The sequence below is a fragment of the Streptomyces sp. NPDC034085 genome, from assembly GCF_055575555.1.
This window is the reverse complement of record NZ_JBVISL010000001.1, coordinates 789634-847115: the sequence shown is the minus strand read 5'-3', so window position 1 is coordinate 847115 and position 57482 is coordinate 789634. Positions and strand designations below refer to the sequence as shown.

General features: G+C 73.7%; 46 protein-coding genes (2 of these 46 only partly in view). 17 read left to right on the top strand and 29 right to left on the bottom strand.

All coding sequences use genetic code 11. The features are described from left to right. The 14 genes from ACZ501_RS03920 to ACZ501_RS03855 all read right to left on the bottom strand — a co-directional run. A protein-coding gene (locus ACZ501_RS03920; protein WP_468792283.1) for an FHA domain-containing protein crosses the window boundary here: on the bottom strand, window positions 1-700 show its 5' portion. 359 nt of this gene lie to the left of the window's left edge; the window shows 700 of its 1059 coding nt (coding positions 1-700); it begins with the start codon at window positions 698-700; its stop codon lies off the left edge, out of view. A gap of 16 nt (window positions 701-716) precedes the next feature. Further along, window positions 717-2042, bottom strand: a complete 1326-nt coding sequence (locus tag ACZ501_RS03915) for a vWA domain-containing protein (RefSeq protein ID WP_362457387.1) — start codon at window positions 2040-2042, stop codon at window positions 717-719. A gap of 78 nt (window positions 2043-2120) precedes the next feature. Next, on the bottom strand, window positions 2121-3668 hold the full coding sequence (locus tag ACZ501_RS03910) for a PP2C family protein-serine/threonine phosphatase (protein WP_468792280.1): 1548 nt from the start codon (window positions 3666-3668) through the stop codon (window positions 2121-2123). A 2-nt stretch (window positions 3669-3670) separates the two neighbouring features. Further along, complete coding sequence (locus ACZ501_RS03905; protein ID WP_468792277.1) at window positions 3671-6541, bottom strand: serine/threonine-protein kinase; 2871 nt, start codon at window positions 6539-6541, stop codon at window positions 3671-3673. Beyond that, the gene (locus ACZ501_RS03900; protein WP_361606987.1) at window positions 6538-7812 is read right to left on the bottom strand and encodes a hypothetical protein; all 1275 of its coding nucleotides are present in this window, start codon (window positions 7810-7812) and stop codon (window positions 6538-6540) included. The genes ACZ501_RS03905 and ACZ501_RS03900 overlap by 4 nt, the downstream gene beginning before the upstream one ends. 143 nt (window positions 7813-7955) lie before the next feature. Then, window positions 7956-8888, bottom strand: a complete 933-nt coding sequence (locus ACZ501_RS03895) for a glutamate ABC transporter substrate-binding protein (RefSeq protein WP_361606996.1) — start codon at window positions 8886-8888, stop codon at window positions 7956-7958. A gap of 173 nt (window positions 8889-9061) precedes the next feature. Beyond that, window positions 9062-10447: a hypothetical protein gene (locus tag ACZ501_RS03890; protein ID WP_468792274.1), complete on the bottom strand. Its 1386-nt coding sequence runs from the start codon at window positions 10445-10447 to the stop codon at window positions 9062-9064. Window positions 10448-10789: 342 nt separating this feature from the next. Continuing rightward, window positions 10790-11779: an N-acetylglucosamine kinase gene (locus tag ACZ501_RS03885; RefSeq protein WP_468792271.1), complete on the bottom strand. Its 990-nt coding sequence runs from the start codon at window positions 11777-11779 to the stop codon at window positions 10790-10792. Then, a complete protein-coding gene (locus tag ACZ501_RS03880) occupies window positions 11770-13035 on the bottom strand; it encodes a 6-phospho-beta-glucosidase (protein WP_468792268.1) in 1266 nt (421 codons plus the stop codon). Before ACZ501_RS03880 ends, ACZ501_RS03885 begins: the two co-directional genes overlap by 10 nt. A 5-nt stretch (window positions 13036-13040) precedes the next feature. After that, window positions 13041-13880, bottom strand: a complete 840-nt coding sequence (locus ACZ501_RS03875) for a carbohydrate ABC transporter permease (RefSeq protein WP_468792265.1) — start codon at window positions 13878-13880, stop codon at window positions 13041-13043. Further along, a complete protein-coding gene (locus ACZ501_RS03870) occupies window positions 13877-14818 on the bottom strand; it encodes a carbohydrate ABC transporter permease (protein ID WP_361606975.1) in 942 nt (313 codons plus the stop codon). The genes ACZ501_RS03875 and ACZ501_RS03870 overlap by 4 nt, the downstream gene beginning before the upstream one ends. 5 nt (window positions 14819-14823) lie before the next feature. Continuing rightward, entirely contained in the window at window positions 14824-16158 is a 1335-nt protein-coding gene (locus ACZ501_RS03865; protein WP_361606972.1) for an extracellular solute-binding protein, read from the bottom strand. A gap of 49 nt (window positions 16159-16207) precedes the next feature. Further along, entirely contained in the window at window positions 16208-17419 is a 1212-nt protein-coding gene (locus ACZ501_RS03860) for an ROK family transcriptional regulator (protein WP_361606969.1), read from the bottom strand. 128 nt (window positions 17420-17547) lie between these two features. Continuing rightward, window positions 17548-18624 (bottom strand): mechanosensitive ion channel family protein, encoded by a 1077-nt coding sequence (locus ACZ501_RS03855; RefSeq protein WP_361606966.1) that lies wholly within the window; start codon window positions 18622-18624, stop codon window positions 17548-17550. A gap of 271 nt (window positions 18625-18895) precedes the next feature. Between ACZ501_RS03855 and ACZ501_RS03850 the strand changes: the two genes are divergently transcribed. Then, entirely contained in the window at window positions 18896-19429 is a 534-nt protein-coding gene (locus ACZ501_RS03850) for an HNH endonuclease (RefSeq protein ID WP_361606963.1), read from the top strand. Window positions 19430-19432: 3 nt separating this feature from the next. Here the strand turns inward: ACZ501_RS03850 and ACZ501_RS03845 are convergent, their stop codons facing one another. Next, entirely contained in the window at window positions 19433-22423 is a 2991-nt protein-coding gene (locus ACZ501_RS03845) for a beta-N-acetylglucosaminidase domain-containing protein (protein WP_468792262.1), read from the bottom strand. Between the two features lie 198 nt (window positions 22424-22621). Between ACZ501_RS03845 and ACZ501_RS03840 the strand changes: the two genes are divergently transcribed. From ACZ501_RS03840 to ACZ501_RS03830, 3 genes are read left to right on the top strand one after another with little or no spacing between them, the layout of a single operon-like run. Further along, complete coding sequence (locus ACZ501_RS03840) at window positions 22622-22834, top strand: hypothetical protein (RefSeq protein ID WP_361602038.1); 213 nt, start codon at window positions 22622-22624, stop codon at window positions 22832-22834. Between the two features lie 32 nt (window positions 22835-22866). Continuing rightward, window positions 22867-24867 carry a 4-alpha-glucanotransferase gene (locus tag ACZ501_RS03835; RefSeq protein WP_468792259.1) on the top strand — a complete coding sequence of 667 codons (2001 nt, stop codon included), beginning with the start codon at window positions 22867-22869 and terminating at the stop codon, window positions 24865-24867. 20 nt (window positions 24868-24887) lie between these two features. Beyond that, window positions 24888-25121 carry a hypothetical protein gene (locus ACZ501_RS03830; RefSeq protein ID WP_361602032.1) on the top strand — a complete coding sequence of 78 codons (234 nt, stop codon included), beginning with the start codon at window positions 24888-24890 and terminating at the stop codon, window positions 25119-25121. Between the two features lie 112 nt (window positions 25122-25233). On the opposite strand, the gene ACZ501_RS03825 is transcribed toward ACZ501_RS03830, so the two are convergent. Beyond that, window positions 25234-25767 (bottom strand): MarR family winged helix-turn-helix transcriptional regulator, encoded by a 534-nt coding sequence (locus ACZ501_RS03825; protein WP_361602029.1) that lies wholly within the window; start codon window positions 25765-25767, stop codon window positions 25234-25236. Between the two features lie 167 nt (window positions 25768-25934). Between ACZ501_RS03825 and ACZ501_RS03820 the strand changes: the two genes are divergently transcribed. The 3 genes from ACZ501_RS03820 to ACZ501_RS03810 are packed head-to-tail and all read left to right on the top strand — an operon-like array spanning window position 25935 to window position 28793. After that, window positions 25935-26900, top strand: coding sequence for an EamA family transporter (locus tag ACZ501_RS03820; RefSeq protein WP_468792256.1), 966 nt, complete (start codon window positions 25935-25937; stop codon window positions 26898-26900). Between the two features lie 54 nt (window positions 26901-26954). After that, entirely contained in the window at window positions 26955-27881 is a 927-nt protein-coding gene (locus ACZ501_RS03815) for a DMT family transporter (protein WP_361602044.1), read from the top strand. A 9-nt stretch (window positions 27882-27890) separates the two neighbouring features. Then, complete coding sequence (locus ACZ501_RS03810) at window positions 27891-28793, top strand: LysR family transcriptional regulator (RefSeq protein ID WP_468792253.1); 903 nt, start codon at window positions 27891-27893, stop codon at window positions 28791-28793. Between the two features lie 280 nt (window positions 28794-29073). Here the strand turns inward: ACZ501_RS03810 and pepN (ACZ501_RS03805) are convergent, their stop codons facing one another. Beyond that, window positions 29074-31668 (bottom strand): aminopeptidase N, encoded by a 2595-nt coding sequence (pepN, locus tag ACZ501_RS03805; protein ID WP_468792251.1) that lies wholly within the window; start codon window positions 31666-31668, stop codon window positions 29074-29076. Between the two features lie 138 nt (window positions 31669-31806). Here pepN (ACZ501_RS03805) and ACZ501_RS03800 point away from each other — a divergent pair, with 138 nt between their 5' ends. After that, window positions 31807-32322 carry a DUF1203 domain-containing protein gene (locus ACZ501_RS03800; protein WP_468792249.1) on the top strand — a complete coding sequence of 172 codons (516 nt, stop codon included), beginning with the start codon at window positions 31807-31809 and terminating at the stop codon, window positions 32320-32322. Between the two features lie 54 nt (window positions 32323-32376). On the opposite strand, the gene ACZ501_RS03795 is transcribed toward ACZ501_RS03800, so the two are convergent. From ACZ501_RS03795 to ACZ501_RS03785, 3 genes are all read right to left on the bottom strand, one after another. Beyond that, window positions 32377-33405: an aspartate-semialdehyde dehydrogenase gene (locus ACZ501_RS03795; protein WP_361602005.1), complete on the bottom strand. Its 1029-nt coding sequence runs from the start codon at window positions 33403-33405 to the stop codon at window positions 32377-32379. Between the two features lie 323 nt (window positions 33406-33728). Continuing rightward, a complete protein-coding gene (locus ACZ501_RS03790; RefSeq protein ID WP_468792246.1) occupies window positions 33729-37067 on the bottom strand; it encodes a S8 family serine peptidase in 3339 nt (1112 codons plus the stop codon). Window positions 37068-37341: 274 nt separating this feature from the next. Then, entirely contained in the window at window positions 37342-37908 is a 567-nt protein-coding gene (locus ACZ501_RS03785) for a CGNR zinc finger domain-containing protein (protein ID WP_361601999.1), read from the bottom strand. A gap of 129 nt (window positions 37909-38037) precedes the next feature. On the opposite strand from ACZ501_RS03785, the gene ACZ501_RS03780 reads away from it, so the two are divergent. Then, entirely contained in the window at window positions 38038-38499 is a 462-nt protein-coding gene (locus ACZ501_RS03780) for a VOC family protein (RefSeq protein WP_361601996.1), read from the top strand. 23 nt (window positions 38500-38522) lie between these two features. After that, window positions 38523-39419: a pyridoxamine 5'-phosphate oxidase family protein gene (locus ACZ501_RS03775; protein ID WP_361601993.1), complete on the top strand. Its 897-nt coding sequence runs from the start codon at window positions 38523-38525 to the stop codon at window positions 39417-39419. Here the strand turns inward: ACZ501_RS03775 and ACZ501_RS03770 are convergent. Together ACZ501_RS03770 and pepN (ACZ501_RS03765) are read right to left on the bottom strand one after the other, a co-directional pair. Continuing rightward, the gene (locus ACZ501_RS03770) at window positions 39395-40357 is read right to left on the bottom strand and encodes a hypothetical protein (protein ID WP_468792243.1); all 963 of its coding nucleotides are present in this window, start codon (window positions 40355-40357) and stop codon (window positions 39395-39397) included. The two genes, ACZ501_RS03775 and ACZ501_RS03770, sit on opposite strands and share 25 nt — an antisense overlap. Window positions 40358-40587: 230 nt before the next feature. Further along, window positions 40588-43143: an aminopeptidase N gene (gene pepN / locus ACZ501_RS03765; protein WP_468792241.1), complete on the bottom strand. Its 2556-nt coding sequence runs from the start codon at window positions 43141-43143 to the stop codon at window positions 40588-40590. A 125-nt stretch (window positions 43144-43268) separates the two neighbouring features. On the opposite strand from pepN (ACZ501_RS03765), the gene ACZ501_RS03760 reads away from it, so the two are divergent. After that, window positions 43269-43916: a mycothiol-dependent nitroreductase Rv2466c family protein gene (locus tag ACZ501_RS03760; protein WP_361601984.1), complete on the top strand. Its 648-nt coding sequence runs from the start codon at window positions 43269-43271 to the stop codon at window positions 43914-43916. A gap of 125 nt (window positions 43917-44041) precedes the next feature. On the opposite strand, the gene ACZ501_RS03755 is transcribed toward ACZ501_RS03760, so the two are convergent. From ACZ501_RS03755 to ACZ501_RS03745, 3 genes are all read right to left on the bottom strand, one after another. Continuing rightward, window positions 44042-44698 carry a superoxide dismutase gene (locus tag ACZ501_RS03755; protein WP_361601981.1) on the bottom strand — a complete coding sequence of 219 codons (657 nt, stop codon included), beginning with the start codon at window positions 44696-44698 and terminating at the stop codon, window positions 44042-44044. Window positions 44699-44866: 168 nt separating this feature from the next. Further along, entirely contained in the window at window positions 44867-46273 is a 1407-nt protein-coding gene (locus ACZ501_RS03750) for an amino acid permease (protein ID WP_468792238.1), read from the bottom strand. Between the two features lie 145 nt (window positions 46274-46418). Next, on the bottom strand, window positions 46419-47807 hold the full coding sequence (locus tag ACZ501_RS03745) for an amino acid permease (protein ID WP_361601975.1): 1389 nt from the start codon (window positions 47805-47807) through the stop codon (window positions 46419-46421). Window positions 47808-48121: 314 nt separating this feature from the next. Between ACZ501_RS03745 and ACZ501_RS03740 the strand changes: the two genes are divergently transcribed. Further along, entirely contained in the window at window positions 48122-48706 is a 585-nt protein-coding gene (locus ACZ501_RS03740) for a biotin transporter BioY (protein ID WP_468792235.1), read from the top strand. A gap of 97 nt (window positions 48707-48803) precedes the next feature. On the opposite strand, the gene ACZ501_RS03735 is transcribed toward ACZ501_RS03740, so the two are convergent. After that, window positions 48804-50237, bottom strand: coding sequence for an amino acid permease (locus ACZ501_RS03735; protein WP_468792232.1), 1434 nt, complete (start codon window positions 50235-50237; stop codon window positions 48804-48806). Window positions 50238-50456: 219 nt separating this feature from the next. Between ACZ501_RS03735 and ACZ501_RS03730 the strand changes: the two genes are divergently transcribed. Together ACZ501_RS03730 and ACZ501_RS03725 are read left to right on the top strand one after the other, a co-directional pair. Further along, window positions 50457-50945, top strand: coding sequence for a ribose-5-phosphate isomerase (locus ACZ501_RS03730; RefSeq protein ID WP_361601966.1), 489 nt, complete (start codon window positions 50457-50459; stop codon window positions 50943-50945). 62 nt (window positions 50946-51007) lie between these two features. Next, on the top strand, window positions 51008-51814 hold the full coding sequence (locus ACZ501_RS03725; RefSeq protein WP_468792229.1) for an Fpg/Nei family DNA glycosylase: 807 nt from the start codon (window positions 51008-51010) through the stop codon (window positions 51812-51814). Here ACZ501_RS03725 and ACZ501_RS03720 read toward each other — a convergent pair. Next, complete coding sequence (locus tag ACZ501_RS03720; protein ID WP_468792226.1) at window positions 51811-53043, bottom strand: GNAT family N-acetyltransferase; 1233 nt, start codon at window positions 53041-53043, stop codon at window positions 51811-51813. The two genes, ACZ501_RS03725 and ACZ501_RS03720, sit on opposite strands and share 4 nt — an antisense overlap. Window positions 53044-53160: 117 nt before the next feature. On the opposite strand from ACZ501_RS03720, the gene ACZ501_RS03715 reads away from it, so the two are divergent. Both ACZ501_RS03715 and ACZ501_RS03710 read left to right on the top strand, forming a co-directional pair. Beyond that, window positions 53161-54303 (top strand): PP2C family protein-serine/threonine phosphatase, encoded by a 1143-nt coding sequence (locus tag ACZ501_RS03715; RefSeq protein WP_361610670.1) that lies wholly within the window; start codon window positions 53161-53163, stop codon window positions 54301-54303. Window positions 54304-54427: 124 nt separating this feature from the next. Continuing rightward, complete coding sequence (locus tag ACZ501_RS03710) at window positions 54428-55213, top strand: ABC transporter ATP-binding protein (RefSeq protein WP_468792223.1); 786 nt, start codon at window positions 54428-54430, stop codon at window positions 55211-55213. Here the strand turns inward: ACZ501_RS03710 and ACZ501_RS03705 are convergent. Further along, entirely contained in the window at window positions 55210-55812 is a 603-nt protein-coding gene (locus ACZ501_RS03705; RefSeq protein ID WP_468792220.1) for an AAA family ATPase, read from the bottom strand. The genes ACZ501_RS03710 and ACZ501_RS03705 overlap by 4 nt on opposite strands. Beyond that, entirely contained in the window at window positions 55809-56393 is a 585-nt protein-coding gene (locus tag ACZ501_RS03700; protein ID WP_468792217.1) for a DUF4232 domain-containing protein, read from the bottom strand. Before ACZ501_RS03700 ends, ACZ501_RS03705 begins: the two co-directional genes overlap by 4 nt. A gap of 126 nt (window positions 56394-56519) precedes the next feature. Between ACZ501_RS03700 and ACZ501_RS03695 the strand changes: the two genes are divergently transcribed. Further along, window positions 56520-57482, top strand: partial view of a pyridoxal phosphate-dependent decarboxylase family protein gene (locus ACZ501_RS03695; protein ID WP_468792214.1) — the 5' portion only. It continues 423 nt past the right edge of the window; only the first 963 of its 1386 coding nucleotides appear in the window; it begins with the start codon at window positions 56520-56522; its stop codon lies beyond the right edge, outside the window.

The following is a 57482-nucleotide window of genomic DNA, read 5'->3' as shown; positions in this document are numbered from 1 at the left end:
CCAGGAAGTACGAGCGGTCGGGGCCGATCGTCGCCGTCCACGAGGCGCTGCCGTGCGGCGCCGGGGAGGACTCGGCCTGCGGCGGCTGCGGCTGCTGGTACTCGGGCTGCGGCGGGGGCTGCCGCTCGTAGCCCGGCTGCCGGTACTCCTGCTGGGCGGCCTGTTCCCGGTACTCCTGCTGCGCCGGCTCCTGCCGTACGGGCTGCTCCTGCGCGGGCGGCTGCAACAGCCAGTCGTCCTCGCCCTGGAGCGGCTCCGCCGGGCGGTTGACGCGCGAGGGGCGGGAGCCCTGGTACTCGAAGTGGTCCTGGGAGAAGACCGGCTGGGGCGGGAGCGGCGGCGGCGGGGGCGGCGGCGGGACCGCGCCCGCGCCCGTGCCGGGGCCGGCCGCCTGGACCGCGCCCGGAGCGGCCTCGGGGACCGGCGGGGCGTACGGGGTCGCCGTACGGGTCAGGAAGTTGTACCGGCACTCCTCGCAGAACGGCGCCATCGCCTCGCGCGGGGTCCGGCACTGCGGACACAGCTCGGCCTGGGCGGTCGGCTCTCCGCCGGCGGGAGGATAGCCGTAGGAGGGCGACGCGGGGGCGCCCGCGGGGGCGGCCATCCGGTGGCCGCAGACCTCGCACCAGTCGTCGGAGGCGGACTGGTGGCCGTTCGGGCAGGTCGGCATCGCGGCGGCTCCCCCTTCTCCCTGCGTCATCGCGTCAGGCTTCTTCTCAGGTCTTCTTCACTCGGACGGTCTGCGTCGAACGCGTTTCAAGGGTCATCTCGTCGGCATCGGCGACCTTCGCCTTCAGCCGCACAGTACCCGCCGCCGCGTCCACCACATCCACCACCTTCGCGAGCAGTTTCGCAGTGTCGGCGTTCCCGGAGGCGCTCGCCAGTTGGACGGCACGGCCCAGTTTCGCCGTCGCGCCGTCGACATCGCCCATCTTGCGGGCTTCCAGCCCCTGCTGGATAGCCTCCGCCAGCTCCGCCTGGCCCGTGTAGTGCGCCACCTGCCGGCTGATGGCCGTCGAGGCGGCCAGGTCGTCCGTCCACACCGCCCGCACCAGCCCCTGCGCCAGCGGGGGCCGCGGCTCGCCGTCCGGGCCGGGCAGGACGAGCGAGGCCCGGGCGGCCAGCATCTCCTGCCCCACGGTGCCTTCCGGCACCCGCACGCACACGTGGTACTCGCGGGACTCGTCGCCCCACGAGCCGGTCGGGTAGTCCCCGGCGCGCGGGCCCGCCTCGGTGCGGCGCCCGGTCAGGTCCTGGACGGCGGGGGAGACCTGCTTGACGTACCGGATCTCCGCGCCGACCGGCGTCCACAGGCGCAGCGCGACGTCCGCGACCTCCTTGCCCATGACGTTCTCCATCATGCGCGTGAAGTCCTCGGCGAGGTGGGCCGGGTCGGCGACGATGTCGGCGGAGCCGAGCAGCGCGCTCGCGATGCCGGTCACCTCCTTCACCTCCCAGTCGGTGCCCACCCCGCGCGCGTCACAGGTGAAGCGGCCGGAGCAGGCGTCGAGGGTGGCGCGCAGCACGGCCGGGTCCTCGTGCTCGTTGCGGCCGTCGGTGAGCAGGATGCCGTGCCGGATCGTGGCGGAGGACCGGCGCAGCAGGCCGTCGGCGAGTCGCAGCCAGGTCCCGATGGCCGTGCCGCCGCCGGAGCGCAGGCCGCGCAGCGCCTCCTTGGCCTGGGCGCGGGTGGCCGGGCCCGCGGTGGCGAGGCCGCCCTGGCCGGGGTAGACCTCCCTGGCCTCGTGCGTTCCGGCGATCACGGCGAAGACGGTGCCGTCGCGCAGGGTGTCGATCGCGGCGGCGGTGGCCTCGCGGGCGCCGCGCATCTTGTCCGGCGGGTACTCCATGGAACCGGAGCAGTCGACCATGATCACGACGGCCGCTTCCCGGCCGAGCGGGCGCGCGGCGGTGGCCGCCGCCCCGCCGGTGGAGGTGACCGTCACGATGGCGTGCACGTCGCGGCCGCCGGCGGGCAGGAACTCGTTCTGGTACACCTCCACGCTGAAGCGGGGGGCGCTCGGCTTGGCGAAGTTCGCCATCGGTTGGACTCCTCCTCCGGGCTGGCTGGGCAGGGCGTCAGGTCCGGGGCCGGACCTGTGGTTCCGCTTCGGGTCCGCTCAGGGGGCTGGGTGCGCTTCCGCGGGGGCCGGGTGCGCTGCCTCCGCCGGGTCGCCGAAGGGCACGACGGCGACGGTGACGTTGTCGTGGCCGCCCCCGTCCAGGGCGTGCCCGACCAGTACCTGCGCGCTGTGCAGCGGGCGGGCGGCCGCGTCCACGGGCAGCACCTGGGCCATCTCCCGCGCGGACTCGGCGTAGTTCCACAGGCCGTCGGTGCACACGACGAGCACGCCGGGGTGGTCCGGTCTGAAGCTGGCGGTGTGCGGATCGAGGTCGTACGCGTCCGCCCCGAGCCAGCCGGTGATGGCGTGGGCCCGGACGTCGGCGTAGGCCTCGGCCTCGCCCATCAGGCCCGCCGCGACCATCTGGGCGGCCCAGGAGTCGTCCTCGGTGAGGCGGCGGGGGAGGGCGGCGCGGTCGTCCGGCACCCAGTAGGCGCGGCTGTCGCCGACCCAGCCGATGGTGAGGACGCCGCCGCTGACGACGGCTCCGACCAGGGTGCAGGCCGGGGCGTTCTGCGCGCCGGGGGGCTGCGGGGCGAGGGCGCTCACCGCGGCGGCCGCCGCGAGGATCGCCTCGCGCATGGCCTCCGAGGGGTGGGCGCCGCGCGGAAGGGCTTCGAGCAGCGCCTCGTTGGCGGCGCCGGCGGCGGCCGCCGACGCCTCGTCGGGGCGGCTGGCGGAGGAGACGCCGTCGCAGACGATGGCGACGGTGGCGGCGGAGCCGTCGGGCAGGGCGGTGGCCGACACCGCGAAGGAGTCCTCGTTGCGGTGGTGGCGCAGGCCGCGGTCGCTGACGGCGGCGACGCTGCAGAGCTCCTCCTCGACGTGGTCCCGCTCGCGGGGCTGCGCGTGCCCGCAGTGCTCGCAGTACCCGTCGGTGTCCACCTGGCCGGCGCGGCAGGCGACGCAGGTCCTGCCCTCCCCCTGCGGGGCGCCGTACGGGGCCTCGGGCGCGTCGCCCTGCGGGGCGCCGTGCGGGGCTTCGTGCGGGTCGCCCTGCGGGGTGCCGTCCTGCCGGTCCTCGTGCGCGTGCGGGCCGGCCTGGGCGGCGGCGCCGTACGGGGCTCCGGGCCCGCCGGCGGGCGGGTCGTGGCGGACGCCGCCGGTGCCCGCGTGCGGGCCCGCCGGGCCGCCCTGGGGGGCGCCGCCGTACGGGGCCCCGCGCGGGGGGTCCTGCGGGGCGGGGTGGTACGGGTCCTCGGAGCCGCCGACCGCGGAACCCCACGCAGCCCGCGGCCCGGCTTCGCCCTCCCACCCGGGCGCGGGCACCCCGTACCCGGCCGCGGTCCCGCCGGGTACCGGGGCGGAGTACGCGGCCCCCGCCGGGACGGCGGCGGGCTCGGGGACGGCGGGCGCGGCCGGGGGCGGCGGCTCGGGGACGGCCCGGCCCGCCGCACCCGGGGTGGGGGTGACCGGGAGGGTCGGGGTGGGATCCGCGGGAGGGGGCGCGGCGGAGAGGGCGTATCCGCACACCCCGCAGAAACGGTCACCCTCTTCCAGGGGCTCCGCGCAGCCGGGGCAGCCCGACAGCCGATGCATCGACATACTCACACCCACGTCCGGGGACGGAAACGGTTTGCCCGTTCCACCAGTTCGATCCGCTCCTCGCCCCGCTGCGCCAGCCGGGCGAGGACGCGGTAGGAGCGTTCCAGGCCGAAGCGCAGCCCCCGCTCGTCCAGTTGACTGCCGAGCAGCGAGGTCCGGCCGGGGTCGGCACCCCGGCTGCCCGACAGTACCCAGTCCAGGGCGGCGCCCAGAACCTCCGTCGCCAGCCGCTCCTGCCGCTCCGGGTCCAGCCCGAACCGCCGCAGCGCCTCCACCTGGCCGGACGCCGCCACCAGGTCGGGCAGCAGCTCCTCCTGCGGGGAACGGTCGCGCAGGCGTGCCCGTACGGCCGCCACCCGTGCGGCGGTGTAGTGGATCGAGGCCTCCGGTACGGATTCCAGGGTGCGCACCGCCGCCTCACGGTCCCCGGCCGCCAACTGGACCCGGGCCAGCCCGAAGGCGGCGCTGACGAACCCCGGGTCGGTGATCCAGACGAGCCGGTAGTACTCGGCGGCGTTGTCCAGCTGCCCCAGGACCTCCGCGCACAGCCCGAGCGCCAGCTTCGGCGCGGGCTCGCCCGGGAAGGCGTCGTAGACGGCGTCGAAGGACAGGGCCGCTATCTCGTCGTCCCCGGTGGCCAGGGAGGCGATCCCGCGGGCCCACACCACCCGCCAGTCGTCCGGATGCCGGGCTTCGAGGGCGGCCAGGGCCTGCCCCGCCACGGCCAGTTCGCCCAGCTCCAGCCGGGCGCGCAGTTCCCGCAGCCGCAGCTCGGCGGAGTCGGCGGGGGCCGAGCCCAGCGCGCCGAGCAGGTCGGCGGGGGCGGAGGCGAGCAGGCCCGCCAGGAAGCCGGCGTTGGGGTCGGCCGGGTCCACCAGGGGCACCGGCAGGGCGAGTGCCGTGTCGCGGGCGTCGAGCACCGCGAGCCCGGCCGCGGCGGGCAGCGGCGCACGGGCGCCCGGGCCGCGGGCGGGCGCGGGCGCGGCGGCCGCGGGCGCCTGCCGGGGCCCGGGCAGGGCGGCCCCGGCGACGTGGGTGGCGGTGGTGCCGAGCGCGGGCCCCGCCGCCCCGCCGCTCCCCGCGAAGGCGGCTCCGGCGGGCGAAGCGGGCGGAGCGGACGGAGCGGGCGGAACGGACGGAACGGACGGCGCGGGCGCGGAAGCGGCGCCGGCCGGTCCGGCCTGCTCCGGCGCGGAGACCAGCGCGTGCGCCGGGCCCTGCGGCAAGCCCGCAGCCTGCCCCGGGACCTGCCCGAGGAGCTGCCCCGGGCCCTCGGGGGACCCCGCCGGCTCCGCGGACCCCGCGCCCGTGATCCGGCTGAAGAGCCCGCCCCGCCGGGAGGCCACGGACCGCACGCCCAGCCGGGACACCTCGGCCCCCGGCGCGTCCTCGTACAGCTGCGTGTCCGGGACCCGCAGCTCCGGCCCGAACAGCGTCGACAGCTGCGGCCGCGGCCGGCCCGTCTGCAGCGCGACCACCTCCCGCAGCACACCCGTCAGCTGGTCGGCCATCTCCTGCGCGGACGCGAACCGCCGCCCCGGATCCGGATCGGTCGCCCGGACCAGCAGCCGGTAGAAGGACTCGTACCGCTGGAACACCTCGATGTGCTCCGGATCCGGCAGCGAGTCCACGAACACGTTCGTGTAGCCCTGGAAGTCGAAGGTCAGCACCGCCAGCGTGCGCGCCACCGTGTACAGGTCCGAGGCCACCGAGGGCCCCAGCTCCGCCACCTCCGGCGCCTGGTAGCCCACTGTCCCGTAGATGGCCGACTCCTCGTCGTCCATCCGGCGGACCGCACCCATGTCGATCAGTTTCAGCTGGTCCTGCTGCTGGATCGCGTTGTCGACCTTGAAGTCGCAGTACAGGAGGTTGCGGTTGTGCAGGTGCCCGAGGGCCTCCAGGGCCTCGATCCCGTACGCGCACGCCTGCTCCACCGGCAGCGGATCACGCCGCCCGTCCGGGCGGCGCCGCTCGTTGGCGATCTCCTTCAGCGACTTGCCGCCCACGTACTCCATGACGATGTAGCCGTCCAGCGAACCCGTCCGCTGGTCCAGGTGTTCCACGAAGTTGTAGATCCGCACGATGTTGGAGTGCTCGATCTCCGCGAGGAAGCGCCGCTCGGAGATCGCCGCCTCCATCGCGTCCTGGTCCCCGGTGTCGAGCAGGCCCTTGAGCACCACCCACCGGTCCGACACCGCCCGGTCCACCGCCAGGTAGACCCAGCCGAGCCCGCCGTGCGCCAGACAGCCCGCCACCTCGTACTGGCCGTGCACCACGTCGCCGGCCCGCAGCTTGGGCACGAACGAGTACGGGTGTCCGCACTTGGTGCAGAACCCCTCCGTACGGCCCGGCCGCTCCCCCCGCGCCCGGCCCACCGGAGCGCCGCAGTCCGAGCGCGAGCAGAACCGCTTGCGCTCCGGCACCTCCGGACGCTCCAGCACCGCCGCCGAAGGATCCGGACGCGGCACCTCCGGGACGCTGACCAGCCCCGCGCCCAACCGGCTGCGCCCCGAGGAGGACGCCGCGGAACCCGAACTGCGCACCGACACCGACCGGGTGGACGCCGAGCCCGGGAGCGACCGCGACAACCGCCCCGACACCGAGCGGCGCGAGGACGAGGAGCGCGAGGACCTCGACGAACGGGCCGACGCGGAGGAGCGGCCGGAGCCGCGCGAACCCGCCGACCCCCGCGAGTCGCCCTGCCGGGCGGCGCTCGTCATCCCCGTCGGCGGCGACACCAGCTCCCCGGCGCCCGCCGCGACCGCACCCACCGGAGCGAGCCCGCAGGTGTCGCAGTACACCTCGCCGCCGCCCATGTCCTCGTACGCCCCCGGGCAGCCGGGGCGAAGGCACGGCGTTCCGATCAGGCTCATGCGTCCTCCTCCCCCGGCCCCACGGGCCGGTCCGTCCCGGGCCGGTGCTCCTGCGGCGCCGCCGCCTGCGCCGCCGCCTGCTGGTAGCGCCAGACCGCCTGCTCCGCCGCCCGCAGGTCGCAGGGCGCGCTCCACAGCATCCGCCGGGCCGCGTCGTACCGCTCGATCAGCAGCGGGTCCTCCGCCAGACCCTGCCGGGCCACCTTGGCCTTGTACGCGTCGAGCCGCCCGCGCAGCTCGGCCCGGACCGCCAGCGGCGCCGTCACCGCGGTCAACGATTCACGGGCCCGCCGGAGTTCCTCCTCGGCCCGGTCCTCCAGCGCGTCCAGCAGCGGGGACAGCCGGTGCCACTGGGAGCGCCGCCGGTACTCGGCCGCCGCCGCCAACTGCTCCTGGAGGGCCGTCGGCGGACCGCTCACCGCCGGAACCTCCGACGCCGCGATCTTCGCCAGCACCTCCACGCGCGCCGTCCGCGCCTCCGCCAGCGTCCGGTCGGCCCGCGACAGCAGGTCCCGCACCGCGATCAGCCGCTGCTCCGCGTCCTGCCGCACGGTCAGGACCGCCTCCACCTCGCGCCGTACGTCGTCCAGCGCGCGCGCCGCCCGGTCGTAGCGGGCGGTGTCCGGACGGCCCCCGCCCGGCGCGGAACTCCCCGACGCCGGCAGCCAGAAGGCCAGCGGGTCCGCGATCACCGCCTCCCGCAGCTGCGCCAGCTCGGCGGTGATCTCCTCCAGGTCGTCCCCCGAGGGGTGCTCACCCGGCCGCACCCCCACCGAGTGCGCCAGCGAGCGCGTCCGGTGCAGCTCGGCCGCGAGCAGGTCGATCCGCGCCGGCAGCGCCGACCAGACCGCGTCGGCGGCGACCACCACGTCCAGGGACGACGCGTACAGCTCGTTCATCCGGGCCACCAGCTCGGCCAGCGAGAAGCGCTCGGCCAGTCCCACGCCCTGGGCCCCTGCCCCGGCGATCGTCACCCCCGGTCCGCGCAGCCGCTCCGTCAGCTCCGCCAGGTCCTCACGGCTGGGCCAGCGGCGCCGCTCGCGGATCTCCCGGGCGGCGGCCAGCGCCCCGCTGTAGGCGTCGAAGTACGTCCACAGCCGGGTCACCGCCGCGTCGGCGGCGGCCCACCGCTCCTTGGTGACCCCGCTCAGCGCGGCACCCTCCAGCAGCCGCCGCCCCGCGTGGTCCTGGAGAGCGAGCAGGGAGGTCTCGACAGCCTCGTGCTCCGCGCCCAGGCGCGCCAGTGCGCGGTCGACGTCGTCCCGGTCCATCACCGGTCCCGCCCCCGGCCGGCCCGCACCGGGCCCGCCCGCAGGAGGTCCCCCCGCCGGGAGGCCGCCCGCCGGGAGGCCGCCCGTACGGGACCCGCTCGTATGGGGCTCGCTCACGTACCGCTCCGAATCCGCCACCGGCCTCAGCCGTCCCGGTACTTGGGCGCCGGCGGCACACCGGCCCCCGGCAGCACGCCCTCGAAGTGCTTCTTGTACGAGGTCGCCCACGGGCTCTGGTCACCGCCCGCCCGGTAGTTCTCCAGCACCTTGTTCACCCGGCGCACCAGGTCCGAGGCGTCCTTGTTCATCGCCACCCCGTAGAACTCGCGGGTGAACGGCGCCCCGACCAACTGCACCGAAGGGTCCTGCGCCGCCTGCCCGGCGGCCAGCGCGTTGTCGGTGATGATCCCGTCCACCTCGCCCAGCTGAAGCCGCACCAGGCAGTCCAGCTGGTTCGGCACGGACACCCCGACCGCGCCGTACGACTGGGACCTCAGGGCCGCCTCCGCCGTGGAACCGGCGGCCGTGCAGATCCGGCGCCCCTTCAACGAGGCGTCGTACCCCTTGATCGGCGACCCCTTGGGCACCAGCACCTGCTGCCCGGCCTCGAAGTACGCCGTGGAGAAGGCCACGTCCTCCAGGCGCTTGCAGTTGATCGTCATGGTCCGCACGACGATGTCGACGCGGCCCTCCTGGAGCGCCGGGATCCGCTGACTGGTCGGGACGGCCCGGTAGATGACCAGCTCCTCGTTGCCGAGGATGTCCTTGGCTATGGCCTTGACCAGGTCGATGTCGAAACCGTCCAGGTGGCCGTCCGGGTTGCGGTAGCCCCACTTGAAGCTGTTCTGGTCCACGCCAGCCACGAGCTTGCCCGCCTTGCGGATCCGCTCGATCGCCGGACCGTCCAGCCCCGAGGGGCGCAGGCTCGCCTCCGGGTCCTGGCAGGTGTCGGCCGGCGCGAGCGGCACCGCCGCCACCGAAGCCGGCTCGTGCACCACCCCGGACCCGCCGCCGGGCGAGGAGCCCGCGAGCGGCAGCAGCACGGCCGCCGCCGTCACCGCGCAGGCCGCGGCCATCGCGCTCACCCCGCCCCAGCCGCGCAGCCGGCCCGCCGCGCGCCGCACCCGGGCCGCACCGGACGGGCGCGGCCCGGCGGCGGCCGGCGCCCCGGCGCCCTCCGCCTCCTGCGGCGTCCCCGTCCCGTACGGCCCGGGCCACTCCGGCCGTGTCCCTCGTATCCGCATCGATCTCACCTGTACTCCGAAAGCCTGCGGCCGATGCCGAGGAGGGCCGCCGCCGCGCCGGCGACCGCCAGCACCGCCGAGCCCGTCACCAGCCCGCCCAGGGCGCCGAGTCCGTCCCGGGCGGCCAGGGTGAACTGCTTCTGCTCATGGGCCACGGCCCGCTCCAGGGAGGCGTCCACCGTGTCGAACGAGGCCCCGCTGCTGTCCTTGTGCGTCTCGTCCCCGATGACCTGGGGCAGGGCGAGCTCGTAGTCGCCCTTCATGTCGGCGTCACGGGCCGCCGCGTGCCGCTGCTTCCACTGCGCCACTCCCGCCACGGCCTTCGAGACGGGCTCCCGTCCGCTGCCGTCGTCGGCCAGCCGCAGCGCCCGCGCCAGGCCCGCGTCGAGCTGTTCCATGTTCTTCTCGTAGTCCACGTCGTACTTGTCGGACTTCTTGTCCTCGGCCAGTACGGCGCCCCGCGCGATCAGCGTCAGGTTCTCGTTCGCCCGCGCCTGGAGCGAGGCGATGCGCGCGTCGTTGAGCACCTTCAGGGACTCCTGCCCGTCCGCCCTGGCCTCACCCAGGCCGGCCCGGGCCACCGACTGGCCCACCGTCAGCCACAGCAGCACCACCGCCGCCGCGGCGGTCGCCGCCAGCAGACCGTGGTTGAACACCCGGTTGGTACGCCGGTAGCTGCGCCGCTGCGCCCAGCCGAGCGCACCGAGGGCGAGCACGCCCGCAGCCGTCGCCGCCACCGGCCAGGACCGGGCGTCGTCGTAGTCCGTGTACAGCCGGCCCGTCTCCGCCTCGTACAGCCGCTGCGCGGCCGGCAACAGCACGGTGCTCATCTGCTCGTTGGCGTAGCGCAGGTAGGCGCCGCCGAGCGGCAGGCCCTGCCGGTTCGTCGCCCGGGCCTGCTCGATCAGGCCGGTGTAGCGCGGCAACTGCTCGCCGAGCAGGGCGATCTCCTTGCGGGACTCCCCGCCGGCCCCGGTGTTGGCCGCCGCGCTCACCAGCAGCCGGGAGGCGTTCGCGATGTCCTTTTCGTATCGCCGGCGGACCTCCCGCGGCTCCTGGGCACCCGCGAGGAAACCGCTGGAGGAGGCCGTGTCGGCATCGGCGAGGGACCGGTAGATGCTCGCCGCGTCCGCGCTCAGCGGCTGGCTGCGGCCTACCACGTCCTGCGCGGCCGCGACCCGGCCGGCGACCTCCCACACGGCCACCGCGCCGAACAGCACGACCAGCGCGGCCAGCACCGCGCCGATGATCCGCAGCCGGCCCGGTTCGGTCGTCGCCGCGGCGCGCAGCCGCTCCACGCCCTCGGCCCAGGCGGTACCGCGCCCGGGCGGCGCGGGCGGCGGCCCGGAGGTACCGCCCCCGGGCGCGGACGCGCGTGTCGTGATGGCCACCGTGACCTCCCCCTCGGTCCCTCTGCTCCGCAGCAGTATGGCCGTAGCAGCGCCCGGCCACAGCACCCGGTGTCCGATCTTGGACGATCCCCCTTCCGAACCGCCCCGGCCGACGGCCCCTGTCCCGCCCCCGCGGTTTCCCCCGTCACTCCCGACCGTCAATACGCCGCAAGGGCCCCGGCGGTTCCCGCCGTACGGCTTGGCAGGCCGGTTTCACTCGATGGGATGTGGTCCCCGGACGCGGCTGACCTCCCCGTACGGGGGATGGCCCGGCGTCGTGACGAAGCGGGGGACCGGGTGCGCCGGCCGTGCCCGGCTCCGTCTTCTCCCGGGGAGGGCGCCTCACTCGAAGTGGGCGCGGAGCCTCGTCAGGGCGGCGGGCGGCGCGTGCAGGGCGTCCAGGCCCAGGAGGGCGGCGCCCAGGACCGGGGCCGCCGTGACCACCGAGACGCGGGCCCGGGGCGCGCGGTGGGACAGCAGTTCCTCGATGCGGCCGTTCAGCTGCGGGTGCCGGGCCGCGAGGACGCCGCCGCCCAGCAGCACCGGCACCTCCTGACCCAGCAGCCCCAGCCGGTCCAGAGCCACCGAGGCCAGCGCCACCACCTCCCCGGCCTGCCGCTCCACGACCGCCGAGGCCACCGCGTCGCCCGCCGCCGCCACGGCGAACAGCACCGGCACCAGCTCGTGCAGCCGCCCCCGGTCCAGCCCGCCCAGGTGCAGCGCCTCGATCAGCGCGGCCATCGACGCCAGCCCGAAGTGCGCCGGCAGGGCCGCCGCCAGGGCCGTCGGGCCGCCCCGCCCGTCCTCGGCCCGCGCCGCCCACCACAGCGCCTCCTGCGCCAGGCCGCTCCCGCCGCCCCAGTCCCCGGAGATCTGCCCGAGGGCGGGGAAGCGGGCGGTGCGCCCGTCGGGCAGCATCCCCACGCAGTTGATGCCCGCCCCGCACACCACCGCGACCCCCCGCGGCCGGTCCACGCCCGCCCGCAGGATCGCGAAGGTGTCGTTGCGCACCTCGGTGGCCGCGCCCCAGCCGCGCGCCGCGACCGCGTCGGCCAGCCGGCGCTCCTCCACCGGGAGGTCGGCGTTTGCCAGGCAGGCGGAGACCCGCGCCGCGCGGGGCACCCCGGGCAGCCCGGCGGCCGCCGCGGCCTTGGCGACGGCCTCCGCGAGCACGTCCACGGCTGCCTCCACCCCGGTCAGGGGCGGCTGGAAGCCCCCCGCCCGCCCGGTGCCGAGGACCGTTCCGTCGGCGGCGACGAGGGCGGCGTCGGTCTTGCTGTTGCCCGCGTCGATCGCGAGGACGGCGGGGGCCGCGGGCCCGGCTACGCCCATGGCAGGTGCTCCTTGTTGTGCGCGAGCAGCCGGTCCGTCAGCCCCTCGGCCAGGTCGTACTGCCCGACGAGCGGGTGCGCCAGCAGGGCCCGGAAGACCCGCTCGCGCCCCCCGCGCAGGGCCGCGTCCAGTGCGAGGTCCTCGTACGCGCTGACGTGCGCGACCAGCCCGGCGTACAGCGGGTCGAGGCGGGGCGCGGGCAGCGGCACGGGGCCGTCGCCGTCGACGCGCGCCTGCACCTCGATCACGGCGTCGTCCGCCAGGAAGGGCAGGGTGCCGCCGTTGCGGGTGTTGACCACCTGGACGGACGGCCCGCGGCCGCCCAGCAGGGCGGCCGCCAGGTCCACGGCCGCCTCGGAGTAGAAGGCCCCGCCCCGCTCCGCCAGCAGCGCGGGTTTCTCGTCGAGCGCGGGATCCCCGTACAGGGCGAGGAGTTCCCGCTCCATCGCGGCGACTTCGGCGGCCCGCGACGGCTTCGCGCCCAGCTCGCGCACCACCTCGTCGTGGGCGTAGAAGTAGCGCAGGTAGTACGAGGGCACCACGCCGAGCCGGTCGAGCAGGGCGCGCGGCAGGCGCAGGTCGGCGGCGACGGCGTCCCCGTGTCCGGCGAGCAGCCGCGGCAGGACGTCGGGGCCGTCCGGGCCGCCCAGGCGCACTCCCAGTTCCCAGGTCAGGTGGTTGAGGCCGACGTGTTCGAGGTGGAGCTCGGCGGGCGCCACGTCCAGCAGCGCCGCGAACTTCCGCTGGAGGCCGATGGCGACGTTGCACAGCCCGACCGCCTTGTGCCCGGCCCGGAGCAGGGCCCGGGTGACGATCCCCACCGGGTTGGTGAAGTCGATGATCCAGGCGTCCGGGGCGGCCCGGCGGACCCGTTCGGCGATGTCCAGGACGACCGGGACGGTGCGCAGGGCCTTGGCGAGGCCGCCCGCGCCGGTGGTCTCCTGGCCGACGCAGCCGCACTCCAGGGGCCAGGTCTCGTCCCGGAGGCGGGCCGCCTGCCCGCCGACGCGCAGCTGGAGCAGTACCGCGTCGGCTCCGGCCACCCCGGCCTCCAGGTCGGAGGTGGTGGTGACGCGCCCGGGGTGGCCCTGGCGGGCGAAGATCCGCCGGGCCAGTCCGCCGACCAGCTCCAGCCGGTCGGCGGCCGGGTCGATCAGGACGAGTTCGGCGACGGGCAGGGTGTCGCGCAGCCGCGCGAAGCCGTCGGCCAGTTCGGGGGTGTAGGTGGAACCGCCGCCCACCACTGCGAGTCTCATCGGGGTCAGCCTTTCACTCCGGTCAGGGTGACTCCCTCGACGAACGCCTTCTGGGCGAAGAAGAAGAGGACGATCACCGGGGCCATGACGAGCACCGTCGCCGCCATGGTCAGGTTCCAGTTGGTGTGGTGCGCCCCCTTGAAGGATTCCAGCCCGTAGCTGAGGGTCCAGGCGGCCGGGTTGTCGGAGGCGTAGATCTGCGGGCCGAAGTAGTCGTTCCACGCGGAGAAGAACTGGAACAGCGCGACGGCCGCGATCCCCGGCTTCGCCATGGGCAGGACGACGCGCAGCAGGGTGCGCACCTCGCCGCACCCGTCGACGCGGGCCGCGTCGAGGTACTCGTCGGGGATGGTCAGCAGGAACTGCCGGAGCAGGAAGACGGAGAAGGCGTCGCCGAACGCCAGCGGGACGATCAGCGGCCACAGGGTGCCGGAGAGGCCCAGCTGCTTGGCCCAGAAGAGGTACATCGGGATGACCACCACCTGTGGCGGCAGCATCATCGTCGCGATCACCAGCAGCAGGCAGACCCGCTGCCCGCGGAAGCGGAACGTGGCGAGCGCATAGGCCACCGGGACCGAGGAGACCACGGTCAGCAGGGTCCCCAGCCCGGCGTACAGCAGGGTGTTGCGCCACCAGGTCAGGAATCCCGGGGTGTTCCACACCCGGGCGTAGTTGTCCCAGACCCAGGTGTCCGGCACCAGATCGCGGGTGAGCGCCTGCTGGTCGGTCATCAGCGAGGTCAGGAAGAGGAAGACGAAGGGGAGGACGAAGAACAGGGCGGCGGCCACACCCAGGGAGTGCACCCCGACCCAGTGCAGCACGGCCCGGCGGCTGCGCGTACTCATGCACCCGCTCCGATCAGCCCGCCACGGCGGCGCATCAGGAGCGCGGTGAAGGCCATGGAGAGGACGAACAGCACCAGCGCCACGACACACGCGGTGCCGTAGTCGAAGCGCTGGAATCCGAGGTTGTAGACGAGCTGGGGCAGGGTCAGCGTGGACTTGTCCGGGTAGCCGGGATCGAACTGCTGGCCCGAGCCGCCGATCACCCCGGCCGCCACCTTCCCGGCCACCAGCGGCTGGGTGTAGTACTGCATGGCCTGGATGACCCCGGTGACCACCGCGAACATGACGATCGGCGAGATGTTCGGCAGGGTGATGTGCCGGAACCGCGCCCAGGCACCCGCCCCGTCCAGCTCGGCGGCCTCGTACTGCTCCTTCGGTACGTCGAGCAGCGCGGCCATGAAGACGACCATCAGGTCGCCGACCCCCCACAGCGCGAGGGCGGTCAGCGCGGGCTTGGACCAGTCGGCGTCGGTGAACCAGCCGGGGGCGGGCAGCCCCACCGCGTCGAGCAGGCTGTTGACGGGGCCGGTACCGGGGTTGAGCAGGAAGACGAAGGCCAGGGTCGCGGCGACCGGCGGGGCCAGGTAGGGGAGGTAGAACAGGGTCCGGAAGATCCCGGCCCCCGTCTTGATCTTCGTGATGAGCAGGCCGACGCCGAGGCCGAAGACGACCCGGCAGCCCACCATCACCACGACCAGCCACAGGGTGTTGCGCATCGCCGGCCAGAACAGCGGATAGTCGGTGAAGACGTAGCTCCAGTTGTCCAGGCCGTTGAAGGCGGGCTGCCGGAAGCCGTCGTACTTCGTGAAGGAGAAGTACAGGGTGGACAGCAGGGGGTAGGCGAAGAAGACCGCGAAACCGGTCAGCCAGGGGGACATGAAGGCCGCGGTCCGCAGGGCGGACCGGCGGCGCTTCGCCCGCAGGGTGGGGGTGGTCATCGGGGTCATCCGGCCTTCGCGATGTCCGTGTCGATCTGCCTGTCCGTCTTGGCGAGCCCGGCCGCGAGGTCGGGGACGTCGCCCTTCTCGACGGCGTACGCGAAGTCCTGGAAGGTCAGCTGGTAGGCGCCGCCGTCGGCCTGGGCCGGGGTGGTGTTCGACTTCGGGTGCCGGGCGATGTCGAGGAACGTCTTCGACTCCGGGGTCACCTGGAGCTGGGGGGAGGCGAGCGCGGGCAGGGTCGAGGGCACGTTGTGGATGGCGTTGGCGAAGGCGACCACGGCCTCGGTGTCGGTGGTCATGTACCGCACCAGTTCCCAGGCGGCGTTCTGCTTCCGGCTCGCGGAGGAGATGCCCATGATGGTGCCGGAGAGGTAGCCCTTGCCGTAGTCGGCCCGCTGGTCGTCCGGTACGGGCAGCGGGGCGGTGCCGATCTCGAAGGGGACGCCGGCCGCCTTGGCCATGGCCGGCCGCCACTCGCCGTCGATCTGCATGGCGACGAGCCCCTTGTGGAAGGGGTGTTCGGCGCTCAGCTCGTCGCCGAACGTGGAGCGGAAGCGTTCCAGTTTCCCGTATCCGCCGAGCCTGGCGACCAGGTCCTTCTGGGCGGTCAGCATCTTCGCGAAGGCGGGGTCGCCGGCGAGGTTCGACGCGCCGTCGGCGGTGAAGTAGGTCGGGCTCCACTGCGCGGCCAGCCGCGTCGGGGTGGTCTCGTAGCCGTGGAAGGTGGGCATCACGCCGAGCTGCTCGTACGAGTCCCCCTTCGGCTTCGTCAGCTTCTCCGCCACCTCGGCGAACTCGCTCCAGGTCCGGGGCGGTTCGGTGATCCCGGCGGCCGCGAAGGCGGTCTTGTTGTAGACGAGGCCGTAGGCGTCGTGGAGGAGCGGCAGGGTGCACTGGTTGCCGTTGAACTGGGTGTAGTCCAGCAGGGTCTGGGGGAAGACCTTCGCCTTGTCGATCCCGGACTTCTGGAGGAAGGGGTTCAGGTCTGCGAAGGCCTTGGAGTTGCAGAACGCGCCGACGCTGTCGGTGGCGAAGGAGGAGACCACGTCCGGGGCCTTGTCGCCGCCGGCGCGCAACGCCTGGTTGATCTTGGCGTCGGTCATGTTGCCGGTGGCCTTGACCTTGATGTTCGGGTGCGCCTTCTCGAAGCGGGCGATGTTCTCCTCGATCGCCTTGACCTCGGCGGGAGCGGACCAGCCGTGCCAGAAGGAGAGGGTGACGTCGGCCTTCGGGTCGTCGGCGGCGGGGGCGCCGCCCTGACCGGCGCAGCCGGCGGTGAGGACGGATATGGCGGCCAGGGCGGCCGCGGTGGTGGTCAGGCGTGCGGCTTTGGGCATGGCGGAGCTCGCTCTCTGGGGGAGAACCGGGGATGAGGGGTCGGGGCGTCTAGCGGGAGGTGTCGAAGACGTCCTCGCGGGTGGTGGCCAGGGCGCATTCCAGGGCGCCGCGCAGGACCGGCCGCTCGGGCACCTCGCCGGTGACGAGTCGGGGCCGGGAAGGCGCCAGTTCGGCGAGTTCCTCCTCCAGCAGGGCGCGCAGCGGTTCGCCGCCCGCGGTGATCAGGATGCCGGACAGGACCACGATCTCCGGGTCCAGTACGGAGACCAGCGAGGCCAGGCCGGTGGCCAGCGCGGTGGCGTACGACCGGAGGAAGCGCAGGCGGGCCCCCTCGGGCTCGGCGGCGGCCCGCCGGAGCAGTTCGGCCCCGGCGGCCACCTGCGCCGCCGGCCGGGCGTCCGGCGCGGCGGCGGCCCGGACGCCGGCGGTGGCGGCGAGCGAGGGCAGTGCCTGGACGCCGGCCAGCTCCTGGTAGCCGCCGCTGTTGGCCCGGGTGACCTGGCGGACCAGGGGGTGGCCGGGCACGGGCAGGAAGCCCACCTCGCCCGCGCCGCCGGTCCAGCCGCGGTGCAGCCGGCCGCCGAGCACGAGGGCGGCGCCGAGGCCCTCCTCGTTCCACAGCAGGACGAAGTCCTCGTGGCCGCGGGCCGCGCCGAGGCGCTGCTCGGCGACCGCGGCGAGGTTCACGTCGTTCTCGTACTCGACCGGCATCGGCAGGGCGGCTGCCAGCTCGTCGAGCAGGGTGGGGGAGTGCCAGCCGGGCAGGTGGCCGGCGTAGCGCAGCCGGCCGGAGCGGGGGTCGAAGGCGCCGGGGGTGGCGATGACCAGGCGGTGCAGGTCGCGGCGGCCCAGGCCGGCGTCCTGGAGGGCCCCGTCGAGGGCCCGGGTCACCTGGCCGACGGCGCCGGCCTCCTCGGTGCAGGGGAGCTCGAAGGCTCCGGTCACGGTGCCGGTCAGGTCGGCGACGGCGGCCAGCACCCGCTCGGGGGTCACGTCGAGGCCGGCGACGTGGGCGGCGCGGGCGTTGAGCGCGTACAGCTGGGCGTTCGGGCCGGGACGGCCGCCGTGGGTGCCGGTGGCGACGACGAGCCCGGCGGCTTCCAGCCGGGCCAGCAGCTGCGAGGCGGTGGGCTTGGAGAGGCCGGTGAGGTGCCCGATGCGGGTCCGGGACAAGGGGCCGTGCGTCAGCAGCAGCTCCAGGGCGGCGCGGTCGTTCATGGCGCGCAGCAGGCTGGGGGTTCCGGGGGTGGCGGCGGGCATGACGGGACTCTCCCTCACCGAGACGCACTGTTAGGTAAGTTTCCTATCAGCGCTTGAGCGGTGTCAATGCCGCTGCCCCGCCGGACGGAACCGGCGGGGCAGCGGGTGGCGGGAGAGGGCGGGGTGCGCTACTTGGGCAGCCGGACCCCGCCGGGCAGCGGCGGAGACGCCGGGATCGGCGCGGTGGCCAGGGACTGCGGGGACGCCGGGTTGGCCAGCGCCGAGGGCGCGGCGACCGCGGCCGCCGGGTCGCCCGGGGCGGCCTCCTCCTCGTCGGGGGCCGGAGCGCCGCCGATGATCCGGATGCCGGCCGCGTCGAAGGCCTCCTTGATGCGCCAGCGCAGCTCGCGCTCCACCGAGAGCTGCTGGCCCGGCATGGTCTTCGCCGACACCTTCACGCTCATGGAGGCCAGCAGCACCTCGTCCAGGCCCAGCACCTCCACCGGGCCCCAGAGGCGCTCGTTCCACGGGGTCTCCTTGGCCAGGTCGTCCGCGACCTCCTGGACCACCTCGCGGATGTGCGCCAGGTTCTCCGACGGCTTGACCTGCACCGCCACCCCGGCGGTCGCCCAGCCCTGGCTGAGGTTGCCGATCCGCTTGATCTCGCCGTTGCGGACGTACCAGATCTCGCCGTTGTCGCCGCGCAGCTTGGTCACCCGCAGGCCGACCTCGATCACCTCGCCGGAGGCCACCCCCGCGTCGATCTTGTCGCCGACGCCGTACTGGTCCTCCATGATCATGAACACGCCGGACAGGAAGTCCGTCACCAGGTTGCGCGCACCGAAACCGATCGCCACACCGGCCACACCGGCACTCGCCAGCAGCGGCCCCAGATCGATCTTCAGGGCGGCCAGGACCATCAGCGCGGCCGTGCCGAGGATCAGGAACGAGGACACGGAACGCAGCACCGAGCCGATCGCCTCCGAGCGTTGGCGGCGCCGCTCGGCATTGACCAGCAGCCCGCCGAGCGCGGTGCCCTCGACGGCCTCCGCGCTGGAGTTCATCCGGCTTATCAGCTTGGTCAGCGCCTTGCGGACCACCGTGCGCAGCGCGACCGCGATCACGATGATCAGGAGGATCCGCAGGCCGATGCTCAGCCAGGTGGCCCAGTTCTCCTCGACGAAGCTCGCGGCGTTCGTCACGCTCTCGGCTGCTTCGTCGGTGGTGTTCGCTGCCTGCGGTAGCAGGGTGGCGGGCGAGGGCACGGCGGGAACCTCCAGGGCATAGCGGTCCGCCCGCGGAACGGTGGTGCGGAGTGTGCGGGCAGGCCATCCACACTAACGGGGCACGGCGCCGACCTCGTTGCGATGTTCGAGGGAGAGACACGACTCACCTGGGGATGAAAGGGAGTGTGGTCGAAAACACCCCGGGCCCGTTACCGGCGCGTGGTGGCGCTTCGACCAGCCGTAAGGGGAGACTGGAAAGCAGATCGTCCCGGCGCGAGCCACGCGCCGCCGGCGTACAAGGAGGCAGTCCGTGCCGCACGTCCTGGTCCTCAACGCGTCGTACGAGCCCCTCGGCGTCGTACCGCTCCGCCGCGCGCTCGTCCTCGTGCTGGAGAACAAGGCCATCTCCCTCGAGGAATCGGGCGCCTTCCTGCACAGCGCGACCCGAGCCGTCCCCGCGCCCAGCGTGGTCCGGCTCAAGCGCTTCGTGCGGGTCCCCTACCGGGGGCCCGTTCCTCTCACCCGCCGCGCGCTGTTCGCCCGCGACGGCGGCCGCTGCATGTACTGCGGGGCCGTCGCGACGAGCGTGGACCACGTCATCCCGCGCAGCCGGGGCGGGCAGCACGCCTGGGACAACGTGGTCGCCGCGTGCCGGCGGTGCAACCACGTGAAGGCGGACCGGCACCTGCTGGAACTGGGCTGGCGGCTGCGCCACCAGCCGGCTCCGCCGACGGGGCTGGCGTGGCGGATCATCGGCACGGGGCACCGGGACCCGCGGTGGATGCCGTACCTCCAGCCCTACGGGGCGGACGACGCGCTGGACCGCATCGGAGTCACCGCCTGACCCTCACGGGGTGACCGCGAGGGCCGTCGCGGACCAGAGGCTGCAGCCGAAGCGCGTCGCGCGGCGTTCGCACGTGACGCGGACGAAGCGGGTGTCGGGCGCGTCCAGCCGGACCGTGTCCACCCCGCCCCGGGAGGACACCACCGCACCCGGGCGCCACGTGGCCCCGTCGCGGGACGTCTCCACCCTGAACCGGGAGGGGTAGGCCTCCTGCCAGTGCAGGGTCAGCAGGCCGACCCGGGCCGGGGAGGCCAGCTCGGCCTGCCACCAGGCGCCGTCCACCGCCGGGGAGGACCACCGGGTCGCGGCGGAGCCGTCCACCGCCGCCGACGCCGGGAACTGCGGGGCCTCGTCCCCCGAGGAGGAGGCGCGGGCCGTGCGCAGCAGGTCCGGGCCGCCCGTGCGGGGGACCGCCCGGACGGTGAGGGTGCGCACCTCCCCGTCGAAGGCCAGCGGCACCGCGTACACCCCGGCCGGGGTGCCCGCCGCGACGGTGACCTCCACCGGGACCGTGACCGTCGCACCCCGGGGGACGGCGACGTCCTGCGGGATCCGGACCTGCACCCCGGCCGGCGCGGTCGCCGTGAGCGGGCCGCGGACCTCTCCGGGGCGCAGCGCGGACAGCAGGGCCGACACCGTGCGCGGGGCGCCGCCGATCTCCGCGTCGGCGCGGCCCCCCTCGGCCAGCTCGAAGCGGGCCCGCGGACCGTCCGCGAACCACGGGACCACCTGGTGCACCACCGGCTCCGGGCCCGTCCACGACAGCCGGACCGCGTCCGCCCGCACGCCCGCCGCGTCGGCCTGCGTCCAGCCCGACACCGCCGCCTCGCCGAGGCGGCGCCAGCCCTCGCCCGGCACGTGCGCCTCCACCACCGCGCCCCGGGCGCCCGGCGCCAGCGGATCCGTCATCACCGTGACCGCGGCGAGCGGCCGCGCGGAGTCCAGCCGGACGGTATGGGCGCCCGGCTCGCGCAGCACCGTCCCGTCCTTGCGGGCCGCGCCCGTCCAGGCGTCCGACTCCGCGGCCGCCCTCGCCAGGAAGGGGTCCAGCACGGAGGCGTCCACCTTCACCCCGCCCGGCTCCGCCAGCGCCCGCCGCGCCGCCGCGAGCTGCCGCGAGGCCTGCCAGGCGCCCGCCCCGTCACCCCGGGCCTCGGCCCGCAGCAGGTCGACGGCCAGCTCGCCGGCGGCCCCGTACCGCGAGAGCCGCTCCAGCCACGGCCCCGCCTCCGAGGTGAGGGACGGCAGCCGGGCCGGGGCCTCCCGCAGCACCGTGAAGGCGGCCCGCAGCCGGTCACCGGCCTTCGGGTCCCCGCCGGCGCGGGCCCGCCAGAACTCCTCCACCAGCGGCTTCAGATAGGCCGACTCCTCCACCTTCAGGCCCGAGGAGGCGGTGTTCCCGGCCAGCGCCGCCAGCGCCGCCCGGGTCCGCGGATCGGGGCCCGACAGGTCGCGGACCGCCGCCGCCCAGGACTCGCCGGCCCGGTAGCCGCGCGGGTTCCAGGCGTAGTCGGCGGCCGTGAACAGCGGGATCCGCGACATGGTGCCCTGCGCCATCGCGTTGGCCAGCACCCCGGCCGAACCGCCCGCCACCGCCGGCTCGCGCCCCGCGTACGGGCCCAGGAAGATGCGGCCCGGGTCCCAGTCGTTGACCGGGTAGTTGTCCATGGTGACCAGCGGATGCGCGAGCGCGGCCCGCGCCCCCGCCAGCTCCCTGCCGGTGATGGTGCGCGGCACCACGCCCACGCCCGTCCAGGCCACCTCCACGCGCGGGTCCAGCGCCCCCGCCAGGGCCGTGCGGTAGGCGGTGGCGCCCTCCTGGAAGTACTCCGTCGGCAGCAGCGACAGCGGGGCCGCCCCCGGATGCCGCGCGGCCAGGTGGGCCGCCAGCTCGCCCGCGACCTCGGCGTGCGCCTTCGCGGCCGCCGCGGGGCCCGTCCCGTACCGCACCCGGTCGGCCCGGCAGCCCCACTCGGTGTAGCTGACGTCCTGGAACTGCACCTGGAACGCGCGGAAGCCCAGCTCCCACATGGCGTCGGCCTTGCGCAGCAGCGCCGCCCGGTCCTCCGCCGAGGCCAGGCACATGGACTGCCCCGGCGACACCGCCCAGCCGAGCACCACCCGGTTGGCGCGGGCCCGCTCGGCCAGCGCCCGGAACTCCTCCTGCCGCTCCGCCGGGTACTCCTCGCGCCAGGCCGTGGTGCGGTACGGGTCGTCACCGGGCGCCAGCAGCAGCCGGTTCTGCTTGGTGCGGCCGAGGAAGTCCAGCTGGGCCAGGCGCTGCTCCCGGGACCAGGGCTGCCCGTAGAACCCCTCGGTGATCCCGCGCACGGGGGCGATGGGCCAGTCCCGCACCAGCATCCCGGGCACCTTCCCGTGCCCGGCCGCCAGCAGCTGACGCAGCGTCTGAGCGGCGTGGAAGAGCCCGTCCTCGCCGACACCGGCCAGCGCGACCGTGTCCCGCCCGCCGGTGCGGCCCACCGCCAGCCGGTAGCCGCCGCCCGGCAGGTCCCCGGCCGGGGCCGCGCCCAGCGCCCGCAGGGCCTCCTCGGCGTCCGGCCCCTGGAGCCTTACGACCAGGGCCCGTTCGGGCAGGGCCGCTCCCGGGGGCCGCTCGTGCAGGGTCCGTACGCCGGCGGCGCGCAGGGCGGTGCGCACGACCTCGACGGCGTACGGGTCCGCGTCCACGGGCACCACCAGGACGGCCTCCGCCGCGACCGGCACCTCCCGCCCGGGGTCGGCGGTCGCCGACTGCGGCCGCGGCCACACGGCCGGACCCTCGGAAGCGGCTCGGGGAACGTCGGAGCCCGGGTCGAGGACGGGGCCGAGTCCCGACGCGTACACGGGGGCGGAACCGCTGTCCGGGCGCGGGGAGCCGGAGGTCCCGGGCGCGGCGGTGATCCGCGGCGGAGCCGACGCGACGGCCCCGCCGAGCAGGGTCCCGATGACGGCGACGGCCGCGGCCGTGGTCCGCTTCCTGCCCCTGAGCTGCACGGAGCCTCCCCCGTCCCGAGTCGTGCCCCGACCGTACGAACGAGCCAGAGCCCACCACCCGTGCGGCGGGGGTGTCAATGCGGGTGGGTGATCTGACCTGGATCCGCCAGGAATGCGATGCCCCTGACTGGGTATGGCTGCGGTGTTCGCCCCGGGTGTTGCATGGGCGGTCCGACGAACCGCACGAGGGAGGACCCCATGAACGCCCGCACCGCGTCCGCCACCCGCAGGAAACCCGCCCCGCTCGCCCACCTGCCCGTCCCGTCCGGCCCCGGGGACGCGTCGCCGGCCGGCACCGCGCACCCGCCGCTGACCAGCGAACCCCCGCTGGCCGGCTCCGCGTACGCGCCCCTGACCAGTGAATCCCCGCTCGTGGCCGAGGCCCCCCTCACCAGCGAGCCGCTCACCTAGCCCGGTCGCACGACCGGTCCCTCCCGCCAAGGATGACGATGGACGACCTCGCCCGGCTCGCGGCCCTCTACGGCGTCGCCACCTCCTACCAGCCCGCCGAGGACGTCACCGTCCCCGTGCCGCGGGCCACGGTCCGGGCCGTGCTGGGCCTGCTCGGCGTCCCCGTCGACACCCCCGAGGACCTGCGGCGGGCGGCCGACGGCGCCGAGCGGGAGCGGGCCGGGCGGCTCCTCCCGCCGACGCTGGTGCACTGGCGGGGGGAACCCGCTCCGCAGCCCCTGGCCGGGCTGCCGGCCGGGACCCGGCTGCGGGTCACCCTGGAGGACGGGGCCGGCGAGGCCGCATGGCACCCCGGCCTGCCCCTGGGGGTGCACCGCCTGGCCGCGCGGACACCCGACGGGCGTACCGCCACCGCCACCCTGATCGTGGCCCCGGACCGCGCCCCGGCGGCGCCCGAACGCGCCCACGGGCTGCTCGTCCAGCTGTACTCGCTGCTCTCGGAGCGCTCCTGGGGCATGGGCGACCTCGGCGACCTCGCGGAGCTGGCCCGCTGGGCGGCCCGCACCCACGGCGCCGGCTTCGTCCAGGTCAACCCGCTGCACGCGGCCCTTCCCGGCGCCCCGACCGACCCGTCCCCCTACCGGCCGGCCTCGCGCCGCTTCCCCGACCCGGTGTACCTGCGCGTCGAGGACCTGCCCGAATGGGAGGCCTGCCCCGAGCGCGACGCCCTCGCCGAACTGGCCGACCGGGGCGGGGAGCTGCGCCGCGAGGTGCTGGAGAAGGGGGCGCTGATCGACCGGGACGCCGTGTGGGACCTCAAGCGCGCCGCCCTGGAACTGCTGTACGCCGTCCCGCGCACCCCCGCCCGGGAGGCCGCCTACCGGGCCTTCCGGGCCGCCCAGGGGGAGGGGCTCGCCGCGCACGCCGCCTGGTGCGCGGCCACCGCCGGGGAGGACCCGCAGGAGCGCGCCGACTTCCACTCCTGGCTGGTCTGGCTGACGGACACCCAGCTCACCGCCGCCCAGCGGGCCGCGCGGGAGGCCGGGATGACGGTGGGCATCGTGCACGACCTGGCCGTCGGCGTGCACCCGGACGGCTCCGACGCCCGCCTCGGCCCCTGGCACCACCGGGAGATGTCCGTCGGCGCCCCGCCGGACGCCTTCAACGCCCGCGGCCAGGACTGGGGGCTGCCGCCCTGGCGGCCCGACGCCCTGGAGGCCCACGCGTACGCGCCCTTCCGGGCCCTGCTGCGCGGGGTGTTCCGGTACGCGGGAGCGGTGCGGGTGGACCACGTCATGGGGCTGTTCCGGCTCTGGTGGATCCCGCTGGGGACCCCGCCCGCGCAGGGGACGTACGTCTCCTACGACGGCGAGGCGATGCTGGCCGTACTGGTCCTGGAGGCCCACCGGGCCGGGGCCCTGGTGGTCGGCGAGGACCTCGGGACGGTGGAGCCGGGGGTGCGCCGGGCGCTGGCCCGGCGCGGGATCCTGGGCACCTCCGTGCTGTGGTTCGAGCGGGACTGGGCGGGCGACGGCGAGCCGCTGCCCGCGGCGGCCTGGCGGTCGGAGTGCCTGGCCACCGCCACCACCCACGACCTGCCGCCCTCCGCCGCCAAGCTGGCCGGCTCCCACGTCGAACTGCGCGACCGGCTGGGCCTGCTGACCCGCCCTCTGGACGTGGAGCGGGCCGAGGACGCCGCCGACACCGCGCAGTGGCTGCGGACGCTGGACGGCCTGGGGCTGGAGACCAAGGGCGAGGAGGCCGCCGTACGGGCCCTGTACGCCTTCCTGCTGCGCACGCCCGCCCGGCTGGTCGGCGTGTGGCTGCCCGACGCGGTGGGGGACCGGCGGCCGCAGAACCTGCCGGGCACCTGGGACCAGTACCCCAACTGGCGGCTGCCGGTCGCCGACGCCGACGGCCGGCCGCTGACCCTGGAGGCGCTGACCGCCTCGCCCCGGGCGAACGCCCTGCTGAGCGCGGTGCGGGAGGGCGCGCAGACCCGTACGGCACCCCCGGGCGCGCGGCCCGTTTAGGTGTTCGCTACGTTTGCACCGTGGACAAGAAGAACGCTCTGCGCGCCGGCGCCGTCACGGCCGGATCGACGCTGATGATGCTGCTGATGACGTCTCCCGCCCTCGCGGCGACCCGCGACGACGGCGACGACCCGGGCAAGGGCCTGGGCATCGGCGAGACGCTCGGCCTGTTCGTGGCCGCGCCGATCCTGCTGTTCCTGGTCATCGCGGGTCTCGTGATGGTCGGCGACAAGTCGCGCAAGACCCAGGCCTGACCCGGCCGGGCAGGCCCTGACGACTTCCGGGCGCCGGAGGTCCGCGGAACCGGTGTGAGCCGGTTCCGTCGCGACCTCCGGCGCCCCGTCGTGCCCGCAGACGGCGCTCACGCTAGGGCATGTCCGCCAGGAGCCGGCGCAGCAGCCCGGTGAGCTGTTCGACCTCCTCGGGGTCGAAGTGCGCCAGGGCGGCGTGGTGCACGGCCAGGCCCGCGGAGACCGCCTCGTCGGCGAGGGCGAGGCCCCGCTCGGTGAGGGTCACCTGGAGCCCGCGCCGGTCGTGCGGGTCGGGGCTGCGGGTGAGCAGCCCGGCCTTCTCCAGCTTGTCCAGGCGCCCGGTCATCCCGCCCGTGGTGAGCATCAGCGTGGCCGACAGCTCGCGGGGCGAGAGGGTGTACGGGGCCCCGGAGCGGCGGAGCGTGGCGAGGACGTCGAACTCCCCGCGCGTGATCCCGTGGCGGTTGTACGCCCGTTCCACGGCGTCGCCGACGGCCTTGGAGATCCGGTAGATCCGGCCGAAGACGGCCATCGGGGTGGTGTCCAGATCGGGTCGGACGGCGGCCCACTGCGCGGTGATCGCGTCGACGGCGTCCTTGTCGGCTTCCCTCTCCACCTCGTTCTGCACCTTGTGCTTGACCTCGTTCATGACCGAAGTATCCGGTTCCGCTCACTCGTACGCAAGAAAGTAGCTTGCTTAAAAGTAGCTTAGTAGTAAGCTACTTACGAGCGACCTACCCGGGGAGGTCCGGGACGGGCCCCCGGGTGGGTCGCCTCCCACCCGCACCTGCCGACCCTTCCTCATCTGCCCGAGGAGTGACCGTGAACCGTGTCACCACCACCATCCTGACCGCGCTCGCCCCCGTCTCCTGGGGCTCGACGTACTTCGTCGCCAGCGAGCTGCTCCCGCCGGACCGGCCCCTGTTCACCGGGGCCATGCGCGCCCTGCCCGCCGGCCTGCTGCTGGTCGCCCTCTCCCGCGTCCTGCCCAAGGGCGCCTGGTGGTGGAAGTCCGCGGTCCTCGGCACCCTCAACATCGGCGCCTTCTTCCCGCTGCTCTTCCTCTCCGCCTACCGCCTGCCCGGCGGGGTCGCCGCCGTGCTGGGCTCCGCCGGACCGCTGTTCGTCGTGGGGCTCGCCGCCCTGCTGCTGGGGGAGCGGGCCAGGCTCCGGACCATACTCGCGGCCGTGGTCGCCGCGTTCGGCGTGAGCATGGTGGTGCTGACCGCCGAGGCGAAGCTCGACCTCGTGGGCGTCATCGCCGGGGTGGTCTCCTCCGCCTCCATGGGCGCGGGCACCGTGATGACCAAGCGCTGGGGTCGCCCCGAGGGCGTCGGCCCGCTGGCCGTGACCGGCTGGCAGCTCACCGCGGGCGGCCTGGTGATCATCCCGATCGCCGCCCTGGTCGAGGGGGCACCGCCCGCGCTCGACGGCAAGGCCTTCCTCGGCTACGGCTACATGATGCTGATCAACACCGGTGCGGCGTACTTCCTCTGGTTCCGAGGCATCGGCCAGCTCACCGCCACCTCCGTCACCCTGCTCGGCCCGCTGTCCCCGCTCACCGCCGCCGTCATCGGCTGGGCCGCGCTCGGCCAGGCGCTGTCGCCCGTCCAGCTGGTGGGCATGGCCCTCGCCTTCGGCGCCACGGTCTTCGGGCAGCTGCCGGGACGGCCGGCGCGCGCCGCGAAGGCCGAGGTGCCGCCCGCGCAGGAGGCACCGTTCAGCTCTCCTGAAGAAACCGATCGAAATGTTTCGATGGACCTGGGCAAAGCGAAGGTGTGAGAGTAGGTCCACGACCCACTCACCACCCCCAGGGAGAGACCACCCGTGACCGTCATGGACCGTGTCCGCACCGCACCCACCGCTTCCGTCACCGGAAGCGGGGCGAAGAAGGGAGCCGCCGGGCTCGGCGTACTCCTCGCGCTGGTCGCGACGGTCGTCTGGTCCGGCAGCTTCGTCGCCACCCGCGGCATGGCGGACACGGTCCCTCCCGTCCAGGCGGTCTTCTGGCGCTGGATCATCGCCGCCGTCGCGGTCGCCCCCTTCGCCGCCCGGCAGGCCTGGCAGCAGCGGGCACTGCTGCGGCGCCACCTCGGCTACGTCTCGCTCGCCACCCTCTTCGGGGTCACCCTCTACAACACCCTGGTCCACCAGGCCGGACTGACCACCTCCGCCTCCAACATGGGCATGATCATGGCGGCCTCACCGGTCATCATGGCCCTGTACGCCCGCCTCGGCGGCGAACGGCTCGGCGTCCGGCGGTCCTTCGGGATGCTGCTCGCCGCCTTCGGCGTCCTGCTGCTCGTCGGCGACGGATCGCTCGGTTTCGACTTCGGCGCCGGCGACCTGTGGATGTTCGGGGCCGCCCTCTCCTTCGCCACCTACAGCGCCCTCCTGAAGCGCAAGCCCGCCGAGATCGGCGGCCTGGCCTTCCTCCTGGCCACCTTCGTCCTCGGCGCCCTGATGCTGGCCCCCGCGTACGCCGTCTCCCTCACCGTGCAGGGCGGCTTCGAGACCACCGCCGGGACGGTCGGGCCCCTGCTGTACGTCGGCGTCTTCTCCTCGGCGGTCGCCTTCTTCGCCTGGAACAGGGCGGTCTCCCTCATCGGCGCGGCCCGCGCGGGAGTCGTCTACTACCTCCAGCCGGTGTGCGTCGCCGGGCTCGGCCTGCTGCTGCTCGGCGAGCGCACCGGCCCGGCGGAGCTCCTGTGCATGGCCCTGATCCTGGGCGGAGTCGCCCTGGGCAGCACGGCCCGCCGGTAGGTTCGCCCCGTGACCGACTGGGACATCAAGAAGCTGCGGATCCTGCGGACCCTGGCCGACCAGGGCACCGTGACCGCGGCGGCCGAGGCGCTGCACATGACGCCCTCGGCCGTTTCGCAGCAGCTGACCAACCTCGCCCGGCAGCTGGGGGTTCCGCTCCTGGAGCCCCAGGGCCGCCGGGTCCGCCTCACCGACGCCGCCCACCTGGTCCTGCGCCACACGGAGGCCGTCTTCGCGCAGCTGGAGCAGGCCGACGCCGAACTCGCCGGGTACCTGTCCGGCGAGGCAGGGGAGGTGCGGATCGGCGCCTTCTCCACGGCGGTCCCGGTCCTCGTCGTCCCGGCGGTCGCCGCCCTGCGGCTCAGCCACCCGGGCATCGAGGTGCGCATCCGCGAGACGGAGGCGGCCGAATCGTACGAGCTGCTGTCCGCCGGGGCCGTGGACCTCGCCCTCTCCCTGGCCGCGCACGCCCCGGGCGCGCAGAACCCCCGCTTCACCCGGGTCACCCTGCTGGAAGACCCCCTGGACGTGGCCCTGCCCCCCGCCCACCCGCTGGCCGGCGCGCCGGAGGTCCGGCTGGCCGACCTCTCCGCGGAGCGGTGGATCTACGGCGGGAGCGGCCCCTGGTCGGAGATCACCCGCTCCGCGTGCGAAACGGCGGGCTTCGTACCGGAGCAGGCCCACTCGGCGTCCGGCTGGACGGCGATCCTGGCGATGGTGGAGGCGGGCATGGGCGTCGCCCTGGTCCCCCGCATGGTCTCCGCCCGCGCCTCGGGAGTGGCGGTCCGCGTCCTCACCCACGACCACCCGACCCGCCACGTCATCGCAGCCCTCCGCCGCGGCACGGAAGCCGCCCCGGCAACGGCCCGAGCCCTCACCGCCCTCCGCGAGGCGGCGGCTGCGCTGGCGTGAGGGGGCGGGGTTCCGGCGGGGCGGTCCCAGAGCTGGGGCCCAACCCGCACCACACAGCGACCAGAGCGAGGCGGGGAGCAGCCCTCCGGGTCAGTCCAGGGGGAGGGACTGGTGGGCGGCAACGATCGCGTCGATGCGGTGGGCGAGGTCGAAGGGGCTTTCCGGGCCGGCACGACACGGAACGACGATGGGACTGACGGGAAACCCCCGAACCAGCCCTGATCCGGCCCAGGGGCACACACCCCCCCGCCCCACCGGGGCAGGGGGGTGCGGCAGGGCGTCAGCCCTGGGCGGCCGCCGCCGTGTCCGCGGCCTGGGCCTTCAGGGCGCGCTCGACGCCCGCGCGGGATTCCGACACCAGGCGGCGCAGGGCCGCGTTCGGCTCCGCCGAGGACAGCCAGGCGTCCGTCGCGGCGAGGGTCCCCTCGGAGACCTGGAGCGACGGGTACAGCCCCACCGCGATCTGCTGCGCGATCTCGTGGCTCCGGCTCTCCCAGATCCCCTTGACCACCGCGAAGTACTTCTCGGCGTACGGCGCGAGCAGCTCCCGCTGGTCGGTCTGGACGAAGCCGCCGATCACGGCCTCCTGCACCGCGTTCGGCAGGTCACCCGACTCCACCACCGACGCCCACGCCTCGGCCTTGGCCTCCGCCGTCGGCCGCGCGGCCCGTGCCGTCGCCGCGTGGCGCTCGCCCGCCGCCGTCCGGTCGCGCTCCAGCTCCGCCGCGATCGCCGCCTCGTCCGCACGCCCCGTCGCCGCCAGGCGCTCGAGGAACGCCCACCGCAGCTCGGTGTCCACGACCAGGCCCTCGACCTCCGCCGAGCCGTCCAGCAGTGCCGCCAGGTAGCTCAGCTGCCCCTCGGTACGGGCCGTCGCCGCGAAGGCCCGCGCCCACGCCAGCTGGTGGTCGCTGCCCGGCTCGGCCGTGCGCAGGTGCTCCAGCGTGGCCTCGGTCCAGACCGCGAGGCCCTGCTCCCGCCACGCGGGGTCGGCGTACAGGTCCACGGCCAGCTTCACCTGGCGGTGCAGCGACTGCACCACGCCGATGTCGGACTCCTTGCCGATGCCGGACAGCACCAGCGCCAGGTAGTCCCGCGTCGCCAGCTCGCCGTCCCGGGTCATGTCCCACGCCGACGCCCAGCACAGGGCGCGCGGCAGCGACTCCGTGAAGTCGCCCAGGTGGGCGGTGACGTTGGCCAGCGAGACCTCGTCCAGGCGGACCTTGGCGTACGACAGGTCGTCGTCGTTGAGCAGCACGACCGCCGGACGGGTCCGGCCCGCCAGCTCGGGCACTGCCGTCAGCTCGCCGTCGATGTCCAGCTCGATCCGGTCCGTGCGGACCAGCTTGCCGTCCCGCAGGTCGTACAGGCCCACCGCGATGCGGTGCGGCCGCAGCACCGGCTCGCCCTTCGCGCCCGCGGGCAGCGCCGGGGCCTCCTGGCGCACGGCGAACGAGGAGATGAGCCCGTCCGCGTCCATCTCGATCTCCGGCCGCAGCACGTTGATGCCCGCCGTCTCCAGCCATGCCTTCGACCAGGCGGTCAGGTCGCGGCCCGAGGTCTCCTCCAGGGCGCCCAGCAGGTCCGACAGGCGCGTGTTGCCGAAGGCGTGCGCCTTGAAGTACGCCTGCACGCCCTTGAAGAAGGCCTCCATGCCGACGTAGGCCACGAGCTGCTTGAGCACCGAGGCGCCCTTGGCGTACGTGATGCCGTCGAAGTTGACCAGGACGTCGTCCAGGTCGCGGATGTCGGCCATGATCGGGTGCGTGGACGGCAGCTGGTCCTGCCGGTACGCCCAGGTCTTCATCGAGTTCGCGAAGGTCGTCCACGCGTGCGGCCACTTCGAGCCCTCGGCGTAGGCCTGGCATGCGATCGACGTGTAGGTGGCGAACGACTCGTTCAGCCACAGGTCGTTCCACCACTCCATGGTGACGAGGTCGCCGAACCACATGTGGGCGAGCTCGTGCAGGATCGTCTCGGCGCGCACCTCGTACGCGGCGTCCGTCACCTTCGAGCGGAAGACGTACTGGTCGCGGATGGTCACCGCACCCGCGTTCTCCATCGCGCCCGCGTTGAACTCCGGCACGAAGAGCTGGTCGTACTTCGCGAACGGGTAGTCGTACGCGAACTTCTCCTGGAACCAGTCGAAGCCCTGCCGGGTGACGTCGAAGATCGCGTCCGCGTCGAGGAACTCGGCGAGCGAGGGGCGGCAGTAGATGCCGAGCGGAACGGACTGCCCGTTCGGTCCCTCGTAGGTGCTGTGCACCGCGTGGTACGGGCCGACGATCAGGGCCGTGATGTACGAGGAGATGCGCGGGGTCGGCTCGAAGACCCACACCCGGTCCTTCGGCTCGGCGCCCTGCGAAATGTCGCGCGGGGAGTTCGAGATGACCGTCCAGCCCTCCGGGGCGGTCACGGTGAACTGGAAGGTTGCCTTCAGGTCGGGCTGCTCGAAGCTGGCGAAGACCCGCCGCGCGTCCGGCACCTCGAACTGGGTGTACAGGTACGCCTGCTGGTCGACCGGGTCGACGAAGCGGTGCAGGCCCTCGCCGGTGTTGGTGTAGGCGCAGTCCGCCACGACCCGCAGCTCGTTGGCCCCGGCGGCGAGGTGGTCCAGCGCGATCCGCGAGTCGCGGAAGACGGCGGCCACGTCCAGCGCCTTGCCGTTCAGGACGGCCTCGTGCACGGCCGGCGCGACCAGGTCGATGAAGGTCCCGGCGCCTGCCTCGGCCGACTGGAAGCGCACGGTGGTCACGGACCGGAAGGTGCCGCCCTCCTGCGCGCCGCTGAGATCGAGTTCGATCTCGTACGAGTCGACGGTGAGCAGCTTCGCCCGCTGCTGAGCCTCTTCACGGGTGAGATTCGTGCCAGGCACGCGGTCATCTCCTTTGATGGTGACGTTGCCCCGCCATCCTGCCATTCGGACAGCGCCCCCGCGTCGGAGTAATCCACGGGCGAACGCGAGGTCGCAAACCCGCCGGACACGGCCCCCGGGCGCGGGGACCCTGGGGGCATGAGCATCAGACACCGGGTGAGGCCCATCGGGGCGGCGGCGCTGGCCGAGCTCCGCGCACGTGACGACGCGGGGCGGGACTGCGTCCCGTACACCGACGAGGAGGGCGGTGCGCCGCTGCGGTGCTGTCTGCGGCCGAGCGCCGCCGGCGAGCGCGTCGCGCTCGTCTCGTACGCACCGCTGCGGCGCTGGGCCGCGCTGACCGGGGCCGATCCGGGCGCTTACGACGAGCAGGGCCCGGTCTTCGTCCACGCCGAGGCCTGCGGCGGACCGGCGGACGGCGGGGCCGGGGACGGCGGGGCGTACCCCTTCGCCGAGCCGGGAGTGCAGCGCACCGCCCGGCGGTACAGCGCGCGCGGGCACATCCTCGGCGGCCGGGTCCTGGACCTCGGGGAGGACCCGCAGGCGGTGCTGGGGCGGGCCCTGGACGAGGCCTTCGGCGATCCGGAGGTCGCCCTCGTGCACGTCCGGGCCGCCGGGTTCGGCTGCTTCCTCTTCGAGGTGCGCAGGCCCTGAGCACCGGAAAGGGGCGGCACCGTGACGGCGCCGCCCCTCAGCCCTGCGACCGGATCAGCCGCGCAGCTCCTCGGCGACCAGCTCCGCGATCTGCACCGCGTTCAGCGCGGCGCCCTTGCGGAGGTTGTCGTTGGACAGGAACAGCGCGAGGCCGTTCTCGACCGTCTCGTCCGCGCGGATGCGGCCCACGTACGAGGCGTCCTTGCCGGCGGCCTGGAGGGGGGTCGGGATCTCGGACAGCTCGACGCCGGGGGCGTCCTTCAGCAGCTCGGTGGCGCGCTCGACGCTGATCGGGCGGGCGAAACGGGCGTTGACCTGGAGCGAGTGGCCGGAGAAGACGGGGACGCGCACGCAGGTGCCGGACACCTTGAGCTCCGGGATCTCGAGGATCTTGCGGGACTCGTTGCGGAGCTTCTGCTCCTCGTCGGTCTCGAAGGAGCCGTCGTCGACGATCGAGCCGGCCAGCGGCAGCACGTTGAAGGCGATGGGACGCTTGTAGACGCCCGGCTCGGGGTACGCGACGGCCTCCCCGTCGTGGACGAGCGCGGTCGCCTCCCCGGCGACGGCCTTGACCTGGCCGTCGAGCTCGGCGACACCGGCCAGGCCCGAGCCGGAGACGGCCTGGTAGGTGGTGGCGACCATCGCGGTCAGGCCGGCCTCGTCGTGCAGCGGGCGCAGCACGGGCATGGCGGCCATGGTGGTGCAGTTCGGGTTGGCGATGATGCCCTTGGGGCGGTTCCTGACCGCGTGCGGGTTGACCTCGGAGACCACGAGGGGGACCTCGGGGTGGCCGCGCCAGGCGGAGGAGTTGTCGATCACGACGGCGCCCTGGGAGGCGACCTTCTCGGCGAGGGCGCGGGAGGTCGCGCCGCCCGCGGAGAAGAGCACGATGTCGAGGCCGGAGTAGTCCGCCGTGGCGGCGTCCTCGACGGTGATCTCCTTGCCCTGCCACTCCAGGGTCGAGCCGGCGGACCGGGCCGAGGCGAACAGCCGCAGCTCGTCCACCGGGAACTTCCGCTCGGCGAGGATGCCGCGCATGACTCCGCCGACCTGTCCGGTGGCTCCGACGATTCCGACCCTCACGGTGACTCCTTCGATACGTGGACGCGGGCGCGCGTGAGGCCATCATGCGTTCGACCCCACGAGGCTTGTCCAATCCATTGTCCGAGGTGCGGACAGTGTCGGGGCCGGGAACTCCCGTGACGCGCGCGCGGGGGGCGTGCCGCCGGACCCCCGAAGGTCCGTTGTGCCTGGTCACGGGGGGTAGCTTGCGGTCGGATCGTGATCGTCATCCGGACGCGGCACACCCGTAGCCGGACATCCGCCCGGTCCGGCGGGGGGAAAGCCGAAGGGGCGGTGCTCGGTCGAGCACCGCCCCTCCGTCATGTGCCGGTCGGCTCACTCCATTACGGGGTGACCTTGTCGATCTGCACGCTGCCGGTGCCGGCGGCGGTGCCGCGGGCGTTGAGCAGCTGGACCTGGCCGAAGAACTGACGGCCCTCGGGGGCCGCGGCGGAGACCAGGACGTTCGCCGAGACCTGCGCGGAGGCGCCGGTGGCGAGGTTGACCGCGGCGGCCTCGTCGACCTGGACGGAGCCCAGGGCGGCCGAGAAGTACACGTCGCGGTAGTCGTACGTGGTGGTGCCGGCCGGGACCGCGTAGCCGATCACCTTGATGGTGTAGGTGCCCGCGGCGGGCTTGGCCAGGCTCACGGACTCCTCGGAGTCGCCGTCGGCGGAGGAGCCGACCTTGACGCCGTCCTTGTAGACCTCGAGGTCGAGGTCCGCGGCGGTGTCGGAGGGCTTGGCGATCGCCACGTCCAGGCGGGAGGCACCCTCACCGACGGTGACCTCGGTGGTCTGGGTCTCGCCGGCGGCGATGGTCGGCTTGGCGACCTTCGCGGAGCCGAGCGGGCCGCCCTGGAGCTTGCCGCCGGAGATGGCGGCGGCGTCGTTCTTCACGGTCCACTGGACCGGCGCCGGGGTGCCCTGCTTGACCTCGGGCAGGACCTTGACGGCCGGGTCGAAGCCCGCACCGAGGACCGAGACGTCCAGCTTGAACGGGTTGTCGAGCAGCGGCGACGTACGGCGCGACTCGACCTCGATCTCCCAGACGCCCGGCTGCGGGTCGGCGTACGAGCGCAGGTCGGGGCGGCACTGGTTCGCCGGGTTGTCGTAGTTCGGGTAGCACTGGGTGGTGGCGCTGTCCTCGACGCCCGTGCCGTACGGGTGGATCGAGATGAAGCGCGTCTGGCTGCCCGCCGCGAGCCCGCCGAGGGCGACCTCGAGGGTCTTGGCGCCCTGCGGGACGGTCACGAAGTACGACTTGTGGCTGTTGCGCTGCACGGTGGAGGTGTCCGACAGCGTGAACGAGGGCTTCGCCAGCGGGGTGGCGGCGACGACCGTGGCCAGGATCTGCTTGTCGACGCCCTCGGTGGTCGGGTCGTCGAGCTGCAGGATGCCGCTGTGGACGCCGGCCGACTTGACGTTGGCCTCGACCTTGAGGGTGACCGGCTTGTTCAGCGGGAGGGTGACGTAGTCGTATCCGCCACCGCCGACGACCTTGAAGCTGCCGTCGTTGTTGCGCCAGCTGATGTTGTGCCGGGTGCCGTACTTCACGCCGGTGGTGCGGGTGACGACGACGTCGTAGACCTTCTTCTGGCCGACCTTGAGGCCGCCCTCGCGGTCGTAGAGGCCGGTGCCGAAGCCCGGGGTCTTCAGGAACTGGTCGAGCGCGGTGTCGACGGGGGCCTTGACCGTGAACTCGTTGGCCTTGGCGCCGCGCTGGATGGACTCCCACGCCTTGGGAACGTCGATGAGACCGGCACCCTGTGCGTGGGCCGGGACGTCGTCGATCTTCTTGGCGGTGCTGGTCAGCGCCACGCGCAGGTTCGCCGGGGGCAGCGCGATCTTCTGCTGCTTGGCGGCCGAGATCAGCAGGGCGCTCGCGCCCGCCGCCTGCGGCGAGGACATCGAGGTGCCCTGGAGCATGCCGTAGCCGGCCGGGAGGGTGTAGCCGGCCTCCTTCACGGGCGCGCCGGGCAGCCAGGTCTGGATGGTGTTGATGGCCGCGCCGGGGGCGGTGATGGTCGGGGTGAACCCGCCGTCCTCACGCGGACCGCGCGAGGAGAAGGGGAACATGTTGTACTTCTTGGCCACGCCGGAGCCGTAGTTGGCGGCCCAGGTCTCCTTGGAGACCGCGGCGCCGACGGAGATGACCTTGTCGGCCAGACCGGGGTCGCCGATGGTGTTGACGCCCGGGCCCTCGTTGCCCGCCGAGATGACGAGCTGGACGCCGTAGGTGTCGATGAGGTTCTTGTACAGCTCCGAGCGGGCGTTGTTGCCGTCGTTCAGCGCCGGCAGGCCGCCGATCGACATGTTGACGATGTCGACGCCGCGGTTGACGACGAGGTCGATCATGCCCTCGGTCAGCGCGACGTTGGTGCAGCCGCCGGACCAGGAGCAGGCGCGGGACGAGACGAGCTTGGCGCCGGGCGCCTGGCCGTTCATCTGGCCGCCGAACAGGCCGTTGGCGGAGGTGATGCCGGCGACGTGCGTGCCGTGCTCGGACTCGATGATGCCGACGTTGACGAAGTCGGCCTTCTTGCCGACCCAGTCACCGCCGAGCGGGTCCATCGGGACGTCCTTGCGGATCTCGATGGTGAAGGGGATCCGCTCCGCCACCTCGGTCGCCGGGTTGTCCGTACCGAACCAGCCGATCTGGTAGCCGTCCTTGTACGGCTTCATCGGCTCGTTGTCGGTGAAGTCGCCGTTCTGGTCGGTGTCGACGCGGACGGTGCCGGCGGCCGGGTCGTAGAGCATGCCGAACCGGTCGGTGGTGTCCCCGTCCCGGTTGACGTCGCCCTTCATGTCGCCGTTGGCGGTGATCGACTCGCTGAAGCGGCTCCACTGGAAGGTGCCCTCGGGGGCCTTCCAGCTCTGGCCGCCCGCGGTGAACGCGCCGCCCGCGGAGGTGACGGGGGTGATCTGGGCGCGCCAGGTCCCGTCGTTGTCCGTGATCGGGTCGGTGGCGGTCACCCAGTCGACGATCTTGCGCTCGCCGGTGGTGGTCTTCTGGAGCGCGGGGTGGCTGACGTCGACGCCCGAGTCCATGATGCCGATGGTCACGCCACGGCCGTCGGCCTGCGGGTTCTTCGCGACGAAGTCCACCGAGCCGGTCTCGAACGACGGGTTGTACGGGTTCTTGGCCGGGGTCTTCCCGTCCGGCGCCGGGTAGGTCTCGGCGGCGGTCTTCTTGGCCGAGCCCTCCTTGCTCACCTCGGGGCGCGGGTCCGGCAGCCGGATCTCGTGCCGCAGGTCCATGCCGTGCACGGACTCCAGCTTGGCGGCCGCCTTCAGCGCGGCCTCCGCCTTGTCGGTCGGCAGGGTGGCGCGTACGTAGCCGAGCTTGTCGTACGTCTGGCCGACCGAGGCGCCCTGGACGGCGTCGAGCTGGTCGGCCACCTGCTTGGTCTGACCGGGGGCGGTCGCGACCATGACGGTGACGGTCGCGTCGCCCTTGGCCTTGGCCTCCTGGAGCAGTTCGGCGTCGGCCGAACCGAGCTTCTGGTCAGCGGACTTGACCGGAGCGGTGGTGGAGGGGTCGCCGTCGGCGCCCGCCGCGAAGGCGGGCACTGCGCCGGTGGCGCAGAGGGCGGCCACCAGGCCCGCGGCCGCCGCGACGCGGGCCGCGCGCCTGCCGCCGGGTATGGCCCCGGTGGTGGAGCTGGGGGAGTCGAGGGTCATCAGCATCCCTGGCTAAGTGAAAGATACGGTCCGGAATTCGGTGCCGGATGACCGGTCAGCTTTGCGCAAGTGACAGCTGTTTGGGGAGGGTTGTCATTGACCGAGACCTGACATGGCGGGTTCCCGTCAGTGCTGGGTCACCGCCAGTGCGGACATGGCGGGGCAAGCCGGGGCGAGTCATTGGACCCGGCTAGTGGATTTATCGACCTTTCAGCCCCCTACCGGGGGCTGGGCGGAGCTCCGTCTCATAACGGGTGTGACAGATTCCGACCGTTCAGCGCTCGCGCGTGCGCGCGTAGTGGCGGGAGGCCTTGGCGCGGTTGCCGCAGACGGCCATGGAGCACCAGCGCCGGGTGCCGTTGCGCGAGGTGTCGTGGAAGTGCAGCACGCAGCTCTCCGAGGCGCACGCGCGGATCCGGTCGGGCGCGGTGGCCAGGAGGCCGAGGTAGTCACGGGCCGCCGTCCACGCCGGACCCCAGGAGGGGTCGGCGAACTCGGCGCGCTCGCCCGGGCCTTCGGCGGTCAGGGTGGCGCGGATCCGGCCGTGTTCCAGCACGGAGTCGACCAGGGAGCGCGCGCTCGCGTCGGCCGGGTCCGCGACGGCCCGGGCGATCGCCTCGCGGGCGGTCAGCAGATGGACGAGGGTCGCGGCGTCGGCCCGGAAGCGGCCGGCCAGGCCGGTGCTCTCCAGCCACAGCGCGAGCCCCTCCACCCGGGTGAGCCCGAAGGCCCCCGCGAAGAGGTCGGCGATCTCGCCCTCCCGCATCCAGCGCGTGTTCAGCAGGTCGAGGGAGACCGGCTCTCCGGTGAGCGGACGCGGGTCCGTGGTCGGTGCCGTCATGTCCGCCTCCTGGTGCCGCTAACCCCTCAAGCATACGTAACCGGTTGACGCCCACGTCTATAACCCTTAATCTCGATTTAGAAGGTTAGAACTCCAGGACTTCTGGAACCTCGGGGAAGGGAAACCCTCATGTCGAACGCCGCCGCCGGCACGCTGCGCACCGGGCACATCGGCCTCAACGTCACCGATCTGGACCGCTCGCTCGCCTTCTACCGGGACGCCCTCGGCTTCGAGCAGCTGGGCGAGGGCAAGGAGGAGGGCCGCAGATACGCCTTCCTCGGCCGGGACGGCGAACTGGTCCTGACCCTGTGGCAGCAGGCGGAGAACCGGTACGCGCCGCAGGCCGCCGGGCTGCACCACCTCGCGTTCTCCGCCGGCGCGATCGAGGAGGTCCGGGCGTACGAGGAGCGGCTGCGCGGCCTCGGAGTCGACTTCGCCTACGAGGGCGTCGTCGCGCACCGGGAGGGCGCGGCCTCCGGGGGGATCTTCTTCCACGACCCCGACGGCACCCGCCTGGAGATCTCCGTGCCCGCCGGGGCCCAGGGCGCTCCCGCCCCCACGGCGGACGCCCCGACCTGCGGATTCTTCTAGGAACTCAAGGAGCGGGGGTCGTCATGGGCCGGTACCACCAGGGCTCGCTGGCCGTGCAGGAACGGGTCGGCGTACGCGAGCTCGCCGAGCACGTCGGCCGCTCGATCGGCGCGGGCATCCGCGAGGTCGCGGCGGCCTTCCTCGCCGAACAGCCCCACCTCGTCGTCGGCGCCGCCGACGGCGCGGGGCGGATGTGGGCCTCGCTGCTCACCGGCGCGCCCGGTTTCGCACGGGCCACCGGGCCGGGCCGCATCGAGGTCTCGGGGGGCCTGCCGGAGGGTGACCCGCTGGCGGGGGCGCTGGCCACCGCCGGCACCCGCGTCGGCACGATCTCCCTCGACCCGCGCACCCGGCGCCGGATGCGGCTCAACGGGACCCTCGCCGTCACGCCCGGCGGTTTCGCGGTGGAGGCGGAGCAGGTCTTCGCCAACTGCCCGAAGTACCTCCAGAAGCGGCAGCCGCTGGAGCTGGTGGCCGAAGGGGCCGGTGTCCTCTCGCGCGGGGAGGCGCTCACCCCCGGGCAGGAGCGGGCCGTCCGCGCCGCCGACACCTTCTTCATCGCCACCACCGCCGAGGCGGACGGGGCCGACGCGAGCCACCGGGGCGGCATGCCGGGCTTCGTGGAGGTGCTCTCGCCGACGGAGCTGCGCTGGCCGGACTACGCCGGGAACTCGATGTTCCTCACCCTGGGCAACCTGGCCGCCGACGACCGGGCCGGGCTGCTCTTCCCCGACTGGGAGGGCGGCGGGCTGCTCCAGCTGAGCGGGCGGGCCCGGACCGAGTACGGCCCCGGCGGGAGCCGGGCGGTGCGCTTCCGGGTGGAGGCGGCGGTGGAGAGCCTGCACCCGGGGCGGCTGCGCTGGAGCGCCCCGGAGTACTCCCCGGCCAACCCGCCTCACCGGGGCAGTACGACCAGGTAGGCGGCGGGCTCGCGGTCGCCGGACGCCGTCAGGGCGGTCCGTACGACCGCGGCCTGCTGTTCGGGCCAGTCCCGCAGCTTGCGGGGCGTCAGGTACAGGACGGTCACCCCGAGGCGCTCCAGGGTCTCGCGCTTGCGGACGGCCTCCGACCAGTCCTCGTCCTCGCCCTGGCGGGGTGCGCGGGTGTCGATCTCGATGGCCACGGCCTGCTCGGGCCAGAACGCGTCGACGCCGCCCAGGTGCGGGCCGCCGGGCAGCCGCAGGTCCACGTTCCAGACGGGCTCGGGGAGCTCGAAGCCCCGTACGAGCTGGTACAGCCGGTCCTCGGCGAGGGCCCGGCCCTCGGCGAGGAGGGATTCGACGGCGTCCACCACGTGCGGCCGGTTCAGCAGCCGGGCCACCGTCAGCTCCCGTACGACGGCGGACGGTTCGCAGTGCCCGCCGCGGACGGCCTCGCTGAGGATGCGGCGCACCGTATCGGCGTCGGAGACTTGCGCGACGGCGTCGGCGACGGCCCGCGCGACGGGGGCCACCGGCAGCCCGGTCACCTCCAGGGGGCCGGGCGGGGTGTGGGCGCGCACGATGCGGACGTCGCCGGTCGAGCGCAGGCGGCGGGTGTGGGGGACGAGGACGTCGATGTGCGGGAGGGCGAGCAGGGCGGGGGTGGAGGAGAACCGGTAGAGCGCGAGGGCGGCCAGCCCGGTGATCATGACCTCGCCGCTGCCGCGCCGGCCGGCGTACAGCAGGGCGGCGTGCAGCCGCTCCTCGCTGGTCGCGGGGCCGGAGTGGAGCAGGAACACCCCGGGCAGCACCTGCTGCCAGGGCCGCCCGGCGGCGTCGGAGGCGCTGACGCCGTGCTCGCGCAGCTGTGCGAGGGTCAGCACGCGGGGGCGGCTGGCGGTGAGGTGGGCGAGGGGGAGGGGCGCGTTCTGGTTCATGACTCGGTGATTCCCTCAGGCCAAGGCCTTCCTAACGCCTGTTACACGCCCGTCGACAAATCCGGACAAGACGGGGCTAAAGTACGGGCGTTCGACTGCCGAAAGAGACCGCCACCTCCGATCACCCGATGAACGCACCGATGCCCCCGCCGGAGTGCCGGCGGGGGCATCGGTGTGCGACGGGCGGGGTGCGGCGGCCTGGCCGGCCCCCGCACCCCGCGCGGGGGTCCTCAGCCGGTGGCCGCGTCGCAGGCCTGGCCGCGCAGGGCGCGGGCCAGGTCGTCGCGGGACTCCAGGACCAGCCGGCGCAGGGCCGGGGCCGCGTCCGGGCGGGCCGCAAGCCAGGCGTCCGTCGCGGCCAGCGTCGCCGGGGAGTCCTGGAGCGCGGGGTAGAGCCCCTTCACCACGTCCATGCCGATCTGGATCGACCGCTCCGCCCAGACCCGCTCGATCACCGCGAAGTACCGCTCGGTGTGACCGGCCAGCAGCTCCCGCTGCGAGGACTGCTGCATCCCGCTGATGGTGGCCTCCACCAGCGCGTTCGACAGCGCGTCCGACTCCACCACCGCCGCCCACGCCTGGTCCTTGACCGCCGCCGAGGGGCGCGCCGCCAGGCACCGCACCTGGTGCCGCTTGCCCGAAGCGGTGTCGTCCCGCGCCAGTTCGGCCTCCAGCACGGACTCGTCCACCGCCCCGTGCGCCACCAGCGGCAGCAGGAAGTCCCAGCGCAGCTCCTGGTCGACCTCCAGCCCGTCGATCCGCGCCGTGCCGTTCAGCAGCCCCAGCAGCAGCTGGAAGTCGCCCTCCGTCGCCGCGCTCGCAGCGAAGAACCTGGCCCAGGTCAGCTGGTGCTCCGACCCCGGCTCGGCCAGCCGCAGCTCGTGCAGGGCGCCCGCCGCCAGGTCCCGCCCGCTCTGCTCGCGCCACTCCGGCGCCGCGTAGTGGGTCACCGCGCTCAGCGCCTGCGCGTGCAGCATCTGGAGCACGCCGACGTCGCTCTCCCGGCCCGCGTGGGCCAGCACCAGCGACAGGAAGTCCCGGGCCGGCATCAGGGCGTCCCGCGTCAGGTTCCACAGCGCCGACCAGCACAGCGCCCGCGCCAGCGGATCCGTCAGATCGCCGAGGTGGGCGCGCAGCGTCGCCAGCGAGCCCTCGTCGAAGCGGACCTTGCAGTACGTGAGGTCCTCGTCGTTGACCAGGACCAGGTCGGGCCGCTCCAGCCCGGCCAGCTCCGGGACCGCCGTCCGGGCGCCCGCCACGTCGGCCTCCGCCCGGGCGTAGCGCACCAGCGACCCGTCGGCCTCCAGCCGGTACAGGCCCACCGCGACCCGGTGCGGGCGCAGCTCGTCGCCGTCCTGGAGCACCGCCAGTTCCGTCAGCCTCCCGCCGGCGTCGCAGGTCACCGCGGGCGTCAGCGCGTTCACGCCCGCCGTCTGGAGCCAGGCCCGCGACCACGTCGCCATGTCCCGCCCGGAGACCTCCCCGAGCACCGACAGCAGGTCGTCCAGGGTGGTGTTCCCGTACGCGTGCGCCTTGAAGTAGCGCCGGGCGCCGTCCAGGAACGCCTCCCGGCCCACATAGGCGACCAGCTGCTTGAGCACCGCCGCGCCCTTGGCGTACGTGATGCCGTCGAAGTTCAGCTTCGCGTCCTCCAGGTCACGGATGTCGGCCGTGATCGGGTGGGTGGAGGGCAGCTGGTCGGCCCGGTACGCCCACGCCTTGCGGCTGTTGGCGAAGGTGACCCAGGCCTGGTCGAAGCGGGTGGCCTCGACCAGGCCGAAGGAGCCCATGAAGTCCGCGAAGGACTCCTTCAGCCACAGGTCGTCCCACCACTTCATGGTGACCAGGTCGCCGAACCACATGTGCGCCATCTCGTGCAGGATGACGTTCGCGCGCCGCTCGTACGAGGCCTGCGTGACCTTCCCCCGGAAGATGTACTCCTCGCGGAAGGTGACCATCCCCGGGTTCTCCATCGCGCCGAGGTTGTACTCGGGGACGAAGGCCTGGTCGTACTTCCCGAAGGGGTAGGGGTAGTCGAAGATCTCGTGGAAGAGGTCGAAGCCCTGCTTGGTGACGAGGAAGACGTCGTCGGCGTCGAAGTGCTTCGCCAGTCCCTTGCGGCACATGGCGCCCAGCGGGATCGTCAGGTCCCCGCGCGTGTAGGTGTCCGTGACGTAGTGGTACGGCCCGGCCACCACGCAGGTGATGTACGTGGAGATGGGCGCGGTCTCGGCGAAGCGCCAGGTCTGCCCCTCGCGGGACTCCTCCGCGCCGTTGCTCCACACCCGCCACCCCTCGGGCGCGCTCACCTCGAAGCGGTAGGGCGCCTTCAGGTCGGGCTGCTCGAAGTTGGCGTACACCCGGCGGGCGTCGGCCGGCTCGTACTGGGTGTAGAGGTAGACCTCGCCGTCCTCCGGGTCCACGAAGCGGTGCATGCCCTCGCCGGTCCGGCTGTAGGCGCAGTTCGCATCGACGACCAGGACGTTCTCGGAGGCGAGCCCGTCCAGCGCGATCCGCGAACCGTCGAAGACGGCGGCCGGGTCCAGCGCCCGCCCGTTCAGGGTGACGGAGTTCACCGACGGGGCGATCAGGTCCGCGAAGGAGGAGGCGCCCGGGACGGCGGCCCGGAAGCGCACGGTCGTCACCGAGCGGAAGGTGCGGGGGCCCTCGGCCGGTTCGGCCTCGTCCACCGCGGACCTCAGGTCGAGGACCACCTCGTACCCGTCGACGGACAGCAGCTCGGCCCGCTCGCGGGCCTCGTCGCGGGACAGGTTCTCTCCGGGCACGTTGCACTCCTTCGTGCGTGATCACGGTCTTCGCTGGAATCCTCCCACGGGGAATGCGCCCGCTCCCGGCCTGGTTGGCGGATAAGAACATGACCCGTGACGCCTTATGTGACTTGAGGAGAACCATGACCGACACCCAGGTGCGCGAGAAGACGCCGGTCGACTTCTGGTTCGACCCGCTCTGCCCCTGGGCCTGGATGACCTCCCGCTGGATGCTCGAGGTCGAGAAGGTCCGTGACGTCGAAGTCCGCTGGCACGTGATGAGCCTCGCCGTGCTCAACGAGGACAAGCTGGACGAGCTGCCCGAGCGCTACCGCGAGATCGTCGGCCCCAAGGGCTGGGCGCCGGTGCGCGTGGTGATCGCGGCGCAGCAGAAGCACGGCGACGAGATCACCGGCAAGCTGTACACCGCGCTCGGCACCCGCATCCACAACGAGGACCGGGGCGCGACGCGCGAGGTCATCGCCGACGCGCTGGAAGAGGTCGGGCTGCCGGCCGAGCTGCTCGCCTACGCCGACTCCGACGAGTACGACCACGTCGTGCGCGACTCCCACAACGACGGCATCGAGCGCGTCGGCCAGGAGGTCGGCACCCCGGTGATCTCCGTGCCTGGCGCCGACGGCGACGAGGTGGCCTTCTTCGGCCCGGTCGTGACGCCGGCTCCGCGCGGCGAGGCCGCCGCCCGCCTGTGGGACGGCACCCTGCTGGTCGCCTCGACCCCCGGCTTCTACGAGATCAAGCGCACCCGCACCAAGGGCCCGTCCTTCGAGTAGTCCGGCCCGGACACCTACGGAAGACCCCCGTGAGTCACGTCCTCACGGGGGTCTTCCGCTCTGCACGCCCGCACGCGAAGGCTGAGAAGACGATCACGAGGCGGGCGGGTCCTGCGGGGTGCCGGTCAGCCCTTGACGGGGATCAGCAGCGGGGTGTTGGCCTTGGCGTCGGCGTAGCGCCGGGCGACGTCCTGCCAGTTGACGACGTTCCACATCGCCTCGATGAAGTCGACCTTCTGGTTCTTGTACTGGAGGTAGAAGGCGTGCTCCCAGGCGTCGAAGACCAGGATCGGCGTGCTGGCGACGCCCACGTTGCCCTGGTGGTCGTAGACCTGCTCGACGACCAGGCGGCCGCTGACCGGCTCGTACGCGAGCACGCCCCAGCCGGAGCCCTGCGTCGCGGAGGACGCGAAGGTGAGCTGCTTCTTGAACTTGGCGAAGGAGCCGAAGGACTCGGTGATCGCGTCCGCGAGGTCGCCCACGCCGTCGGCCGCGGAGGGCTCGCCGCCGCCCTCGCCGGTCTTCGGGCTGGCCATGTTGTTCCAGTAGATGCTGTGCAGGATGTGGCCGGAGAGGTGGAAGGCCAGGTTCTTCTCCAGGCCGTTCAGCGCGCCCCAGTTCTCCTTGTCGCGCGCCTCCTCCAGCTGTTCGAGCGTGGTGTTGGCGCCCGCGACGTAGGCCGCGTGGTGCTTGTCGTGGTGGAGCTCGATGATCTGCGGGTTGATCACCGGCTCGAGCGCCGCGTAGTCGTAAGGAAGCTCAGGAAGCGTGTAGATGGCCATGCGTGTGTCCGGTCCCCTCGGCGTGCCAATCGCTTATTGCAATTAATGCGCAACTGCACGCTAGCAGTATCTATTCCGGGTCACACGTAAGGGTCGCCTCGGTACGACGGGAGGCGGACCCCGCGTCGCACACGGGGTCCGCCTCCTGGCGCAGTGGCTGCCGGGCCGTCAGCCGCGCGCCGCCCGGCGCTGCACCGCGTACCCGGCCGCGGCCAGCGCCGCGGTCAGCCCGCCGGTGAAGACCACCTGCACGCGGGTGTCCTCGCCCAGGGCCATCAGCACGAGCACCCCGGCGACCCCGGCCAGCGCCACCCACGTCAGGTACGGGAAGCCCCACATCCGCACGACCAGCCGCCCGGGGGCCTCGCGCTCCAGGCGCCGGCGCAGCACGAACTGCGAGACCGCGATGAAGCCCCAGACGATGAGGATGACCCCGCCGACCATGTTCAGCAGCCAGGCGAACAGGGTGTCCGGGTACCAGTACGACAGCAGGACGGTGACGAAGCCGAAGCCCGCCGAGGCCAGCACCGCCCGCCGGGGCACCCCGCCCGAGACCCTGCCCAGCGCCCGGGGTCCCTGGCCCCGCGCGACCAGGGAGTGGGCCATGCGCGAGGAGCCGTAGATGTTGGCGTTCATCGCGGACAGCAGGGCGATCAGGACGACGGCGTTCATGATCTGGCCGGCGGCCGGGATGCCCAGGTGGTCCAGCGTCGCGGCGTACGGGCCGTTCTCGGTGACGCCCGGGTCGTTCCAGGGCAGCAGGGTGACGATGACCAGCATCGAGCCGACGTAGACGACCGCGATCCGCCACATGGTGGTCCTCACCGCCTTGGCCACGCCCCTGACCGGGTCCCCGGACTCGGCGGCCGCGATGGTCACCGTCTCCAGCCCGCCGTACGCGACGACCGAGGCGAGCAGGCCGACCAGCAGCCCGTCGACCCCGTGGGGCAGGAAGCCGCCGTCGTGCAGCAGGTTGGCGGCGCCGGGGGAGGAGGTGCCGGGCAGCAGGCCCAGGACGGCGAGGACGCCCAGGGCGAGGAAGAGCCCGATGGCGCCGATCTTGAGGGCGGCGAACCAGAACTCGAACTCGCCGAAGCGCGAGACGGCCCCCAGGTTGGCGGCGGTGAAGACCACCATGAGCACCAGCACCCACATCCACGACGGGGTGCCGGGGAACCAGCCCGCCAGGATGTGCGCCGCGCCGATCGCCTCGATGGCGACGCCCACCACCAGCAGGATCCAGAACATCCAGCCCGCGGTGAAGCCGGCCCAGGGCCCGATCGCCCGCTCGGCGTGCACGGAGAAGGAACCGGAGGCCGGGTTGGCGGCGGACATCTCGCCGAGCATCCGCATCACGAACATCACCAGCAGTCCGGACACGGCGTACGCCAGCACGATCGAGGGGCCCGCGGCCGCGATTCCGGCGCCGGAGCCGACGAAGAGCCCGGCGCCGATGACCCCGCCGAGGGCGATCATCGAGAGGTGGCGCTGCTTGAGGCCGTTGCCGAGGGGGTTCCCGGCCTCCCGGGCCGGGGAGCCCTGCTGTGCGGGACGTGCGGTGGTGCTCTGACTCATGCGGGCCAGTCTGCCGAGCGTCCGTTTATCGGACGTCGGTCGTCCATCATCCGGACACCCCTCTCACGGGACGTGACCGCCCGCCCCGGAAAGCGGAACAGGCCCGGGACCGAGGTCCCGGGCCTGCCGCACACCTGCCGAGGGGTCAGGACCGGCGGTCCCGCACCTCCCGGTAGCACGCCACCAGCAGCACCACGGCCGCCGCGCCGGAGGACCACAGCAGCTGCGGCCGCGCCGAGTCGTCGAACAGCATCAGCACCAGGACCGCCGCCATCCCGGCCAGCGCCGCCCACGTCAGGTACGGGAACGCCCACATCGGCAGCGTCAGCCGCTCCGGCATGTCCCGCTCCAGCCGGGGCCGCAGCCGCAGCTGCGAGACCGCGATCAGCACCCACACGAACAGCAGCACCGCGCCGACCGCGTTGAGCATGTAGAGGAAGACCGTGTCCGGCCACAGCAGGTTCAGCACCACCGACACGAAACCGAAGGCCACCGAGGCGAGGACCGCGCGCGTCGGCACCCCGCTGCCGGAGACCTTCAGCAGCGCCTTCGGCGCCTCCCCCCGCTCGGCCAGCGAGAACACCATGCGCGACGAGCCGTAGAGGTTCGCGTTCAGCGCCGACAGCAGCGCCACGAACACCACGATGTTCATGATCTGGCCGGCCGCCGGGATCCCGATGGAGTCGAGGACGGCGACGTACGGGCTCTCCCCGGGCTCCAGCGAGTCCCACGGCAGCAGGCTCACGATGACCAGCATCGAGCCGACGTAGAAGAAGAGGATGCGCCACACCGCGCTGCGCACCGCCCGGGACACGGACTTGGCCGGGTCGTCCGACTCGGCGGCCGCGATGGTGACGACCTCCAGGCCGCCGAAGGCGAAGACCACCGCGAGCATGCCGGCGACCACCCCGCCGAGGCCGGCCGGGAAGAAGCCGCCCCGCCCGGTCAGGTTGGCCGTCCCCACCGGCTCGGTGTCCGGCAGCAGGCCGAAGACCGCCAGGGTGCCGAGGATCAGGAACAGGACGATCGCGCCGACCTTGAGGGCCGCGAACCAGAACTCGAACTCGCCGAAGTTCCGCACCGCCGCCAGGTTGCTGAGGGTGAAGACCACCATGAAGATCAGCACCCACAGCCACTGGTCGACCGAGGGCACCCAGCCGTGCGCGATGTTCGCCGCTCCGGTCGCCTCCACGGCGAGCACCACGACCAGCAGGAACCAGTACAGCCAGCCGGCCGAGAAGCCGGCCCAGCGCCCGAGGGCCTTCTCCGCGTACACGGAGAACGAGCCGGAGGCGGGCATCGCCGCGGACATCTCGCCGAGCATCCGCATCACCAGCATGGCGAGCACGCCCGCCAGCAGGTACGAGCAGATGATCGCGGGGCCGGCGATGCCGATGCCGGCGCCGGAGCCGACGAAGAGGCCGGCGCCGATGACGCCGCCGAGGCCCAGCATGGTCAGGTGACGCTGCTTGAGGCTGTGGCTCAGGGGTTCCGGGGGCAGGCCGCCCTCGGTGACGGACAGGTCTTCGCGCATGAGCAGATTCGTACTCTCGGTAGGCAAGCGACGCCGGGGGCTGCGCAAGGGATGGGCGGGCAAGGGGCGGGAGATCCGGGGGGATTGGCGGGAACCTACAGTCTGGCCGGAGGGGAGCCTCCGGAGCAAAAAGGATGTGTCATCGCATGCGGGCCGTGATCGGGATCACTCCAACTCGGGTGTAGTGCCGTCCCTTTGTGCGGTCCCCACCAAACCGGACAGTATGCCTTTGTCCCGGTCGGCGGTGGGGCGGCGGTCGGCCGGCGGCTAACGTCGCGGTGTCCCGCCCGACCACCCACCTTCCGGAGCCTTCGATGAGCACCGCTTCCGTCTCCTTCCGGCCCGGCGCCGTCCTCGCCGACCTGCTGCCCGCGAGCCGCGTCCGCGACGCCGCCCTCGTCGTCGGCGGAGCCGCGCTCACCGGCCTGGCCGCCCAGCTGTCCGTCCAGGTCGACGGCCTCGCCGCCCCGATCACCGGGCAGACCTTCGCGGCCCTGCTCGTCGGCACCGCGCTGGGCGCCCGCCGCGGCTTCCTGTCGCTCGCGCTCTACACCCTGGTCGGCATGGCCGGCGTGCCGTGGTTCGCGAACGGCGGCTCCGGCGCGGGCGGCGCGACCTTCGGGTACGTCCTCGGCATGCTGCTCGCGTCCACCCTCGTCGGCGCCCTCGCGCGGCGCGGCGGCGACCGCTCGGTGCTGCGCATGGCCGGGACGATGGTGCTGGGCTCCGCGGTGATCTACGCGGTGGGCGTGCCGTACCTGATGGCCGTCACCGGGATGTCCCTGGAGACCGCCGTCGCCAAGGGCCTGGTCCCGTTCCTGATCGGCGACGCCCTCAAGGCCGCGCTGGCCATGGGCGCGCTGCCGACCGCCTGGAAGCTGGCCGGCCGCCGCGGCTGAGCCCCGCCCGTACGACAGCCCCGGACCGCGCGTGCGGTCCGGGGCTGTCGTGTCCGTACGGGAGGTAGGGGACGTACGGGAAGTGCGGCCTGCGGGACTACGCGTCGACGGCGGTCTTGCGGCGGGCGTTGCGCACCACACCGATGAGCACCACCACGGCGGCGACCAGCAGCGAGAGCATGACCGTCTTGCGGTTGCCGTCGTCGTAGACCATGTAGCCGAGGACGAAGGTGATCATCGCCGCGGTGGCCCAGGTCAGGTACGGGAAGAGCCACATCTTGACGGTGAGCTTCTCCGGCGCCTCGCGGACCAGGATCTTGCGCATCCGCAGCTGGGTCAGGCAGATGACCAGCCACACGAAGAGCGCGATGGCACCCGACGCGTTCAGCAGGAAGTCGAAGACCGTGTCCTTGTAGGCGTAGTTGAAGTAGACGGCGATGAAGCCGAAGACCACGGAGCCCAGGATGGCGGCGGTCGGAACGCCCTTCTTGCTGACCTTGGCGAAGGCCTTGGGGGCGTCACCGCGCTCGCCCAGCGAGAACGCCATGCGGGAGGCGGTGTACAGGCCGGAGTTCAGGCAGGACAGCACGGCCGTCAGGACGATCACGTTCATGATCTGGCCGGCGTGGGCGATGCCGATCGAGTCGAGGGCGGCGACGTACGAGCCCTTCTCCACGATCGACTTGTCGTTCCACGGCAGCAGGGTCAGGACGATGAAGATCGAGCCCAGGTAGAAGACGCCGATGCGCCAGATCACCGAGTTGGTGGCCTTGGTGACCGCGCGGCGCGGGTCCTCGGACTCGCCGGCCGCCAGGGTGACGATCTCGCTGCCCATGAAGGAGAAGACGACCATCAGCACACCGGTGAGGATGGAGCCCCAGCCGTTGGGTATGAACCCGCCGGTGTCGGTCAGGTGCGCGAAGCCCGCGCCCGGGTTGTCCGAGCCGGGCAGCACGCCGAAGACGGCGAGCATGCCGACGATCACGAAGGCGCCGATGGCGACGACCTTGATGCCCGCGAACCAGAACTCGAACTCGCCGTAGGAGGCGACCGAGCCGAGGTTGGTGACGGTCAGCACGGCCATCACGATCAGGGCCCAGGCCCACTGCGGGACGGCCGGGACCCAGCCCTCGAGGATGACGGCGCCGGCGGTGGCCTCGACGGCCAGCACGACGACCCAGAAGAACCAGTACAGCCAGCCGATGGAGAAGCCGGCCCAGCGGCCCAGCGCCCGGTCGGCGTACGCGGAGAAGGAGCCCGAGTTCGGGCTGGCGGCGGCCATCTCGCCCAGCATCCGCATCACGAAGACGACCATCGCGCCGACGAGGGCGTACGAGATCAGGATGGCGGGGCCGGCCTTGGCGATGCCGCCGCCGGAGCCGACGAAGAGGCCGGCGCCGATGACACCGCCGATGGCGATCATGGAAAGGTGGCGGTTCTTGAGACCGGCCTTGAGACCGTCGGAGGGCTGGGCGGAACCGGGTTCGCCGGTCGGGTCGCCTGCCTTCTGAAGGGTCGTCGTCGTGCTCATGGACGAATCCTTAGGTTCTCGGGTGGAGAGTTCCGGCATTCAAACCCGATACCCCCGCAAGACGGAAGACCTTCGTCCGATAGTTACCCGAGGCCCCCAACGCGGGACCAAGGTCCCGACCCCTCCCGTCTGCGTTCTTTGGGTTTACTTGAGGTTTAGAAGTGATTTATGCGACACCCCTCTGCCGTCCCTCGGGGTCCCGCATGCCACACTCGACCCATGCGCGTGTATCTCGGATCCGACCATGCCGGCTTTGAGCTCAAGAACCACCTGGTGGACTGGCTCAAGAACAACGGCCACGAGCCCGTCGACTGCGGGCCCCACATCTACGACGCGGTGGACGACTACCCGCCGTTCTGCCTGCGCGCCGCGGAGAAGACCGCCGCGGACGCCGACAGCCTCGGCATCGTGATCGGCGGCTCCGGCAACGGCGAGCAGATCGCCGCCAACAAGGTCAAGGGCGTCCGCGCCGTCCTCGCCTGGAGCGTGGAGACCGCGAAGCTCGGCCGCGAGCACAACAACGCCAACGTCATCTCCGTCGGCGGCCGCATGCACACCCAGGACGAGGCCACCGCCTTCATCGAGGCCTTCCTGGCGACCCCGTACTCCGGCGAGGAGCGCCACACGCGCCGCATCGACATGCTCTCCGCGTACGAGACCACCGGCGAGCTCCCCCCGATCCCGGCCCACCACCCGCAGGACCAGTAGGACCCCGTGCCGCCGGACGCACCCGTCCGGCGGCACGCCCATGCGTATCGAGGAGCACCGCCGTGCCCGAGGGGCATACGATCCACCGGCTCGCCCAGGACCACACCGAGCGCTTCGCCGCCCGCCCGGTACGGGTGAGCAGCCCGCAGGGCCGCTTCGCCGAGAGCGCGGCCCTGCTCGACGGCCGGGAGCTGGAGAGCGCCGAGGCGCACGGCAAGCACCTCTTCCTGGAGCTGGGCGACGCCTGGATCCACATCCACCTCGGGCTCTTCGGCAAGCTCGGCTTCGGCCCCGCCCCCGCCCCGCCGGCCACCGACACGGTCCGGCTGCGCCTGCTGAACGACGACCACTACGCCGACCTGCGCGGCCCCACCGCCTGCGCCCTGATCGGCGAGGGCGAGAAGAAGGCGATACACGACCGCCTCGGCCCGGACCCCCTGCGCCCGGCCGACGACCCCGGCCGCGCCTGGGCCCGCATCTCCCGCAGCCGGACCACGATCGCCGCGCTGCTGATGGACCAGAAGATCGTCGCGGGCGTCGGCAACGTCTACCGCGCCGAGGTCCTCTTCCGCCACGGCATCGACCCCTACCGGCTCGGCAAGGACCTCACCCGCGCCGAGTGGGACGCGATGTGGGCCGACCTGGTGGTGCTGATGCGCGAGGGCGTCCGGAAGAACCGCATCGACACGGTCCGTGACGAGCACCTCCCCGAGGCCATGGGCCGCCCGCCGAGGGTGGACGACCACGGCGGCGAGGTGTACGTCTACCGGCGGGCGAACATGCCCTGCCACATCTGCGGCGGCGAGATCCGCACCGCCGGCCTCGCCGCCCGCAACCTCTTCTGGTGCCCGGGCTGCCAGCGGCGCTAGAAGCCGTGGGGGAGCCACGGGGCGACGTCGCCCGCGAAGGCCCGGGAGGCCTCCCGCAGCGCGCCCGGCCGCAGCTCGCGCACCCGGCCCGCCGCCGCCAGGGAGGTCAGCGTGACCCCGCCCAGGTAGGCCGCGCCCAGCTCCCGCACCGACAGCGCCAGATCGGCGGCGGCCTCCGTGCGTACGCACCGCGCGGCCCCGCCGGCGGCCGTCAGCCGCCACCGTCCCGCGTTCCACGGGCAGAACCCGTCCTCGACCTCGACGACCACGTCCACCCCCGCCCCGTACGTCCGCGCCTCCAGCGCCGCCGGCAGGTCCACCAGCCGCACGTGCAGCCCGTCCCGCTGCGTCGCCCGGACCCGCCGGACGTTGCTGACCAGGTGCAGCAGCGGATCGTCCACGGGCCGCCCGGACGCCCGTACGCGACAGGTCAGGTCGATCTCGAAGAGGTAGCGCCACAGCGCCGCGTACGCCGCCGGGTCCGGTGCGTGCACCTCGCCGACCTGGACCGTGCCGTCCGGACCGCTCGGGTCCCAGTCGGACTTGACCCGGTAGCGGGCGTACCCGGCCACCTCGCCGTCCGGCCCCTCGGCCACCACGCACTTCAGCGGCGACGCCCCGTCGCGGTGCTCCGCCGGGTCCACGAGCGCCTGCCGCTCCCATCCCGGCTGCCGCGCGAGCATGCCCGGCCGGCCCGCGACCAGGGCGGCGTAGACCCGCTCGCAGTCCGCGAGGGCCTTCTCGGGGTCCACGAGCCGCAGCCGCACCCCGTCCGTCCCCGGCGGCGCGGAAATCCGTACCCGGGTGGTGTCGATGTCGACGGCCACGGCGTACGTGGCGATGCCGTACCCGAAGCGGCCGTAGATCTCCGGCTCCGAAGCCGTCAGCACGGCGAGTGCCCCGCCACTCGAACGGATGTCGTCCAATTGGCGACGCATCATCGAGGTGAGCACCCCGCGCCTGCGATGGGTCGGTGCGACACCGACCATGGTCACGCCCGACGCCGGGACCAGGGCCCCGCCCGGCACCGACAGGCGGAAGCCGAACGCCGAAGCGGAGCCGACGCAGTCCCCGCCGTCCCAGACCCCGAGGGAGCGGTCGAGCTCCGTCAGGGACCGGTAGAGCTCCCGGACCGAGGCGACCTCGGGCACACCGCCGAACGCCAGTTCCAGATGATCGAACCAGGTGTCCCACTCGTCGTGCCGCACCACCCGCGTCTCAAGAGTCATGCGGTCATCCTCGCCCGGGCGTTCCGCCGCGGTCCAAGGGTTTTCGCCCCGCGGAGCACCCTCGGTCCGGGGGTCCCCCTGCGCGGTCACAGCCGGGATGGATAGGGTCCCGGAGCAATGGCCGGAGCGCGCGTCGAGACGTTCACGGCCCGGATGCGCATGCTGTCGCACCGGGCCCGCACCGCCATGCGCAAATCCGCCGTCGACTACTTCCGCGGGGACGCCTCCGACTGGCTGGCCTTCGGCGGCCTCCTCCTGACCGTGCCCGCGATGGCCTGCGGCACACTCCTGATGCCCGTCTGGTTCTCCCCGTCGGCCCTGGTCCTGCCCATCGTCGCCGGCGGCCTCCTGCTGCGGCCCGCCAGCCTGCTCGGCCTGTACGCCGCCGCCGCGTCCGCCCTGATCGTCGAAGCCCTCGTCCTCGGCCCGTACACCCAGGGGCCCGCCCGGGTGACCCCCGGAACCGTGCTCGTGGTGGCCGCGTGCGGGTTCTTCGGGCTGGTCATCGCCCAGTTCCGCAGCCGCGTCGGCGTGCCCTGGAGACGCGGCGGCACCATGCTCTTCGACCTGCGCGAACGCATCCGGGTCCAGAGCAAGCTGCCCGCCCTGCCCCGCGGCTGGCACCGCGAGATGGCCCTGCGCCCGGCCGGCGGCCAGTCCTTCTCCGGCGACTTCGTCGTCGCCGCCCGCACCAACGGCGGCCGCACCCTGGAGGTCGTCCTCACCGACGTCTCCGGCAAGGGCATGGAAGCCGGCTCCCGCGCCCTCCTCCTCTCCGGCGCCTTCGGCGGTCTCCTCGGCGCCCTGCCGCCCCGCCAGTTCCTCCCCGCCGCCAACGGCTACCTGCTCCGGCAGGACTGGGAGGAGGGCTTCGCCACCTCCATCCACCTCGTCCTCGACCTCGAGACCGGCGACTACGAACTCCTCTCCGCCGGCCACCTCCCCGCCCTCCAGCTCTCCGCCGGCACCGGCCGCTGGCAGGAGGTCTCCGGCGAAGGCCCCCTCCTCGGCGTCTACGACGGCGCCGACTTCGAACCGGCCCGGGGCAACCTGCGGCGCGGCGACGTCCTGATGCTCTTCACCGACGGCCTCGTCGAGACCGCCGACCGCGAGATCGCCGAGGGCATCGACCGGCTCACCGGAGAAGCCGACCGCTACGTCGCCGCCGGCTGGGACGGCGCCGCCTGGCACCTCATCGAAAAGGTCGCCAAGGACGTCAACGACGACCGCGCCCTCCTCCTCATCCGCCGCTCACCCTGAGCCCCCCCGGGGGGTGGGGTTTACCCCACCAGCCGTCCGCCGGGCCGCTCCATGGCCGGCGCCCCCCGGCGATCCGTAGCGTCGGGGACGACAGCAGCGGACCCGGCACGGAAGGCGGCACACCATGGGGCTCAGGCGGACCAGGCGGCACGACGAGGGCGCACCCGCCGTCGAGCTGCGCGGCGTACGGCGCGTCTACGGGCGCGGCGCCACCGCCGTACACGCCCTGCGCGGGATCGACCTCACCCTGCCGCGCGGCAGCTTCACCGCCGTCATGGGCCCCTCCGGCTCCGGCAAGTCCACCTTCCTCCAGTGCGCCGCAGGACTCGACGTCCCCACCGAGGGCTCCGTCCGGCTCGGCGGCACCGAGATCACCGCGATGAACGAGAACGAACTCACCGTGCTGCGCCGCAGCCGCCTCGGCTTCGTCTTCCAGGCCTTCAACCTGCTGCCCTCGCTGACCGTCGAGCAGAACGTCCTGCTCCCGCTGAGCCTCGGCGGCGGCCGCCACGACCGGGCCCGGGCCGCCGAGCTGCTCGCACGGGTCGGGCTGGAGGGCAAGGGCCGGCGCCGCCCCGCCGAGCTCTCCGGCGGCCAGCAGCAGCGGGTGGCCATCGCCCGGGCGCTGGTCACCCGGCCCGACGTGGTCTTCGCCGACGAGCCGACCGGCGCCCTCGACACCACCACCGCCGCCGAGGTGCTCGGCCTGCTGCGGGACGCGGTCGACTCCCTCGGGGCCACCGTCGTCATGGTCACCCACGACCCGGCCGCCGCCGCCCACGCCGACCAGGTGCTCTTCCTCGCCGACGGCCTCATCGCGGACCGCCTCCCGCGCAGCCCGGCCCCCGTGATCGCGACCCGCATGACCACCTTGACGACCGGCCGGGCGGCCTCGGCGCACGCGGCCTAGTCGAAGCGGATGTGCCGCACCCCGACCAGGGCGCGGCGCAGCCGGCCCCGCACGGGGCCGTCCAGGTCCGGGGCCAGGGCCAGGCCCGCCGAGGCCGCGACCCGGTCCGCGACCCGGGACACCGTCAGCCGGTCGGTGGCCAGGTGCTCCGCGAACTCCGGCGCGCGCAGCGCCTCCAGGCACCCGTCGAGACGGGCCACGGCGAAGCTCTCCCGCTGCAGGCCCCGGCCCAGCCCGCGCTCCCGCAGCCGGCGCAGCACCGTCTCGCGTCCGGCCAGCAGCGCGAAGTGCCGTACGTCGTGGCCCGCTTCGCGCAGCCGTCCGACCGTCTCCGCGAAGTACCCCGGGTCGGTCACCGTCATCGGCACCAGCAGCACCCCCGGATACCGCCGGGCGGACAGGTCCAGCACCTCGAACACGCCCTGCCGCCAGGCCGGCAGGTCCTGGAAGTCCCCGCGCAGCGGGACCGGCAGCATGCGGTGCAGCCCGAAGCCCACGTGTTCCGGATCGCACACCGCGCTGCCCGGCAGCCGCCGGTGCAGCTCGTACGCGGTCTGCGTCTTGCCCCCGCCGAAGGGGCCGTTGAGCCAGACGATCACCGCGCCACCGCCGTCCAGGGCCCGACCCCGAGCTTCCCCGTGTGCCCGAGGTCGACCGGCGCCGACAGCCGCAGCCGCAGCCGTGGCGCGCCCGGCTTCGGGACCAGGTCCACGACCCACCCCTCGACGGGCGGCGCACCCGCCTCGGTGACCAGGTTCCGCCACAGCAGCGCCACCGAAGCCGCCTCGCCGGGGGCGAGCGTCACCGGCTGCGGCGCGGCGTCGAGACCGGTCGATGAGGCGATCCCGTTCGACCCCTGCCCGACCGACACCTCCACCGGCCGCTCCTGCCCGTCCAGCAGCCGCAGCTCCGGATGGCCCTGGAGTACGTACGCCTCCGCGCCGCAGTTGACCAGCCGCAGCCCCGCCACCCGCAGCCCCATCGCCGCGTCGCCGGCGTCCTCCAGCAGCCGCACCCCGCCCTCGGGGCAGGGCCCGGCCGTCGGGGTCGGTGCCCCGCCCCGCCGGTCCTGCGCCGGCCCGTCCTCGATCGGGGCCACCCGCACCCCGCACCCCGCCAACACCCCGGCGGCCAACACCGCAACCACCCCGACGCGCCCCAGCCCCCTGAAGTCCCTCACCCCCCGACCCTACGCCGCCCTCCCCGCCCCCCAGCCTGCCTCCCCGCCCGGGGCGAGGGCCCCGCCGGGCCACCCGGTGCGGATTGGACCGTCCGCCCCGAGCCCCGGGCGTCTACCGTCCCCGCCATGGACCGCACGCTCGCCGCCGACCTCGCCCGCCTCCCCGAGCTCCTCGACGCCGCCCGACGCACCGCCGCCGACGCCCTAGCGTCCCTGGGTGACCGCCCCGTCGTACCGCCGCAGGACGCGCCGCCGCCCACGCCCCTGCCCGAGCGCGGCACCGGCACGGACGCCGCCCTCGCCGACTTCCTGACCCGCTGGGCCCCCCGCCTCTCCGCCTCCGCCGGCCCCCGCTACCTCGGCTTCGTCACCGGCGGCGCCACCCCCGCCGCCCTCGCCGGGGACTGGCTGACCGCTGCCCACGACCAGAACTCCAACTCCGCCCTCGACGGCGCCGGCCAGCACCTTGAACGCGAGACCGTCGGCTGGCTGCGCGAGCTGTTCGGCCTCTCCGACGCCCACACCGGCACCTTCGTCAGCGGTGCCACCATGTCCAACACCGCCGGGCTCGCCATCGCCCGCGAATGGCTCGGTGAGCGCCGCGGGGTGTCCCCCTCCGAGGACGGCGTCGCCGCGCTCGGCCCCGTCCGCGTACTGTCCGGCGCCCCGCACTCCTCCATCGCCAAGGCCCTGTCCGTCCTCGGCCTCGGCCGTGCCGCCCTCGTCCGGGTGCCCACCCTCCCCGGCCGGGAGGCCGTCGACCCCGCCGCCCTCGACCGGGCGCTGGCCGACACGCCCGGCCCCGCCGTGGTCGTCGCCAACGCCGGCACCGTCAACACCGTCGACTTCGACGACCTGCCCGCCCTCGCCGCCCTGCGCGCACGCCACCGCTTCTGGCTCCACACCGACGCCGCCTTCGGCGCCTTCGCGGCCCTCTCCCCGGAGCACGCCCCCCTCGTCGCGGGCCTCGACGCCTCGGACTCCGTCTGCGTCGACCTGCACAAGTGGCTCAACGTCCCCTACGACAGCGCCGTCCAGTTCACCCGCCGCCGCGACCTCCAGTCCCGCGTCTTCGCCAACGCCGCCGCC

Bases quoted from the DNA above. Each gene is read 5' to 3' on its own strand.
- ACZ501_RS03720 (WP_468792226.1), bottom strand. From the start codon at position 53,043: ATGACTCTTGAGACGCGGGTGGTGCGGCACGACGAGTGGGACACCTGG.
- ACZ501_RS03815 (WP_361602044.1), top strand. From the start codon at position 26,955: ATGGACCGTGTCCGCACCGCACCCACCGCTTCCGTCACCGGAAGCGGG.
- ACZ501_RS03880 (WP_468792268.1), bottom strand. From the start codon at position 13,035: ATGAGACTCGCAGTGGTGGGCGGCGGTTCCACCTACACCCCCGAACTG.
- ACZ501_RS03800 (WP_468792249.1), top strand. From the start codon at position 31,807: ATGAGCATCAGACACCGGGTGAGGCCCATCGGGGCGGCGGCGCTGGCC.
- ACZ501_RS03750 (WP_468792238.1), bottom strand. From the start codon at position 46,273: ATGAGTCAGAGCACCACCGCACGTCCCGCACAGCAGGGCTCCCCGGCC.
- ACZ501_RS03825 (WP_361602029.1), bottom strand. From the start codon at position 25,767: ATGAACGAGGTCAAGCACAAGGTGCAGAACGAGGTGGAGAGGGAAGCC.
- ACZ501_RS03755 (WP_361601981.1), bottom strand. From the start codon at position 44,698: ATGGCCATCTACACGCTTCCTGAGCTTCCTTACGACTACGCGGCGCTC.
- ACZ501_RS03775 (WP_361601993.1), top strand. From the start codon at position 38,523: ATGGGCCGGTACCACCAGGGCTCGCTGGCCGTGCAGGAACGGGTCGGC.
- ACZ501_RS03910 (WP_468792280.1), bottom strand. From the start codon at position 3,668: ATGTCGATGCATCGGCTGTCGGGCTGCCCCGGCTGCGCGGAGCCCCTG.
- ACZ501_RS03865 (WP_361606972.1), bottom strand. From the start codon at position 16,158: ATGCCCAAAGCCGCACGCCTGACCACCACCGCGGCCGCCCTGGCCGCC.
- ACZ501_RS03710 (WP_468792223.1), top strand. From the start codon at position 54,428: ATGGGGCTCAGGCGGACCAGGCGGCACGACGAGGGCGCACCCGCCGTC.
- ACZ501_RS03785 (WP_361601999.1), bottom strand. From the start codon at position 37,908: ATGACGGCACCGACCACGGACCCGCGTCCGCTCACCGGAGAGCCGGTC.
- ACZ501_RS03860 (WP_361606969.1), bottom strand. From the start codon at position 17,419: ATGCCCGCCGCCACCCCCGGAACCCCCAGCCTGCTGCGCGCCATGAAC.
- ACZ501_RS03900 (WP_361606987.1), bottom strand. From the start codon at position 7,812: ATGGACCGGGACGACGTCGACCGCGCACTGGCGCGCCTGGGCGCGGAG.
- ACZ501_RS03780 (WP_361601996.1), top strand. From the start codon at position 38,038: ATGTCGAACGCCGCCGCCGGCACGCTGCGCACCGGGCACATCGGCCTC.
- ACZ501_RS03915 (WP_362457387.1), bottom strand. From the start codon at position 2,042: ATGGCGAACTTCGCCAAGCCGAGCGCCCCCCGCTTCAGCGTGGAGGTG.
- ACZ501_RS03770 (WP_468792243.1), bottom strand. From the start codon at position 40,357: ATGAACCAGAACGCGCCCCTCCCCCTCGCCCACCTCACCGCCAGCCGC.
- ACZ501_RS03735 (WP_468792232.1), bottom strand. From the start codon at position 50,237: ATGAGCACGACGACGACCCTTCAGAAGGCAGGCGACCCGACCGGCGAA.
- ACZ501_RS03895 (WP_361606996.1), bottom strand. From the start codon at position 8,888: ATGGCCGCGGCCTGCGCGGTGACGGCGGCGGCCGTGCTGCTGCCGCTC.
- ACZ501_RS03760 (WP_361601984.1), top strand. From the start codon at position 43,269: ATGACCGACACCCAGGTGCGCGAGAAGACGCCGGTCGACTTCTGGTTC.
- ACZ501_RS03740 (WP_468792235.1), top strand. From the start codon at position 48,122: ATGAGCACCGCTTCCGTCTCCTTCCGGCCCGGCGCCGTCCTCGCCGAC.
- ACZ501_RS03730 (WP_361601966.1), top strand. From the start codon at position 50,457: ATGCGCGTGTATCTCGGATCCGACCATGCCGGCTTTGAGCTCAAGAAC.
- ACZ501_RS03875 (WP_468792265.1), bottom strand. From the start codon at position 13,880: ATGAGTACGCGCAGCCGCCGGGCCGTGCTGCACTGGGTCGGGGTGCAC.
- ACZ501_RS03870 (WP_361606975.1), bottom strand. From the start codon at position 14,818: ATGACCACCCCCACCCTGCGGGCGAAGCGCCGCCGGTCCGCCCTGCGG.
- ACZ501_RS03885 (WP_468792271.1), bottom strand. From the start codon at position 11,779: ATGGGCGTAGCCGGGCCCGCGGCCCCCGCCGTCCTCGCGATCGACGCG.
- ACZ501_RS03840 (WP_361602038.1), top strand. From the start codon at position 22,622: ATGAACGCCCGCACCGCGTCCGCCACCCGCAGGAAACCCGCCCCGCTC.
- ACZ501_RS03905 (WP_468792277.1), bottom strand. From the start codon at position 6,541: ATGAGCCTGATCGGAACGCCGTGCCTTCGCCCCGGCTGCCCGGGGGCG.
- ACZ501_RS03745 (WP_361601975.1), bottom strand. From the start codon at position 47,807: ATGCGCGAAGACCTGTCCGTCACCGAGGGCGGCCTGCCCCCGGAACCC.
- ACZ501_RS03835 (WP_468792259.1), top strand. From the start codon at position 22,867: ATGACGATGGACGACCTCGCCCGGCTCGCGGCCCTCTACGGCGTCGCC.
- ACZ501_RS03790 (WP_468792246.1), bottom strand. From the start codon at position 37,067: ATGACCCTCGACTCCCCCAGCTCCACCACCGGGGCCATACCCGGCGGC.
- ACZ501_RS03715 (WP_361610670.1), top strand. From the start codon at position 53,161: ATGGCCGGAGCGCGCGTCGAGACGTTCACGGCCCGGATGCGCATGCTG.